Origin of the sequence: Herbaspirillum sp. NPDC087042, from assembly GCF_044745245.1 — a bacterium.
In the GTDB taxonomy this organism is placed as follows: domain Bacteria; phylum Pseudomonadota; class Gammaproteobacteria; order Burkholderiales; family Burkholderiaceae_D; genus Herbaspirillum.
Genome location: NZ_JBIUZW010000008.1, coordinates 140,954 through 198,092, shown reverse-complemented (window position 1 = coordinate 198,092; position 57,139 = coordinate 140,954). Strand labels below are relative to the sequence as shown.

The following is a 57,139-nucleotide window of genomic DNA, read 5'->3' as shown; positions in this document are numbered from 1 at the left end:
ATTGCTCAACACCAATGGCAGCGCTAGCGCGTAGATCACCTTTGCGCCGATGACAAACGCGACCAGTGCGCCAATGTTTGACGCAAAATTGAACATCTTGGAATTGGCCGATGACGCTACCAGGTCCAGCTTGAGGACGTAATGGAATGCGATGATGAACATGCTGCCCGTACCTGGACCAAAGAAACCATCGTAGAAGCCGACAGCGAAGCAAATCAGCGAGACCAGCGCCAGAAAACCCAGGCCAGAGCCTCGCTCCGGATGAGCCTGAATCTTGCCGTCTTTGGGAACAAGGAAGAGAAGGATACCAATCGGAATCAAGACCAGCAGAAGCTTGGCGACTATCCTTGCATCCATGAGCAAGATCAGGTAAGCCCCGACATATGCCCCAAGCAGAGAGCATGGTATGCCCAGCATCGCGATTTTCCACACAATTCTGCTTTGCCCCAGAAAATTCCTGATCGCTGCCAATGTACCCAGGGTGCTGACGATCTTCTCCTGTCCCAGCGCCACTTGGGGAGGCAAGCCGACAAGCAGAAAGCCTGGCACGAGAAAAAGCCCGCCCCCTCCGGCGATGCTGTCGACAAAGCCGGCAAAGAACGCGATACCGCAAAGAAGAAGAATGGCCAGCAGCCAATGCTCCTGCCAGAATTGGCCAAGAAGTTCCATGAATTCCACTCCAGGATAGTTAGAAAAAGGGACCAATCAGGCAGCCACCTCGAACGCCCTGCCGCTGCGGGCCGGACGTGTCCGCGCCAGATCTGCCATACCGAACAACCTCATCAACCACCGGTCGGCACCGTCTTCGCGCGGCACAAAGGCATCACGGGCATGCAGCGTCAGCTGGTTTTTGAACACCAGGAAATCACCGGGTAACAGCAGCAGGCCGATATCAAACTCGCCGGTATCGAGTACCTCACGCAAAGTGGCGATGGCCTCGATGCCCTGCTGATCCATTGCCTGTGTATTTTCCGTATCGAAACGGCACAGCCACTGGCCGCTACCGGCCTGGACGAGAAGCGGAAGTCCAGTGGTTTCGCGGTTGCAACCAAAGGAAGCCGGTCGCCTCATCACAAATCTTGGGCTAGCCAATACCTTGATCATCTCGGGCGCCAGTACCCTCAGTACGGACTGGGTCAGCACTAGCGTAGTCTTGACCCGTGGATCACAGCGCATGCCAAACAGGGAGAGGTATTCAGGACAGGCCGACAGATCCGTGATCGGCTCGGCAATCAGCGGCAGGTCCGGATTGTCCACGTGATAGCCGAATCTTGCCCTGGATCCGTGGGAACTCTTCTGCTTCGCTGCGTGCGGGGCCGGGACCACATGACGGAACAGCCGCCCTTCGTTCTCGCCCTCGTACACCACTGGTGCAATGCCCATCAACTGGAACAAGGCCAGATTGACCAGGCAGGCGACCGGACTATGCGCCGGAGACAGGACGCCGTTATAGGGCGTTGGCGGCAACGGGTGATCCAGCGGACAATTGCGCAGGATCAGCGCATGCTGTCGCGGGTCGTCACGAAAACCCTGCAGGGTTTCGACAATGGAACGTGGAAGAATCTCGCCGGCCTGTCGCCCCCAATCCGTACTCGGGTGCAGGAAGCACTCGTCCACAACATGCGTGTTGGCCAGCAAAACATGCCAGGCTGTCGAGACGGTCCAGGGCAGTCTCATTTCAATCATCGCGTCTTTCACAGGTCTCCTTGTCAGCAATATCAACTCGCAGGCCCCTGGGATGGCTCGATTGAACAGCACAGAAAATCTCCCCCGGCGAGAATGTCAAAAGGGAGCTCAAGGCTATATTCTTTTCAGAATTCGGCTATACACAACGCTCCATTTCCTGAGCTATAACAGAAGAGATTTATCTTCCCTCCTTGCCCTCCTACGATGAGTCCAATCCCGCAATATCAGAAAATCGCAGCTGTCATTCGCGCCTCCATCAAGAGAGGAACACTCCCTGCAGGAAGCAGGATTTCTTCAGTCCGTACACTGGGAAAAGAGCACAATGTCAGCGCACTGACGGCCTTGCATGCCCTGAGATTGCTGGAGCAGGAACGTTGGTTGGAGGCCCGTCCCCGCTCCGGCTTCTACGTCATGCCACAGTCAGTGACTACCCTATCGGCGCCAACATCAATCGACCTTGTCACGCTCGACCAGCAGGCAGCAACCCATCTGGCCATCGTCGGCACCCCTTGCCGCATCCGGCTTGATCTTGCCAATGGAGAGTCAGGCCTGTACCCGACCAAGAAACTCGGTGTCCTGATGCGCCAGCATATCTATCGCGATCAGGATCTCCTCGGAGATCACGTACGAGGGACGGGGTACCCGGCACTCAAGCAACAGATCGTGCGACGTTCTTTTGAGTATGGCTGCTCGATTCACCCTGACGAACTGATCATCACCAATGGCTGCGTAGAGTCCCTCTCTCTGGCACTGCGGGCCATCAGCCGACCGGGGGACGCCGTAGCAGTGGAGTCGCCAACCTATTTCGTCATTTTGCAGATGCTGCATGGCCTGGGCTTGCGTCCCGTGGAAATTGCGCAAACGCGTCAAGGCATCGACCTGGAGTTACTCGAACAAGCGCTCCGCCAGTACAAGCCTTGCGCTGTCATCAGCATAGCCAACGTCGGGAACCCGATCGGCCTGACCTCTACCATGGATAACAAGGAAGCCCTGATCCGGCTGGCAGAGCAACATGGCGCGGTGCTGATCGAGGACGATATCTACGGAGATACCTGCTTCGATGCATCGCGCCCCAAACCGCTGAGGGCATTGAGCGGCAAGGTCATTCTCTGCAGTGGCTTTTCGAAGACACTGGCCCCGGGAATCCGGGTCGGCTGGATTGCCGGCGGACGCTGGTCGCCCGCTATCGCCTTGATGAAATACACCTCGACGATGGGAACACCAGTCTATCCACAAGCGGCTATCGCCGAGTTCATGCGCACCGGCGGATACGATCTCCACTTGCGTCGTCTACGACGTACGCTGCAACTTCAGGTCCGCCGCATGCGCCAAGCAATCATCCGGCATTTCCCCGCAGGGACATCGGTCTCTGATCCCTCAGGAGGCTATGTTCTCTGGGTGACACTGCCGCGAGGATGCATTGGCACCCGCCGCCTGTTCGAACGCGCAAGACAAGAAGGGATTGGCATCGCCCCCGGTCATCTGTTCGCAACAGATGAGCGCTTTGACCACTGTTTCCGATTGAATGCCGGATTTGGCTGGAACGACGAGATCGACAGCGCAATCGCCAGACTGGCGATGTTGGCCGTCGCCGACCAGGACTGACGGGACGACCAGGCAGCCCTGGCCTTATCTGCCTTACTGCTGCCCCAACTCCCGATACAACTCATTGGCACGCATGAGGTGCGCACGCATGGCCTCGGCAGCCGCATCGCCGTCATGCGCGGCGATGGCGTCGACGATGCGCTGGTGTTCGGCCAGGGTCAGTTCCTCCGCGCCAGGGGCGCGCACCAGGGTGGTGTAGAACTCGCTGGCCCAGCGGAACATCGATTCAACGATCGAGGGGAAGATGGGATTGCCGCTGATGTCGGCGATTTCCCGGTGGAAAGCCATGTCGCGCTCGATGAATTCTTCCAGGTTCACCATCGAAGCGCGATGCTCGGCGATGGCCTGGCGCAGGCGCTCCACCTGCGCCTCGGTGGCGCGCTCGGCGGCCATGCGGGCGGTGCTGGTTTCCAGGAAAACGCGGGCTTCCTTCATGTGCTTCAACATGTCCGGCTTGGTGCGCAGCAGGTGTTGCGCACCGGCGGCGATCTGGGCGATCAGCCGATCGGCCGTGGGGTCGACCACGCGGGCCCGCTCGCCATGGGCGATCTCGACAAAGCCGGAGCGCTCCATCGCCTGCAGCGCTTCGCGCACGGCCGGGCGGCCCACGCCGTAACGTTCCATCAGGTCGCGCTCGGAGGGCAGCTGCGAGCCCGGCGGAAACTCTCCCTGATGGATGCGATCCATGAGGCGTTCCAGCACTTCCTGGTATAACTTGCGTCGCTGTATCGGTTCCGACATGAGAGGGCTGTCTCGAATAATGGGTTTCGTTGGACGCGCACTCTACCACAATCCCAGTCCCGGCCTGCGATTGCGGCGATCGAGCAGACCTAGCTGGCGCGTCCCTCCAGCACATCCCCGAAGAAGCCGGGGGCACCGATCTGCCCTCCCTTGAGCACCAGTTCCAGCCCGTCGCGCCGGGGGTTGTCCGACCAGGCCCGACACAAGGGTGCGCCCGGGGCCATGCCCGCGCAGACCGACAGGGCGGCGATGTCCAGGGCGCTGGCCACCTCGCCCGAACTGTCGCCGCCGGCGATGGCGATGCGTTGCAGCGCATGCGTATCCAGCAGGCCCCGCATGGTCTGGGCCAGCGCCACACCCACCTGGCGTGCCGCATCGGCGCGCGATAGCCCCGCTCCCGCCGCGATGGCATCGAAACCAGTCACCGCCGGATCGTCCGGCCCTTCGGCCGAGAACACCAGCGGGCTGCGACCGGCCGCAATGGCCTCTCCCGCTGCCGCCACCAGGCGCGCCAGTTCAGCGGCCCGTGTGTGCTCGCCCAGCACTGCCGCCAGGTCCATGCGCAGGCAGGCAAACCCGTGCGCCCGCGCCCAGGCGATCTGCCCTGCCGTGACCGGCGAGCAACTGCCGCTGACGGCGGCAATCACCGGCACCGGGCCGGCCTGCGGCAACGCGGGCTGGCCCGCGATCCAGCCGCGCGAACGCCAGTAGGCCGCCAGGGCATATTGCAATCCCGAGGACGAGGCACTGAAGACCCCCTCCCCGCGCCCTTCCCACACCAGCCGTCCGGCTTCGCGCTGGGTCTCGTCATCCAGCACGTCGACCAGCACCACCGGCACATCCTTGCCGCGCAAGCCATCCAGGCGCTCGCGTGCCGCCAGCGCGCCATCGCGCAGGGGCAGCATGTCCACCAGCCCGATGCGGCGTGTGGTCTGGCGCTGCAGATGGCGACGCAGATCGGCCTCGTCCATGGGCGTGACCGGATGGCGCGACATGGTGGGATGACGATCGAGCCGATAGCCCTCGCCGCCCACCGCCGCAAACAGGTTGCCGAACAGTTGATAGCGCTTCAGGCGCGGCGCCCCCACCACCATCGGCGACCAGTCGCCGGGCAGGTAACGCACGCCCAGGTCGATGGCGCGACCGATGGAACCGGTCTCGGGCGAGGAATCGAAGGTCGAGCAGACCTTGTATTGCAGCAGCGGCGGATGCAGGGCCGCCAGCGCCTCGAAGGCGGCCGGCAGCTGTGCCTCCATCCACTGCGGCGAGCGCCCGCGCGAGGAACCGGCAATGCCGATGCAGCGCGCCTCGGGGAAGCGCGCCAGCATCGCCGCATCCGGCGTACGCAAAAACAGCACCGTCGACAGGCCCGCCGCGCTCATGACCTCCATGGCATCGGTGGAACCGGTGAAGTCGTCGCCGTAGTAGGCCAGCAGCAAGCCGTCCGGCAGGGCCGTGCTCTCGGGCAGCTGGCTCATTTCCAGAATCCCAGCGCGGCCTGCAGGGCCGGATTGCGGCGCGCATGCTGCTCCAGCGGCACGCCCTCCATGGCCGCGACCCAGGCTTCGCGCAGCGCTTCCACGCCCGCCGAGACACCCTGCGGGTGGCCGAAGATGCCGCCACCAGCCGTATGGATCAGGTCGGCGCAGCCGATGGCCGCATAGGTATCGGCCGCCTGCAGGCCGGTCTGGCCCGAGCTGAACACCGGCATGGTGCTGACCATGTCGGCACCCGGCACCACCGGTTGCAGCACCGAGCGCGCCGCCTCGATGACGCTGTCGTCGGGTTCGCTGAATTTGTTGCGCAAGCCATTGACGTGCATGTGGTCGGCGCCCGCCAGACGCCACAGTTGCTGCCACGGCGCGTAATCCCAGCCCAGTTGCGGGCTGCGCGTGAGATAGCCCCAGCCGGCGCGGTGCGCGTGGATGGGCAGTTGCGCATGGCGGCGCAATTCCTGCAGGCCGATCAGGCCGATGGAATTGAGGACCGCCATCACGCAGGTGCCACCTTCGGCCAGCACCAGGTCGTAGCGACGCCGCATCTGGTCCAGGTCGCCGGTCAGGTTGAAGGCCACCATGACCTTCTTGCCGGTACGATCGGCATGCTCGTTGACCACGCGCATGACTGCGCGCACGCGCTCGTCGAAGGGACAGCGGCCACCGTCGGCCTGCAGTTCGTCATCCTTGATGAAGTCGATGCCACCGGCCACCAGCTCGCGCACCTGCTGCACCGTCTCGTCCACCGACAGGCCGATGCTGGGCTTGATGATGGTGCCGATCAGCGGGCCCTGCGCCACGCCGGTCAGCTTGCGCGTGCCCGCGATGCCGAAGGCCGGACCCGGATAGGCGTCGACGAAGGCCTTGGGCAGCGTCAGGCCGGTCAGGCGCAGGCCCGAGACCTGGCGCAACTCGAACAGGTTGCCCGCCACCGTGGACATCAGGTTGGGCAGCGAGGCGCCGGTGTTTTCCAGCGGCCAGGACAGCTCCAGCCGGCATTGCGTATAACGCTGCGAGCTCATGCCGCCGGGCAGGCTGGGCGTGTTGCTGTGGCCCAGGATCTCCAGCTTCTCGACGCGCGCGCCGGAGCGCTCCTTCAGTTCCGGCGTTTCGGTGGCCAGCGCCACGAAGGTGCCGCTGGATTGTTCGCCCGCGATGACCTCGGCCGCGCGGGCCGGGTCGTCGCCGGTTTCCAGCCAGTAGCTGGCGTAGATGCGTTCCATGCCTGCGCTCCCGGTCAGGTGATGCGACGGATGCTCTCGGCGATCTCGTCGTGCTCGAAGACCTTCAGCCAGTCATCGCGCAAGAGGCGCGGCAAGCCGTTCTGGATGGCCTTGTTGCAGGCGTCCGAGAAGGCGCCCGGGATTTCCTTGAAGATCACCGCCCCCAGGATGTTCATGTGACCCAGCAGGAAGTCGCGCGCGGCTTCCTCGGGCACGCCACGGCGCACGGTCTCGTCCATGGCCTGCTTCATCGCATAGAGCAGCGTGGCGCACACGGTTTCGGAGAGGCCCGGCTCCAGGATCGCCATCTGGTCCACGGTCAGGCGGTAGCTGCGCAGGATGGGCTGGTAGATCACCTTGGCCACGTCCTCGCCCAGGTCGAAGGCCGATTCCGGGCCCTGCATCAGGGCGCTGGTGATGGATTGCTTGGCGGCGCCACCGCCGAAGAAATCGCGACGGCCTTCCGGGGTGGTCTCGTCGTTGTAGATCGGCGGATGGCAGGGGTGGGCCACGAAGTAGACCAGGTCCGGCCGATCCGGCAGGTGACCGGCGAAGGGCGCGGCCGCATCCAGGGTCATCACCATGACGCCGGCGCGCAGCTTGGGCGAGATCTCGGCGGCGATCTTGCCGATCAGGGTATCGGGCACGGCCAGGATGACCACGTCCACGTTGTCCAGCGCCGCATCGATGCCCACGCATTCGATGCCGACTTCATCGCGCAGGCGCTTCTGACCCACCTCGCTCACTTCGACGTGGGCGACCTGGTAGTCGGACTTCTTCAGGTTCTTGGCCAGGCGCACACCCATCTTGCCGCCGGCGCCGAACAGTGCAATCTTTTCTTTCATGCTGGTTCTCCAATCATCATGCCTGTCCCGGAAACTTAATTTATCCATCAAGGCTTCCGGGGTTTATCGAGGGGGAAGGCCAACCGCCCTTCCCCGAAAACTAAATCCTTGCCTGAACACTCACTCGGCGATCACGCGTCCTTGCAGCTCGGCCGCCTCTTCGCGGGAACCGGCGCCGATGGCGAAGATCACCACCGCCGACAGCGCCATCAGGCCACCGACCACGAACATCGGCACCTGGTAGGAGCCGGTCGCATCCTTGATGGCGCCGGTAATGAAGGGCGCCATGAAGCCGGCCGCGTTACCCACCGTATTGATCAGGGCGATGCCCGCCGCCGCTGCCGCACCGGAGAGGAAGCGCGCCGGGATCGACCAGAAGGTCGGCAGTGCCGAGAAGATCGCGCAAGCCGTCACCGTAATGGCCAGCACTGTGGCCGCCGGCGTCTGCATGTACAGGGCCGCCGGGATGCTCACGGCTCCCAGCAAGGCCGGCAGGCCCACATGCCAGCTGCGCACGCCGCGACGGGTGGCGTCACGGCTCCACACGAACAGCGCGATGGCGGCCGGCAGGTAGGGAATGGCGGTGATCAAGCCCTTCTGGAACACGTTGAACTTGGCACCAAACTGGGTTTCGAAACCGCCGATGATTGTCGGCAGGAAGAAGGCCAGGGCGTACAGGCCATAGATCAGGCCGAAGTACACCACCGAGAGCATCCAGACACGACCGTTCTTCAGCGCCGCGCCGGCATGGGCGCTGTGCTCGACCTGCTTGGTGTTCTGCTCGGCCTGCAGGGCGCCGATGAGCCACTTGCGCTCGGCCTCGGTGAGCCACTTGGCCTCGCTGGGCTTGTCGGCCAGGTAGAACCAGGCGATCACGCCCACCAGGATGGCCGGCAGGGCCACGCCGGCAAACATCACGCGCCAGCCTTCCAGGCCGAACAGGCCATGGGCTTCGATCAGCAGGGCCGCCACCGGTGCGCCGATGACGATGGTCAGCGGCTGGGCCAGGTAGAACAGCGCCAGGATGTGGCTACGATGCCGGGCCGGCACCCACATGCTCAGGAACAGGATCGCGCCGGGGAAGAAGCCGGCCTCGGCCACGCCCAGCAGGAAGCGCAGTGCATACAGGCCTTCGACGCTACTGACCCAGGTGAAGAGCAAGGCCACGATGCCCCAGGTCACCATGATGCGCGCCAGCCAGCGGCGCGCGCCGTACTTGTGCAGGGCCAGGTTGCTGGGGATTTCCAGCAGCACGTAGCCGATGAAGAACACGCCGGCCGCAAACCCGAACTGGGCGGCGGTCAGCGCAAGATCCTTGGTCATGCCGTTGGGACCGGCAAAGGAAATCGCGGTGCGATCCAAAAAGTTGATGAAAAACATCAGGCCCACGAACGGCACTAGCCGCATCGCGACCTTACGGATGGCCGATCTTTCGACGGCACTCTGGGTGGTCTCCATTATTGTCTTGTCTCCTGTCGGGTTGAGAGGCTGTGCCTGTTCAACGACAACCTCTGCTGGGGATCGCCAGGGACTAGGGGGCTATGCACCTTGTCGGTCGCCTGGCTGCCTTTGTGGTTGTTTCTTTATTATTTCTTTGTCATCACCGGCCGGAATGCCGCCCTGGGGCTGGACTTCCTAACTGGTATAATCACTATACCATCAGGCTGAAGGCGGCTGTCGATAATTTTTTTTCATGCATGAGATGAATGCCGCGCAGGCCATGCCGCACGGAAACATGCAAGAAGGAAGGAAGGAAGGAAGGAAGGAAGCGCGGCCAGCGTGTTACCACCACCAGCGCAAACCCACTTGCACACCATAGCTCTGGTAGCCCTGCCCCAGCGTAGCCCCGACCTTGCCGAAAAGCGCCGCGGTCGGTGCGATCGCACGGCTCAATCCGGCTTGCAGCAGAAGCTGGTCGCGCCCGCCAGCGCTGCCGTGGACGGTGAAGTTGTCCCCGGCATTGCCCACGAAACTGGCCTGGACCACATTGTCGTTGCTGCCCAGGGCATGGCGCCAGGCCAGGTCAGCCTGCCATTGCAGCGATGCCGCAGCGCCCGCCTCGGCGGGTGCCTCCAGCAGACGCACACCGAACACCGCGGCTGTCTGCGTCGTGCGCTGGCTGGCATAGGAGAGTGCCACGCCGTCGCTGCCACCCTGGGTGCTCTCGCTATAGGACGGACGCCAGGTCAGGATGGCCGACCAGCCCGCATACGGTTCCACCACCATGCCTGGCAGTGCCAGCGCATAACCGGCCTCGCCGTAGAGACTGGTGCTGCGCAGCGCATACTTGCCGTGCACGCTGCTGGCAAAGCTGCCCATGACGACTTGCCGGTCCAGCGTATTGCTCCACCATCCCAGTCCAGCCATGCCCTTGAAGAACCAGGCACTGTCCTGCGGCCGGTAGCGCGCATAGACACTGCCCTGCAGGCCATCGCTGCGGCCCTCGGCGGCAACATCGCGATAGCTGGTGCGGTCGTTGCTGGCCGAGACCGAAAACCCCACCAGCCAGTCCGCAGTCAATGCCTGGTCATGTCCGAAGGAAACGATGCTGCCATTGCTGTCATAGGCACTGGCGCCGTCATCGCCGGTAGCGCGATGCTGGCGTGTCACCGACAGGCTGATCCAGGGATCCTCGTCGATGACCGGCCCACCCCGGCGCCCATCGAGCACGGCCAGGCGCTGGCCGATGGCTTGCTGGGCGTACTGGATGCTGGCGCTGGCATCCTGTGCCGCCGCCGTGGCCGAATCACCGCTGGCCGACTTCAGGGCCGTGCCTGCCTGGCTGCTGGATGCCGTCATCAGCGCCTGCGTGAAGCTGCTGCCGCCATCGGTATTGATGCGCGTGAGCGCAGCGGCTGCCGCGCGCTGGTTGTTGGTCGTGGCGGCCGCATTGAATCCGCTCGCCTGGAAGCTGGCGCTGGGGTTGAGCAAGACCGAGACGCTGCCGCTGTCATAGGAAACGCTGGGCGTGAGATAGGCGAAGTTGTGGGTGACCGAGCCAAACGTGCCGCTGCGACTGCCGGTATAGCTGGCGATGAGATAGCGGGTGCCGGCGCTGTAGCTCCCCGCCGACGCCACCAGCTGCAGGCCGGCGGTGGCACCGATGACCAGGTTGCCATTGACCCGCACCAGCCCGGCGGCACCGCTGCTGTCCACTGCCACGCGATAGGTGGCGCCGTTGCCCAGGGCGAGATCACCATGGATGCTCAGGCCGTCACCCAGGGTACTGGCGGCCAGGATAGCGCCGCTGTTGACGTTCACCGCACCGATGCTGCCAGTGCCGTCCAGGGTGCCACCACTGGTGACGGTGAACAGCGTATTGGCTTGCGTGGCATTGGCCAGCAGCGTGCCACCGCCGACGCTCCACGCCGACACGGCGCTGTTGCTGCCGGTCAGCATCCAGGTACTGGCACCGGTCTTGGCGAAGGAAGAGAATCCATAGAATTGCGTGGTCCCGGAATAGGCCACCGGCAGCACCGACACGATGCTGCCCACGTCGAAGCTGCCACCGGCGCTGCCCCCCAGGGCCAGCACATTGCCGCTGCCCGCGTGTACCACCACGTTGCCGGTGAAGCTGTAAGCCGCGCCCAGTTGCACGGTATTGTTGTTGCCAGTGATGCTGACGGCCTCGGCCTGGGCACTGGCCACACCACTGCCGGGCAAGCCGCCACCGATGCTGCCGCCATTGATGATGGTGTTGCCATCACTGGTCACGGCCACACCGACCGCACCGATGCCGGCCGTGGTACTGGTTCCCGAGACACCGGCCGCGCCTCCCTGCCCGCCCGAGATGCTGCCGGTATTGTCGAGCACGGCATTGCCGCCCGCCAGGGCGACGCCGACACCGCCGGCACCCCCCAGCGCCGTACTGTTGCTGGCATACGTGCCATAGGCCGCCGACATGCCGCCATTGCCGCCATTGCCACCGCTGATCTGGCCGCTGTTGCCGATGACAGCACCGCTGGCGCTGGCATCCACACCGGTGCCACCCGCCCCGCCATTGGCCGATCCGGCCGAGACCACGCTACCGGTGCCGGTGAGGCTGTTGGCCAGCGCATAGGAGGTCCCGCCGCCACCGCCACTGCCGCCGCTGACCGTGCCGCTGTTGCTGAAGCTGGCGGCATTGCCCGCCAGCGAAACCGCCGTGCCACCGGCACCGCCATTGGTCGATCCGGCACTGGCGACATAGGCGCCATTGGACATGTAAAAGGAGTTGTGACCGCCGCCGCCACCGCCGCCGCCCGTGATGGCACCCGCGCTGGTATAGGCCAGGCTGGCGGCAGGCAGCTGCAGCCCGATACCGCCATTGCCGCCATTGATGCTACCCGCCGTGAAGCTGTCATTGCCCACGGCGGCGGCGCTGCCGCTGTTGATGTCCTGGCGGCCGCCACCGCCGCCACCGCCACCGGCGATGGTGCCGGCGCTGCCCAGGCTGCCACTGGCCGCAGCCACCTGCCCGGTGGCACCCACGCCACCGCTGGCATCCACGGTACCGGTGGCGGTATCGGTGGCCACACCCACGGCGCCGCCCGCGACGGCATTGCCGCTGGCATCGCTGCCGGCATTGCCGGCCACCGCCGAATTGCCGCCGGTACCGCCATTGCCCAGCGTACCGGAAGCGGTGCCGCTGCCGCCGGCATAGCTGTCGTCGCCGCGCCCGCCCTGGCCACTGGCATGGGCCGACGAGGCAATGAGTCCGAGGCCGGCCAGCAGCAACATCATGCGGCAGGACGGCCTGAGCTTGCGGTCGGATTGTGCTTTCATCGAGACTTCCCCTGATGCGCAGCGGCCTGTGCCCGAGTGCGCGTGAGCTCACCGCGCCCTGTACTTGTTCTGTACTTGTCCTCCATGAGCACTGTCCCCGGAGCATCGGTGAATGCCCTGCATTCTAGGTTCGCGCCATGACGTCGAACATCAGGGGAAACCTGATCCGCCACACCCGGCCACCGCAGCAGGCAAGCGCTGCCGGCCGGGCCAGGTGTATCGATTCCCGCTAGAATCCCCGGATACCACCGAGACAACCCGAGCAGCGTGGTCCATCGCAGAGAACAAGAACATGAGCACCCCCTACGCCAACACCAGCACCAGCACCACCGAGACGCCGCCGCAGACCATGCGCCGCCGCAGCCTCATCGCCGCCTGCAGCGCCCATGCCGTCCATGACGGTCTCACCGATGTGATCTATGTGCTGCTGCCCTTGTGGCAATCGCAGTTCGCGCTCAGCTATGCCATGGTGGGTCTGTTGCGGGGCGCCTATTCGGGCGTCATGGCCAGCATGCAATTGCTGGCCAGCCGCTTCGCCCGGCGCTGGGGCCGCAAGCCGCTGCTGGTGGGGGGCACCGCCCTGGCCGGCCTGGCCTATCTGGTGGCCAGCCAGGCCAGCGGCATGGGCTGGCTGCTGGTGGCGCTGGTGCTGGGCGGACTGGGCGCGAGTACCCAGCATCCGCTGGCCTCGTCGCTGGTGGCCGATAGCCACGAGGGCAGCGGCAAGGTCAAGGAGGCACTGTCGCACTACAACTTCGCCGGCGATATCGGCAAGACCCTCATCCCCGGCCTGATCGGCCTGCTGCTGGCCATCGCCAGCTGGCAGACCGGCGCGGCCCTGATCGGCACGCTGGGCGTGACTGCGGCCCTGCTGCTGTGGTGGCTGATCCCGCGCGACAGCCAGCTCGCCGCTGCGCGCAAGAACAAGGGCGCTGCCGCCGATGGCGCGGCACGCGGCGGCATGTGGGCGCTGCTGGCCACCGGCACCATCGACAGCGCGGTACGCATGGGCTTTCTGACCTTCCTGCCCTTCCTGCTCAACAGCAAGGGCGCCGGCAGTGCCGGCATCGGCCTGGCGCTGTCGCTGCTGTTCGTCGGGGGTGCCTTCGGCAAGCTGCTGTGCGGCTACCTGGGTGCGCGCATCGGCATGATGAAGACCGTCTGGCTGACCGAGGCCACGACCTCGCTGTGCATCCTGCTGGCGGTCTGGCTACCGCTGTCCTGGCTGATGGCCATGCTGCCCCTGCTGGGCCTGGCCCTCAACGGCACTTCCTCGGTGCTCTACGGTGCGGTACCGGAACTGGCGGGTGCAGCCAGGCGCGATCATGCCTTCGCCCTGTTCTATACCGGTACCATCGGTGCCGGTGCGGTCTCGCCGGTGCTCTTCGGCCGCCTGGGCGATCTCTCCGGCATCCCGGTCGCGCTGCAGATGCTGGCGGCGTTCCTGCTGTTGACGCTGCCGCTGTCCTGGCAAGTGCAGCGCCAGCTTGACGGCCGCTGAGGCCCTAGGGCTGGCGCAGCAGTCGCACGAAGGCCTCGCCCGCCGGTGACAGCTGCCCGCCCTTGCGCGTGACGATGCCGATGGTCTGCGACATCGAGCGCAGCGTCACCGGCAGGATGCGCAACATCCCGCGCCGCACGAACATCTCCGCCACCGCCGTGGGCAGGATGGACACCGTGTCCACCCCCTGCTGCAACAGCGCCACGGTCACGAAGGTGGAGGCCGTGGAAATGGTATTGCCCGGCATGGGCAGGCCCGCCAGGTCCATCTCGCGCTCCAGCACGGCATGCAGGGGCATATGACTGGGATAGGTGATCCAGCGATACCCGGCCAGCGCCGCCAGGCTCATGGACTTGCCACGCACGCGCGGATGCTCGGCCGAGACCACCACCGACAGCGGTTCTTCCGACAGTGGCTGATAGTGATACTTGCCCGGATTGTCCGAGACGCTGGCACGCGCCACCAGCAGATCCAGATGCCCCTCGTCCAGCAGCGCCAGCATGTGCACGCTGGTGTCTTCAACGATATCGATGCTCAGCTCCGGGTGGCGACGCTGCAAGGCATCCACCGCCGGCACGATGATCTGCGGCACCGCGCCCATCACCGCCCCCACCGCCAGCCGGCCGCCCCGGCCCGAGCGGATCTGCGCCATCTCCTCGCACAGCGAGCCCAGGTCGGTGGCCATGAGGCGCGCATAGCGGATCATGCAATGGCCGAACTGGTTGGGGACCAGGCCGGCCTTGGTGCGCTCGAACAATTGTGCATCCAGCAAGGTCTCCAGCTCGGCCAGCGACTTGCTGGCCGCCGATTGCGTCATGGCCAGGGCGCTGGAGGCCTTGTGCAGCGACTTGTGGTCGTCCAGGGCGATGAGCAGCTGCAACTGCTTCATGCGCAGGCGGGACAGGAGACTGTTGAGACTTTGCAGGCTGGTGGCGGGTTGCATGGGTGATTCCAAAAAGCGATCACATGATGGAAAGTCTTCACTATACAGCCCATCGGCGTGGACGTATATTCGTCGCCATTAGAACGTGTCACCCCAGCGTGTCACCCCGGCGCGTCACCCCACACCCATCACGGAGACTCCATGAGCACCCCACTGTACCGCGGCGTATTCCCGGTCGCCCCGACCATCTTCGACGAACACGGCAACCTGGACCTGGACGGCCAGAAGCGCGCCATCGACTTCATGATCGATGCCGGCTCCAACGGCCTGTGCATCCTGGCCAACTTCTCCGAGCAGTTCGTGCTCTCCGACGCCGAGCGCGTGCTGGTGCAGGACACCGTACTGGAGCATGTGGCCGGGCGCGTGCCCGTCATCGTCACCACCACTCACTTCGGCAGCCAGATCTGCGCCGAGCGCAGCCGCGCGGCCCAGGATGCGGGCGCGGCCATGGTGATGGTGATGCCGCCCTACCATGGCGCGACCTTCCGCGTATCCGAAAAGCAGATCTACGAATTCTATGGCCGCGTCTCCGACGCCATCGACATCCCCATCATGATCCAGGATGCCCCGGTGGCCGGCACGCCGCTCTCCGCGTCCTTCCTGGCCCGCATGGCGCGCGAGATCGAGAACGTCTCCTACTTCAAGATCGAGACCGCCGGTGCCGCCTCCAAGCTGCGCGAGCTGATCGAACTGGGTGGCGACGCCGTGGTCGGCCCCTGGGATGGCGAAGAAGCCATCACCCTGATCCCCGACCTGGATGCCGGCGCCACCGGCGCCATGACCGGTGGCGGCTATCCCGACGGCATCCGCAAGATCGTCGACGCCTACTTCGCCGGCGACACCGAGAAAGCCGCTGAGCTCTACATGCACTGGCTGCCGCTGATCAACTACGAGAACCGCCAGTGTGGCCTGGCCGCCTGCAAGGCACTGATGCTCGAGGGCGGCGTCATCAAGTCCGACATGCTGCGCCATCCGCAGGCACCGATGCATCCCAAGGTGCGCGAAGGCCTGCTGCGCGTGGCACGCCGTCTGGATCCGATGGTACTGGGCTGGGGCAAGTAAGCGCGGCCTCATCACGCTCCTCCACGGCAGCTTCGGCTGCCGTTTTTCATGCTGCCCGGCCGGGTGGGCCGGAAACACCCGGCGGCAAACTATGTCATCCTTGGCCCTTGTTCTTGCCACAGGAGTCCGCCTTGTCCCATCCCAGCCAGTTCCGCCCCGTCGCCCTGGAGCACGCCAGCCGCCTCATCAACCACGGTCCCACCGTGCTGGTCACGGCCAGCCATGGCGGTCGCCGCAACATCATGGCCGCCGCCTGGTCCATGCCGGTGGAGTTCACCCCGCCGCGCATCGCCGTGGTGATCGACAAGAGTACCTACACGCGTGAGCTGATCACGCAATCGGGTCACTTTGGCATCGTCGTCCCCGGTGCGGCGCAGATGGACCTGACCTACCTGGTGGGCAGCGAGACCGGTCGCGACGACGACAAGTTCGCACGCCACGGCATCGTCGCCGGCACCGGCCCGGTACTGGGCCTGCCGGTGCTGGAACAGGGCTGCGCGGCCTGGCTGGAATGCCGCTGGCTGCCCGAGAGCCGCAGCGAACAGGCCTACGACACCTTCTTCGGCGAAGTCGTCGCCGCCGCTGCCGATGCCCGCATCTTCGAGAATGGCCACTGGAATTTCACCGAGGCCAATGCCGAGCTGCACACCCTGCACCACCTGGGCGCAGGCAAGTTCGTGGTGGCCGGCAATCAGGTGCAGGCCCGACTGCCCTGAGGCGGCAGATAGCTCAGCAGATCTGGATCTTTTCGGTGAAGCAGTAGCCCACGCCATGCATGGTGCGTAGCGGCAGGTCGCACATGGCGCCGTCGCGCCACTTGCGGCGCAATCGGCTGACGGTCTTTTCCAGCACGCGCTCATCGAAGCCCACCCATTCGATACCAAAGGCATGGGCGATGGCACACCGGTCGGCTGCATGCTGGGAACTGTCGGCCAGCAGCTTGAGCAACGCCATCTCGCGCGGATTGACCGGCACCGCATCATGGTGTGGCGCGCGCAGCGTGCGGGCCGTGGTATCCAGGCTCCACGCCTCCGGCGCGATGCGCCTCAGTATCGTGTCGAGATAGGCACGCAACAGACTCGTGATCGGTGGCTTGGGCTCGCAGAAGTCCGCCCCGCTCTGCAGCCCGGTGATGCGTATGCCCGCAGGATCTTCATCCCCCGACAGCAACAGGATGCCCAGGCGGGCATCCAGGGCGCGCAGACGCGAGGTGATGGCACATCCCCGTCCCCTGGCACGCCCCACATCGATGACCGCGATGTCGTACTGGATGTCAGAGGTCATCAGGTGCTCTTCATCGGCGACCACCGTCGTCACCTTGTGATCTTCGCTCAACAGAAATCGGTGTACGGCGCTGATGGAATGCGATACGCGAATGCCATCCTCAATCAACATGATCCTTGCCATTATTCCCCTTTCCCTTCCTCAGTGACGATCGGAAAAACGACTACCAAAATTAGAATTGATTCGTCTCGGCACGCCGCCAAAACCCATGCCGGAAGCGCATGACGAGCTTGTGCGAAAGGAATCTATCGTAAAAATTTTAGTTTTTCCTAGGCCCTCTTTTGCCTCTTTATCGCTTTTTTGTGATGGCGGGAAAAATATTTACAGTTCTGCATTTTTTACTACGTTTGTCTCCACATTCGGGGTACTTTCCGCAGATTCGCCACGAGGACAACAATGATACTCAAGCCGTTACATCCGGCCATCACGGGGCCGCTCTCAGGACAACGCATCCTGGTCGTCGACGACTCGGAGGAAGACCGCATGCTGCTCTCGGACTTCCTGATCCGGCAGGGTGCACGCCTGTATGTCGGCCGCGACGGACAGGATGGTTATCGCAAGGCACAGACCATCCGGCCGGACGTGATCCTGATGGATATCCGCATGCCGGTCTACGATGGCCTGACCAGCTGCCGCCTGCTCAAGGCCAATCCCATCACGCGCGCCATCCCGCTGGTCTTCCTGTCGGCGGCCACGGCCGTCGAGGAAAGGATCACCGGCCTGACCGCAGGCGCGGTGGATTACATCACCAAGCCCTTCGACTTCGAGGAGGTACGCCTGCGCCTGTGCATCCACCTGCGCAGCCGCACCCATGAAGACCTGCCGCCGTCGGAGAGCGCGGCCATCGACATCGCGCCCGGCTCCAATACCTTCGACGTGGTGCTGTTCCAGGCGGCGCGCCGGCTGATGCTGGAAAAGCTGGACCAGACCCTGAGCCTCAATGCCCTGGCCTCCGCCGTGGGCACCAATGCGCGGCGCCTCAGCACGGCCTTCAAGAATTGCGTGGGCGTGACGGTCTTCGATTTCCTGCGCGAGGAGCGGATGAAGGAAGCCCGCCGCCTGCTCTCCGATACCACGCTCGATATCGGCGCCATCGCACTGGCGCTGGGCTACAGCAATACCGCCAATTTCTCGACCGCCTTTCGCGAGCGCTTCGGCATGCCACCCAGCCAGTTCCGGCGCTAGGACGGATGCCAGATGCACTGGCGCCGATGGCTGCGGGCGATGCTGTGGATGGTGCTGGCGCTGCCGCTGCCGGTGTCGGGTGCCCAGGCCATCGGGCTGGCCGACATCACCGGCAAGCGCGTGATCACTCCGCAACTGCTGATCCTGCGCGACCGCGAGGCCGCCCTGGCGCTGGCCGGCGCCCTGGCCAGCCCGACCTGGGAAGCCATCCCGGCCCCGCTGCTCAAGGAAGGCTATAGCACCGGCGCGTTCTGGTTGCGGGGCGAGCTGCGCAATGACAGCGCGCACACCGTGACATGCTGGCTGGGCATGGGCTCGGCACGACTGGAGGATGTGCGCCTGTGGCTGCTGCCACCGACGGCAGACGGCCATCACATCGATGGCGAGGCGGCGCCCCCGCTGCAAGCCGGCACCCGCCATCCGCTGGCCGCGCGCGCCGTGCTCTCCCATGTGCCGCTGTTCCCCGTGACCCTGGTGCCGGGCCAGCAACGCCAGTTCGTCCTGCGCGTGCGCAGCGATTCGCTGCTGGACCTGGAAGTGTCGCTGTGGGAACCCGCCGCGTTTCGCCAGGAGGAAGGGCGCGAACTGGCACTGCAGGCCCTCATGCTCGGCCTGTCGCTGCTGCTGGTGACCTATGCCCTGATCCAGGGCATCGTGTGGCGCGACCACGGCTTCGTGCTGATGGCCGGCTGGATCGTCTCGACGCTGGCCTTTATCTGCAGCTTCCAGGGTTACCTGTATCGCTACCTGCTCGACGACGGCGGTCCCTGGCTGGTCCAGGCACCGGCCACCCTGGGGTGCCTGATGACCCTGCTCTACCTGCGCATGAGCTATGCGCTGGTCGAACTGCGTCGCCTGCCGCCGTGGAAGTGGCTCTACCAGCTCATGAGCGTGGGGCTGGCCGCCATCACCCTGTGGACCGCACTGGGCCCGTACCGCCAGGCCGCGCCCCTGGCCAACGGCGCGGCCGCCCTGTGCTACCTGCTGTGGATCGTCTCCATGCTGCATGGCTGGCGACATGCCCTGGACAATGCGCGCCTGCTGCTGTTGTCCTTCGCGCTGGCGTGGGTAGCGATGTTGGCCAAGATGCTGGAGCTCAATGGCCTGCTCACGGAAAGCCTGCTGCCCGACTGGCATTTCGCCGCGCTGTTCCAGCTCGGATTGCTATGCATGACCAGCCTGATGGTAGTGGGCCGCGCACTGGCCCTGCATCGCAAGCATGAGCAGATGCAATGGGCCATGCTCTACATGCGGGTGCGCGAACAGCTCAAGCTGGAGCAGACCGTCGCCGAACGCACCCTGGCCCTGAGCGAAGCCCTGCAGGCCGCCGACCAGGCCAACTGTGCCAAGACCGGTTTCCTGACCCGCATCAGCCACGACCTGCGCACGCCGCTGACCTCCATCCTCGGCTTCGGCGATATGCTGCAGGGCGGTGGCGACCCGGCCGCCTATGGCCGCATCATCGTGCGCAGCGCCCGCCACATGCTGGCCATGGTCAACGACCTGATCGACTATGCCCACGGCGACCAGCTCGATACCCCGCAACCGGCGCCGCTCTACATCCATGCGCTGCTCCATGCCATCGGCCAGGAGGGCGCCGAGCTGGCGCGTCGCCAGGGCAATGCCTTCTCGCTGCAGATCGATCCGGCCCTGCCCGCCGTGCTGGTACTGGATGCCAAGCGCCTGCATCGCATCCTGGGCAACCTGCTCGACAACGCCGCCAAGTACACCCGGCACGGGCGCATCGGCTTGCGCGCCTGCTGGCACGCGGCCGGCTCCGCCCAGGAGACGGACATCATCGAGATCGAGGTCAGCGACAACGGTTGCGGCATCGCGCCCCGTTACCAGGCGCGCATCTTCGAACCCTTCGAGCGCGCCGACGCCGACCGCAACCAGCCCGGCATCGGCATGGGCCTGGCCATCGTGCGCCAGTGGATCACCCGCATGGGCGGACAGATCGTGCTCGACAGCGCCCCCGGACGGGGTACCCGCATGCAGCTGCGCCTGCCGGCTCCGCTGGCCGGCGAACACGACCTGGCGCGTCATCACGTCCAGGAAGACACCCGCATGCGCCCGCTGATCGATGGCAGCGGACACCTGGTGCTGGTGGTGGAGGACAACCCCGAGATTGCCCAGTTGCTGGGCGACCAGCTCAGCCGCCTGGGATTTGCCGTCGAGACCTGCGCCGACGGAACGGCGGCCATCGCGCGCATGGAGCAGGCCGCAGAGGCGGTGGCAGACCTGGTCCTGACCGACTACCTGATGCCCGGCGCCAATGGCGCCCAGGTGCTGCAGGCGGCGCGGCGACGATGGCCGGGCGTGCCGGTGCTGCTGCTGTCGGCCACCCTCAATGGCGGGCAGGCCGGAGCGGGCGGCGAGCACTTCGACGCCTGCCTGCTCAAGCCGCTCAATTTCCTCGAACTGCAGGATGCCATGGGACGACTGCTGGGGCTGACACGGCCTGAGCCGGCGGCCTCCCCCGAACCGGCAGCACCGATGCCGCTGCCACCGGCGGCCGTGCTGCAGGATGCACTGGCACTGATCGAGCTGGGGGCGGTATCGGATCTACTGGAATGGTGCGAGACCCTGCAGCGGGAACACCCGCACTGCACGGTCTTCCATCGGCGGGCCGCGCGCTGCATCGAACAGGGCGATCTGGTCGCGCTGGAGACGCTATGTCGCCCGCCCGGCTGAGGTAGCGCCGGCGCTACTGCCGCACCGGCGTGACCGGGACGGACTCGTCCTGGGCCGGCGGCGGATCCTGGGACTCATCGCGATCACGCAGGCGCTCGGCGTTACGCTGGTTGATCTGGTATTGCTCTTCCGCATGCTGGTAAGCCAGTTGCTCCTTGGGCGAGCGACTACATCCCGTCAGCAGCAGGCCCACGGAAAGCAGGATAAGTAGCGCGTAGCGAGAGAAAGCCAACGAAAGTCTCCTTTTTGTTATTTCCATGCGGAAATATACGCCTCGGCAATTCTCACGACAAGTCACTCATTCACCGCTTTGCCCGCGTGCTGCCTGACCTGGACAAGACGTGGACATGGTGTGGACCTGCCTACACGTGCTTGTTGGCAGATAAAAAATAATTTATTTAACGCATTTAGTTAATACGATTAATTCGATGTTTTCTTGCAAGATGAAAATTGTTTATGCAAGAAAAAACCACCGTGTTGCCGGCCTTCAATCCCTTGTCCCACGGGCATTTTTCCGCGCGGGAATCACCAATGGAAGCCGTTCAGAAAGCATCAATAAAGTTGGGCGCTTAATCCAGATCAAACTCGGACGATTTTTTCAGCCGTAAAATATTGCATGAATCAACACATAATCATGATGAAAATACACAGTATTTATGTTATTTGAGTTATTTGGTTTTTGTGTGTTACAGTCGACCATCCGATGGTCGTGGAGAATGCAATGCCCCTCAAGCGCTTGAACAACAAGGTCAGGATCACCTCACTTGTCATGGCCGTCATGGCCATGCTGATATTCGGCTACGCGCTCATCAATGGCAGCCTGGCGGGGCGCGATGCCGCCCTCAAGGCCGGTGAAGTCGACACCATGAACATCGCCAACAGCCTTTCGACCCAGGTCAACCTGAGCTTTCGTGCCGCCGACCTGCTGATGCATGAACTCACCGAGTTGACCTCGGAAGGCCACTACAGCGATGCCGCCTTCCAGTTGCTGATGGAAAAACTGATGGCGCGCCAGAGCGTGCTCTTTCCCGAGATGGATAGCATCCAGATCCTCGACGAGAACGGCGGCGTGCTTCACGCCTGGCCCGCCGCCAGCGGTGGCAAGCGGGTCGAAGTGCAGTTGCCGCCCCAGATGGATGCGACGTCGGCCAGCGCCGGCCCACAGCTGCTGCACATCGGCGTACCGGTGCGCAGCGTGGCCAGCGGCCAATGGATCATTCCGCTGACCCGCACCCTGGTTCGCCAGGGCAAGCCGGCCGGCCTGATCCGCATCGGCGTGAGCGTGGATTACTTCGCCCGCCAGTTCAACGACTTCGACATCGGCCGGGGCGGCGCGCTGGTGCTGGCCACCGATGAGGGTGTCATGCTGTTGCGTCGTCCCTTCGATCCGCAGTTCCTGGGCAAGAGCATGAGCGATGCCGTGCTGTTCAAGGACAACGTGCAGCGGCGCCCGGCCGGATGGGCGATGATCCGCTCCTCCCAGGATGACGTGGTCAGGCTCAACTACTTCACCCGCGTGCCCGACTATCCGCTGTTCGTCACCGCCGCCCTGGCCCGCGACGACATCCTGACCGACTGGAGAAAAGCGCAGCGCGCACAGTTGCTGGTGATCTTCTCCGCCAGCCTGATCATCGGCCTGCTGACGATCTACCTGCTCTACGTCATCAAGATGCGCGATCACGCCGAAGACAAGATCGAGAAGAAGAACCTGCACCTGCGGTTGCTGGCCGAGAAGCTCAAGTCGCAGGCGCTGCTGGACGGCATGACCGGACTGGCCAACCGCCGCTACCTGGATGAACAATTGCAGAAGGCCATGCAGAGCGCCTCGCGCAGCCAGAGCCCGGTCGCGCTGGTCATGTTCGATGTGGACTGGTTCAAGAAATTCAACGACCTCTACGGCCATGTGCAGGGCGACTATTGCCTGCAAGGCGTGGCGCGCGCGCTGCAGGCCGCGCAACGCCGCCAGGGCGACCTGGCCGCCCGCTACGGTGGCGAGGAATTCGCGCTGCTGCTGCCCGATACCGGACTGGCCGCTGCCCACCGCATCGCCCAGCATGTGCTCGATGCCGTGCGTGCACTACAGATCCCGCACGAGGGCAGCCAGAGCGGCGTGGTGACCATCAGCGCCGGTGTGGTCTCGTGCATTCCTCCGGCTGACGCCACCATTGCCGACCTCTTCACCCATGCCGACAACGCCCTCTACCTGGCCAAGAACAATGGCCGCGACCGCGTACAGGACTGGCGTCCGTTGAGCAAGGTACAGGCCGCCTGAGACGGATCGGCAGCATAAGCAAATGGCGAAAATATGGTTGGTGCAGGCGGGCGAATCGCTATCATGAACGCTTTGCCTGCTCATCCTGTCACATGAAGTCACGTCATTCAAAGTTACGCCGATTCACCCTCACCCTCACTCTCGCCATCGGCGCCTTCTTCCTGCTGCACGGTGGCGCCCACGCCGCCGATCCCGCCCACACCACGCTGCGCCTGGGCGCCACCTCCGGCCCCTATACCGACCAGCTGCGCTACGGCATCGTACCGGTGCTGGAACAGCAGGGCTACAAGGTCAAGCTGGTGGAGTTCTCCGACTATGTGCGCCCCAACCTGGCACTGGCCGATGGCGACATCGACGCCAACCTGTTCCAGCACGAAATCTATCTCAAGCGCTTCGCCCAGGATCACCAGTTGAAGCTCTCCGAAGTGGTCAAGGTCCCCACCGCGCCCATCGGCGTCTACAGCAAGCGCCACAAGTCGCTGGACGAAGTACGTCCGGGCGCCACCGTGGCCCTGCCCAATGACGCCACCAACATGGCGCGCGCGCTGGGCGTGCTGCAGGAGATGGGCTGGATCAAGCTGGCTCCCAATATCAATCCGACCACGGCATCGGAGCGCGACATCGCCAGCAATCTCAAGCAGATCAAGCTGGTGCCGCTGGAAGCCGCGCAGATGCCGCGCGCCCTGGAGGACGTCGACTATGCCTTCGTCAATGGCGCCTTCGCCATCGCCGCCGGCCTGAAGCTGACGCAATCGCTGCACCTGGCCAGCGTGCCCGATTCCTTCCTGATGGTGGTGGCGGTGCGCAGCGCCGACCTCGACAAACCCTACGTCAAGGACTTGCGCGAGGCCTTCCATTCGGCGCAATACCGCAAGGCGCTGGACGACCGCTTCGCGGGCTATGTGCGCCCGGCCTATCTGAAGTAGGCGCAGGAAAGACCGCACAAAAAAACCGGGGATCGGCTGCAAGGCCGATCCCCGGTTTTTTTTACGAGGCGCAGATCAGCCCAGCCGCGCCGGGCTCAAGGCCGCCGCATCGACACCGAAGCGGGCGATATGCGGTGGTACCGGTTCGCCGCGCACCAGCGCAGCATAAGCCTCGCCGGCCGCCGGCGAGGACTGGATGCCATAGCCGCCCTGCCCCGCCGCCCAGAAGAAGCCCGGCACCTTGCCATCGTAGCCACCGACGAAACTGCCATCGGCCACGAAGGAGCGCAAGCCTGCCCACACATGGGCCGGACGGCGGATCGCAAGCGTGGTGCCGGTCTGGATGGCATCGATGGCAATGGCAATATCGAGTTCCTCGGCCTGCACATCCTGCGGTGCCACCGGATCGGCATTGGCCGGCGAGCCCAGCAGCAAACCCGCATCCGGCTTGATGTAATAGGATTCATCGACCGGCATGAACATCGGCCAGTGCTCACTGTCGGGCGGTGCGGCGAAGGTGAAGGCCGAGCGACGCTTGGGTTGCAGGCCGATAGTCGACGCACCGGCCAGGCGACCGATCTCGTCGGCCCAGGCCCCGGCGGCATTGACGATGACACCCGCGTGCAATTCGCCCTGGCTGGTGCGCACGCACCAGCGGCCACCCTCCTGCTCCTCACGCACGATGGACTGTACCTCGGCATCGCACAACACGCGGGCACCCGCCGCGCGCGCCCCGCGCAGGAAGCCCTGATGCAGACCATGCACATCGATATCGGCAGCATCTTCCTCGTAGACCGAGCCGATGATGTCGTCGCTGCGCAGCACCGGCACCATGGCGCGGGTCTGCTGCGGGTCCAGGCGCTGTACCTTGTCGGAGACCGAGCGCACCAGCGCTTCATGGGCATCGAGTTGCTCGCGCAGTGCCGAGGTGGCGTAGAAGAGCGCGCCACGCGGAGTCAGCAAGGCATGCTCGGCAAAGCCGGCGGGCGGATGGTCGAAGAAGGCGCGGCTGGCGCAGGTCAGGGCACGCACCTGCGGCGGGCCATAGCTTTCCATGTAGAGCGCCGCCGAACGGCCGGTGCTGTGATAGCCCGGCTGCGACTCGCGCTCCACCAGCAGCACGCTGCCGTGGCGCGCCAGCCAGTAGGCGATGGAAGCGCCGGCAATGCCGGCGCCGATGATGAGGTAATCCACGCTGGCGTGTTCAGACATGCTCATGCTCCTGCGTAGCGACCCGCTCAGACCGCGGCCACGACGGCCACTTCCACGTCCAGGCCCGGCAGCATCAGCAGGGCTTGCACGCAGGCGCGGGTGGGCGCGTGGCCGGCGGGCACCCAGGCTTCCCAGACGGCATTGAAGGCGCCGAAGTGATCGGGGCTGGACAGCCACACATTGGCGCTGACGATCTGCTCGCGCGCGATGCCCTGCGCCTGCAGCTGCGCATCGATCTTGGCCAGCACTTCGGCGGCTTGCTGCGGGATGGGTGCTCCGGCGTTGTCCGGCACCTGGCCGGAGACAAAGGCAAAGCCGTTGGCCACCACCAGCTGGCTCATGCGGGCATTGGTATTGAAACGTTGGATCTGGGTCATGTTGATTTAACCGTATAAAAAATGTGTCGTTGGAATCGGTATGGGGCGCGAAAAAACTAGACGGCCGGGCCACCCGCCGCGCCGGCTGCCTGCCCCTCGAAGATAGGCGGATGCGTGACGATGGACTTCAGCGGCGCCTGCACCGTCTTCAGCTGGGCGATATCGGGACGTGGCCGACGCAGCGCGACGTCGCCGTCGAAAGCCTGCTCCAGCGCCGCCGCGCAGCCCAGCAGGCGCGCATCGCCCCGGAACGGGCCGGTGACCTGCAAGCCGAAAGGCATGCCACGATGGTCGCGTCCGCAAGGCAGCGAGATCGAGGGATTGGTCGCCAGCGTGACCACGTAGGTCAGGGCCAGCCAGCGGTAATAGTTTTCCAGGGCGACGCCATTGACCTCCTTCAGGTACAGCTCGCTCCAGGGGAAAGGCGAGACCGGCGTGGTCGGCGAGACGATCAGGTCGTAGCGTTCGTAGAGTTGCTGGAAGCGGCGGAAGATGCGGGTCTGCTCGCCCTGCGCCCAGGCGCAGTCGGACAGGCTCATGGCCGCGCCCAGCTCGTAGTTGGCGCGGGTATTGGGCCCCAGCGAGGAAGGATCGCGCCGATACGCCGCCTCGAAACCGGCCACGAAGCTCTCGGCGCGGATCACGTCGAAGGCGCGATGGGCCTCACCCATGTCCACCTGCACCGGCTCGCACACCTTCACGAAACGGCCGATGGCAGCCATCTTGTCGCGGAACACCTGGCGGATGCCGTCATCAACATCGCACACGCCGAAGTCCTCGGTATAGCCGATGCGCAGTTGCGCCAGGTCGATCTGCGGCAAGGCGGCAAATTCGCCCTCGGCCACCGCATAGCTGAGCGGATCGCTCATATGCAGGCCGGTGGTGGCGCGCAATTGCAGCACGGTATCGGCAACGTCGCGGCCCATGGGGCCGACCACCGAGATCGGTGTCCAGCCCAGCAGCTTGCGCTCGCTGGGCACCAGTCCCGGCGAGGGACGGAACCCCACCACCCCGCACTTGGCCGCCGGGATGCGCAGCGAACCCCCGGTGTCCGAGCCCGAGCACAGCGGCAGCAGGTCGGTCGCCAGGGCCGCGGCCGAACCGCCCGAGGAACCACCGGCATTCAACAGCGGATTGAAGGGATTGCCGGTGGCGCCCCACACGGTGTTACGGCTGTTGGCGCCGGCCCCCATCTCGGGCACATTGGTCTTGCCGGCCACGATCGCTCCGGCCGCGCGCAGGCGTGCCACCAGGGCGTTGTCGCGCGCCGGCACATTGCCGCGATAGATCGGCGAGCCATAGGTGGTCAACAGGCCACCGGTTTCTTCCAGGTCCTTGATGCCGATGGGCAGGCCGTGCAGCAGACCCAGCGGTCGGCCTTCCAGCACCGCCTGCTCGGCCACGCGGGCCTCGGCGCGGGCGCGCTCGAAGCAGGTGGCGGTGACGGCGTTGATGTGCGGGTTGATGTCTTCGATGCGGGCAATGCAGGCATCCAGCAATTCGACCGGCGAGACCTGCTTGCTGCCGATCAGGGCGCGCAGTTCGACCGCGCTTTTTTCGACCAGGGTATTGTCTTGCATGGGGCTTTCCTTGAAGAGACTCAGGCCGGCTGCACGTGCGCCGGACTGCGTTGGGTACGGATGAACAGGCTCACCACCACCGAGAAGAAGGCGGCGCCGATCAGGAAGGCGAAGGCATAATCATAGTTGGCAAAGGCGCTGACCAGGAAACCGATCACCAGCGGCGAGATGAAGCCCGCCAGCTGCCCACCCAGGTTGACCATGCCCACGCCGCTGCCGACCAGCTGCGCCTGCAGCATCTTGGTCGGCAAGGCGATACAGACGGCCAGCACGAAGGATTTGAAGAAGTAGGCCAGGCACTGGTAGGCGATGACACCATTGACGCTTTGCGCGGTGTACATGCAATAGACGAACAGGGCGGTCAGCAGCGAACTGCCGATCAGCAGCACGCGTTCGCGGCCATCGAAGAAGCGCACCATCACCCAGCCGCCGATGGCGGTGGACAGGCCGGCCATGATGTAGGGCAGCGGCAACAGCAGCCCCACCGATTTCAGGTTCAGGCCGCGCACCGTCATCAGGTAGGTCGGCATCCAGCTGTCCAGGCCCTTGTTGATGATGGACAGGCCGAACCACACCGCCACGATCTGCCACATCAGCGGCATCTTCAGCAGCGCCTTGAAGGCCGCCTTGTTGATGGCCTTGCTGCCACCCGCACCGGCGCGCACCGGGCGCACGCAGAACCAGTACACCAGCGCGAACACCAGGCCGGCGATGCCGATATAGTGGAACACGGCGCGCCAGCCGTAGTGCACGATCAGCGGCGCGATCAGCAGCGGCGCCAGCATGCTGCCGATATAGTTGGACGACATCAGCAGCGAGGACATCTTGGGCCGTTCCTCGCGCGTGAAGGTCTCGGCCACGCCCTTGACGCTGGCCGCCGGGAAGGCGCCCTCGCCCAGCCCGAACACGAAACGGATCACCACCAGGCTGGTGATGGACCAGGCCATGCCGGTGATGCCGGTGAAGACCGACCACAGCAGGATGGAGATGACGATCACCGGACGCGAGCCGAAACGGTCGGCCAGCCAGCCACCGGGCAATTGCAGCAGCGAGTAGCCAAGGAAGAAACTGGAGAGCAGGATGCCCAGGTCGGAGGGCTTCAACTGGAATTCGCTGGCGATCTGCGTGGCCGCGAAGGTGATCGCGGCGCGATCGATGTAGGACACGCACCAGCCCAGGTACAGCAGGACCAGCACCAGGTATTTGTACTTGCCATCCTTTACCGCAGCATCCATGAAGCATTCCCTTCCGGCCCGACGGCGGGACGCTCCCTCCGTAACGTGGATTCATCCTAAGGCCGTGCATGGTTTGCCACAAGTACAAGTTTTAGAATAACTGATTGCCGAATCGGCAAACCATTCCTACAATGCCCCCATGTCGACCATCCATACCCGCGTGCTGCAGGAAACGGCGGTGCGCTACTTTCTTGAAGTGGTGCGGCGCGGCTCCATCACGGAGGCGGCCGTCACGCTCAATGTGGCCTCCTCGGCAATCAGCCGCCAGATCGCCCGGCTCGAAGCCGAGCTGGACACGCCGCTGTTCGAGCGGGTCTCGCGCGGCATGCGTCCCAATGCGGCCGGCGAACTGCTGGCCGCCCATGCCCTGCGCATGCAGCTGGAAGCCGAGCGCATCGGCAATGAACTGGCGGCCCTGAAGGGATTGCGGCGCGGCGAGGTCAAGCTGGCCTGTACCGAGGGTTTCGCGCTGGAATTCGTGCCCAGCGCCATCGAGCATTTCTGCCGCCAGCACAAGGGCATTCGCTTCCAGCTGTCGGTGGGCAATGCGGTGCATGTGGCCCAGCAGATCCGCGAAGGCGCGGTGGACCTGGGGCTGACCTTCACCATGGCGCCCGATGCCGATATCAAGGTGGAATTTGCCCAGCGCGCGCCCATCATGGCGGTGATGCATCCCGAGCATCCGCTGGCGCAGCGCAAGCAGGTCACGCTCTCGGAACTGGCGCCCTACCCGCTGGCCATGCCGCAGAAGACCATCACCATGCGCCGCCTGATCGATGCCTGCTGCAGCCGCCGCAACGTCTTGCTGGAGCCGACCCTGTCGGCCGACTCCATCAGTGCGCTGCTGTGCTTCGTCATGTCGGGCAATGGCATCGGCTTCTCGGCGGGCCTGCCGATCAGGAAGCTGGTGCGCGCCGGCCAGCTGGCGGCCCTGCCCATCCGCGACAAGGACATGAATACCCTGCAGCTGGAAATCCAGTCCCTCAGTGGCCGCACCCTGCCCAATGCGGCCCGGGCCTTCCTCAATACGCTGATTGCCCGGGCCAGCCGCGACCAGCACTAGCCCGCCCGTCCTACACGCTCATTACACTCAGAAGGTGTGACGGATGCCCAGCTGCACGCCGGTCTCGCTGGCGCCCGCATCCGGCACCAGGGCCTGACCGGCGGTATAGCTGGCGCCGGTCATCTTGTAGGCGGCCGTGTTCTGGTTGATCAGGCGCGAGGCCACCGCATACAGGCGGGTGCGCTTGGACAGGTCGTAGTTCAGGATCAGGCTGAACTGGCGCGCATTGTTGTTGTAGCTGGAACTGTCCTTGACGTAGCCGCCGCCGGCACCAATGGTGGTCTGGGCGTTGAGGCGGTAGTCGGCCGACAGGCTATAGGTGTTGTGGTAGTTGCCCGGCGTATTGCCGACCACGTTGCCGCTCGGGTCGTACTTGCCGGCCGGATTGACGAAGACGTTGCCGGTGGTGGCCGAGATCACTTCATTGGTGCGGAAGAAGGCCAGGTAGACCTTGCCGTTGCCGTAGTCATAGTTTCCCCCCAGCATGAACTGCTTGACGCTGTTGGTATTGGTGCCGTTGTTGGCGTTCAGGTAGGCACTGCCCACATAGAGCGGCCCCTGCTGGGTCTGCGCGCCGATCTGGTAGACCGCATTGGAAGGCGTGCTGCCGGCGCGTTCGCCCACCGAGTAGTGCAGCTCGACGTTGGAGTTGGCGAATTTCGGCGAGACATAGCTGATGTCGTTGTCCACCCGCGCCAGCCAGTTGGCGAAGTTGTTGTAGGCCGAGCCATAGGTGGCCGCGCCAAAGGCATCCATGTTGCCCGAGTAGAGGAACATGACGCTGTTCTGCCGGCCCACGCGCACCTCGCCGAAGCCACCACCCAGGCCCACCCAGGACTGGCGGTCAAACAGGCGATAGCTGTTCTGCAACGCGCCGGTGCTGGAATCGAAACCGGTTTCCAGGTTGAAGGTGGCGCGATAGCCGCCGCCCAGGTCTTCGCTCCCCTTGAAGCCCAGGCGGCTGGTCATCTCGCCATTGTTGCCCATGGCCCAGAGCGAAGTATCCTTGCCGCCCACGGTGCTCTTCTGGTAGGCGGTATAGACATCCATGACGCCATAGATGGTCACCGAGCTCTGGGCCAGGACGACGGGGCTGGCGACCAGCAGCAAGGCTGCCGGCAGCAATCGGGGGGGGTGTTTGAACTGCATGGGGGTTCTCCTCCTGTGGGTAAATCGGTGTTGTTGGTGTTGTCGATGCTGTCCGCATGGGGCGCACGCTCCCCGCCGCCCACGCAGGCGCGGGCGGTACGTGTTGCAGATGCGGGCGGAAAAACTCAGGCCTGTCGTTCGAAGTGCTTCTTGACGATCAGGGCCAGCGGCACGGTAAAGAACAGGTGCGACATGAAGCCGCCGATGATGACGGCCGGGTCGTAGTAGTTGGGATGGTTGTCGGAGGCAATCATGATGGCCACGTGCATCAGGATCCACGCCACCACCGCATAGAACAGCGCCACGAAGGTCGCCTCATAGCCACGACGGCGGAAATGCGGCCACAGCGCCGCAAAGAGGATGCCCCACACCAGCGTGAAGAAGAAGTGGATGCCGGTGCCCACGAAGTAGGCCAGCAGCCCCAGCGACTCCTGCACCTCGCGGCCGAAGACCAGGCCGGTGGCGTTGCGCGGGATGCCGGCCAGCGGCATCATGTGCTGCGCGCCGACCCAGACCAGCGCTTCATAGATCCAGATGATGACGCCGCCGGTGAGGCCGCCGATGATGCCGGCCTTGAGCAGCGCGGCGCGGTCCTTCCAGCCGGACGAGGGGGTGGCCGTAGCGAGGGTGGCCGGGTGGGATGCGGTTTGCATGGTGTCTTCCTTCTCCTTGGATTGGCGAGTGGGCTGGCGGATGTGCCGGCCCTGCTGTGTGCTACAACTCGGTGCTGCGGCTCGTCGGCCGCTTGTGCGTTTTCTTATTTTTGTCTTGCCTGACTGTCTTAGGGATGGCAGTCAATTTTTGATGTCGTTCTGGTCTCCTCCTCTGGTCGGTTCTGCCTCAGTCGATATACCTGAGCCCGGCCGCTTCCAGCGGGCCACGCATCTTGTACATGTCCAGTCCCAGCACGCCGGCGGCGAGCTGGGCACGCTTCTGCCCCTCCAGGTCTTCACGCTGCTGGGCCACCTGCGCCACGCGCGCGGCATCTGCCGCCGGCACAGCTACCACGCCATCGTCATCGGCTACGATCACGTCACCCGGATGGACCAGCGCTCCGGCGCAGATCACCGGGATGTTGACCGAACCCAGCGTGGCCTTGATGGTGCCCTTGGCGCTGATGGCGCGGCTCCAGACCGGGAAGCCCATCTCCTTCAACACCTTCACGTCGCGCACGCCGGCATCGATGATCAGCGCCTTCGCCCCGCGCGCCATGAAACTGGTGGCCAGCAGGTCGCCGAAGTAGCCATCGGTGCATTCGGCGGTCACCGCCGCCACCACGATGTCGCCGGGCTGGATCTGCTCGGCCACCACATGCATCATCCAGTTGTCGCCCGGGTGCAGCAGTACCGTCACCGCGGTGCCCGAGACCGATGCGCCGGCATAGATGGGGCGCATGTAGGGCTTGAGCAGCCCGGTGCGGCCCTGCGCCTCATGCACGGTGGCCGCACCGTAGCGGCCCAGTTGTTCTGCCACGCCGGCATCGGCGCGCACGATGTGGCGCTTGACCACGCCCAGTTGATTCATCAGCGGTGTACTCATGCTCAAAGTCCTTTCCGTGTCAGGGCGGCATCCAGGCGCGGGAAGACGCGACGGGCATTGCCTTCGTAAATTTGATGGCGTTCTTCGTGGGTGAGATCGGCGGCCTCGATGTAGCGCTTGGTGTCGTCGTAGTAATGGCTGGTCTCGGGGTCGATGCCGCGCACCGCACCGATCATCTCGGAGGCGAACAGCACGTTCTCCACCGGGATCACGCGGGTCAGCAGGTCAATGCCGGGCTGGTGGTAGACGCAGGTATCGAAGAAGATGTTGTTCAGCAGATGCTCCTTGAGCAACGGCTTCTTCAGCTCCTGCGCCAGCCCGCGGAAGCGGCCCCAGTGATACGGCACCGCGCCGCCGCCATGCGGAATCAGGAACTTCAGCGTCGGGAAATCCGTGAACAGGTCAGACGTCAGGCACTGCATGAAGGCCGTGGTATCGGCATTGAGGTAGTGCGAGCCGGTGGTGTGGAAGCAGGCATTGCAGCTGGTGCTCACATGGATCATGGCTGGCACGTCCAGCTCCACCATCTTTTCGTAGAGCGGATACCAGCTGCGGTCCGACAGCGGCGGCGAGGTCCAGTGACCGCCCGAGGGATCGGGATTGAGGTTGATGCCGACGAAGCCATATTCCTTCACGCACTTTTCCATCTCGGCAATGGACGTGCGGATATCGGCCCCGGGCGACTGCGGCAGCATGGCCGCGCCGATGAAGTGATCGGGGAACAGCTGCGCGACGCGATGGCACAGCTCGTTGCAGATCGCCGCCCAGGTCTGGCTGGTGTCGAGGTCGCCGATGTGATGCGCCATGAAGGACGCACGCGGCGAGAAGATGGTGAGATCGGCGCCACGCTCCTTCATCAGGCGCAGCTGGTTGGTCTCGATGGAGTCGCGCAGCTCGTCGTCGCTGATCTTCAGCTCGGCGACCTTGGGGCCGAGTTCGGGCGTATTCAGGTTGGCGATCTGCCGGTTGCGCCACTCTTCCAGCGCACGGGGGGCGGTGGTGTAGTGGCCGTGGCAATCGATGATGAGGCTATCTCGCATGGGGACTCAATCCGTGACATTGAAGAGATGGGCGGGGATGAGGACTTCCCCGCGCATGATGGGGCGCGCCGTGCGCAGCAGCGCGGCACGCAGGATCTGTTGCGGGTCGCGGGCATCGAGCTCCAGGGCCACGCTGAATTCGCCACTGGGATGCTCGACCGAGACGGTGCGCTGCAGGCCGCTACCGGTTCGCGCCAGCCCCTGTGCCGCCGAGCCTTCCAGCACGCAGGCGGTCGCCACCGTGACGGCGGCCAGCACGCCGATGGCGTCGTGGCAGACGTGCGGGATAAAGCAGCGGGTGGCGATGCTGCCGCCCTCCCGGGGCGCGGAGAGCAGGCACATCTTGGGGTAGTTCTTGTCCGCCACGTCGCCCAGGCCCATTAATGGACCGCAGGCCAGGCGCAGCGCTTCCAGCTGCCCCTTCAACACGCGGTCACCATTGAGCGCGGCCACGCTCTCGTCACCGCGCAGGCCGAGGTCGGCGGCGCGCACCAGTACCATGGGCATGCCGTTGTCGATCAGGGTGGCAGCGATCTCATGGGCCACGCCATCGGCGCTGTTGAAGCGCACGCGGTCCAGCACGCGGCCGCTGGGCAAGAGGGCCGGACAGACCGAGCCGGCCGTATCGAGGAAGCTGATGCTGACCGGCGCGGCGCTGCCCGGCACGCCATCGATGCGGGTGTCGCCGCTGTAGCGCAGGCGCCCGCCCGGGGTCGGCACCGTGATATCGCATTGCATGCCGGTGTTGAGCGTGAGCACGCGGGCGGTGGTGCTCTGCTCACCGGCCGTCACCAGCCCGCGCTCGATGGCAAAGGGCAGCACGGCGGCCAGCATGTTGCCGCAATTGGGCGTGGTATCAACGCGGTCGGAGTCCGGCTGCAGCTGGGCAAAGAGGAAATCCAGGTCCACGCCCGGCACACTGCTGCGGCTGACGATGCCGGCCTTGCTGGTCAGCGGATGGGCGCCGCCCAGGCCATCGATCTGGCGCCGGTCGGGCGAGCCCAGGGCCGCCAGCAGCACGCGGTCCCGTGCGGCCACCTCGGCCGGCAAGTCGCTGGCCACGAAGAAGGGGCCGCGCGAGGTGCCGCCCCGCATCAGGGTGCAGGCAAGGGGCAGGAAATCCGGGCTGTCGGTGGTAGGCACGCTCTTTACCTTTGAAAATGATGGCGCCGAGTATGCGTGAGCGAGGGCAGGCCTTGGTTGCGTTGTGGGCCTTCCTCTGTTCTAATTTTCTAATCGGGTTCAGAAACCGGCAGCCCGCCGGACCACCATCATGTCCTTGCTCAACCTGCGTCACCTGCATGTCTTCAATGTCGTCGCCACCACCGGGGGCGTGCGCCGGTCTTCCGACACGCTGCTGCGCGCTTCATCGGCGGTGGCGCGTTCGGTGGCGGCCCTGGAGCAGAGCCTGGAGACGCAACTGTTCGAGCGGCGCGGCCGCGGCATGCTGCTGACCGCCGCCGGCGAGGCCGTGCGACTGCGGGTGGAACGCATCGAGGCCGAGCTGCGCGAAGTGCGCGACGACGCCCTGCGCCTGCGCGAACGTACCGGCAGCCAGGTGGCCAGCCTGGATGCGCTCTTCAATGAACGTCGCCTGCAGGCCGCCGCCCTGCTGGCCGAGACCCACCACATGCCCAGCGTGGCGCGGCTGATGGAAGTCTCGCCCTCGGCGGTAAGCCAGTCGCTGGCGCTGCTGGAGGGCATCCTGGGGCAGCCGCTGTTCTTCCGTACCGCCCATGGCATGCTGCCCACCGACGCCGGACGCCGCTGGACCGAGCGCTTCGGCCGGGCGCTGGCCGAGCTGCGCCATATCCCCGAAGACATCGCCGCCCTGGACGGTATCGTGCAAGGCACGGTGACCATCGGCGCCTTGCCGCTGGCGCGCTCGCAGCTGTTGCCCACCGCGCTCACGCGGGTGTTGGCACGCCATCCGCGCCTGCAGATCCGCTCGCTGGAGAGTCCCTATGAAGAGCTGGCGGCCGGCCTCATGAGCGGGCGTATCGACTTCATCGTGGGCGCCCTGCGCGCTTTCTCCAGCGATACCTTCGACATGCGCCCGCTGGTGGCCGACAGTGCCGCCCTGATCGCCCGCGCCGGCCATCCGCTGGCGCAACGCAAGAAACTGGCCCTGGCCGATCTGGACGGCTATCCCTGGGTGTTGTCGCGGGCCGGCACGCCGCTGCGTGATTCCATCGAGCAATTCTTCCGCGACAGCCAATGGCCGGCCCCGCGCCCGGCCGTGGAAACCGGCGACCTGGCGCTGCTGCGCGGCCTGCTGGTAGGCAGCGACATGCTCACCGTGATCTCGGCCAAGCAATTGCACCACGAGATCGCCACCGGCCAGCTCACCACCCTGCCCCTGGCCATGCACGGCCTGCAACGCCAGATCGGCCTGATGCAGCGCCGTGGCGCCCACCTCTCGCCCGGCGCACGCGTGCTGCAACAGGAGATCGAGGCGGTCGCCGCGGCCTGGCGCTGATCCGGCGACAATCCACCTCGATTAGCAAATGGCAACGCTCAGGTAGCCGAAAGCAATACTCATCGAAACGCCCCGCCGTACACTGCTTGCCATGTCGAGGCAGGCTTGTTGCGCTTCGACCTGCCTCATTCCAGCCGCGTGGACATAAACCGGCGCTTTCCAATAATTCGACATCACGACGGAGACTTAATGAATACAGCACAATCGCTGGATGTGCGATCGCACATCAACGCACGCAAGATGTCCGGCTACCAGTGGCTCTTGCTGGTGCTTTGCTTCCTGATCGTGGCCACCGACGGCATGGACGTGGCCATCATGGGCTTCCTGGCCCCGGGCATCACCAAGGAATGGGGCATCTCGCGGGCCGCCTTTGGTGTGGTCATGAGTGCCGCACCGATCGGCCTGGCCATCGGCGCGCTGCTGGTGGGTCCGCTTTCGGACCGCTACGGCCGCAAGAAGCTGCTGATGACGGCGGTAGCCTGGTTCGGCGTATGCAGCCTGGCCTGTGCCGCCGCGCAGGATGTGGTGACGCTGTCGGCGCTGCGCTTCCTGACCGGACTGGGTCTGGGTGCGGCCATGCCCAATGCCACCACCCTGCTCTCCGAATATGTGCCGGAGCGCTCGCGCAGCACCTTGCTGGCGATCATGTTCACCGGCTTCAACCTCGGTTCGGCCCTGGTCGGCTTCCTGGCCGCGGCCTTGCTGCCCGACCATGGCTGGCGTGCCGTGCTCATGGTGGGCGGCGCCATCCCGCTGGTGTGCCTGCCCTTCTACCTGTGGCTGGTGCCGGAATCGGCGCGCTTCATGGTGGTCCGCAACTATCCTGCCGATCGCATCGCCCGTACCCTGGCGCGCGTCTGCGGGGGGGAATTCGCCGCCGGCCAGGGCTTCTGCGTGAGCGAGCCGCAGGTCAAGAGCACCCAGCCGGGCAAGGTGCTGCTTTCCGACCACTATCGCAAGACCACGCTGTCGCTGTGGGGCACCTACTTCATGGGCCTGCTGGTGATCTACCTGCTCTCCGGCTGGCTGCCCACCCTGATCAAGGATGCCGGCCTGCCCATCGAGAAGGCCGCCAGCATCACCGCCCTGTTCCAGCTCGGCGGCACCGTCGGCGCGCTGGTGGTAGGCTACCTGATGGACCGCTGGTCGCCCAGCCGAGCCATCGCCGCGGCCTACATCTCGGGCGCCGTGTTCATCCTGCTGCTGGCCTCGGGCAGCGTGCAGTCGGGCATGTTCGCAGCCTATGTGTTGCTGGCGGGCTTTTGCATGAGCGGTGCGCAGACCGGCCTGAACGCCTTCGCCCCCTCCTGCTACCCGACTGTGGTGCGGGCCACCGGGGTGTCGTGGATGCTGGGCGTGGGTCGCTTCGGCAGCATTCTGGGCTCGTTTGCCGGTGGCGTGCTGCTGTCCATGGGCTGGGGCTTCGGGGCGGTCATCGCCATCCTGGCGGTACCGGCCACGCTGGCGGCGCTCATCATCGTGTTCATCCAGCTGGGCCAGCGCCCGGCCGCCGCAGTCTGATCAGTTTGCTCGATAAGAGATACCGGATTCATCTGAAACAGGAATAGATTTCATGGCAAATATCGTCGGCGCCATCGCCACCTCGCATACCCCCACCATCGGCTTCGCGCTCGATGCCAACAAGCAGCACGACCAGGTCTGGGCGCCCATCTTCAAGGCCTATGAACCGGTGCAGCAGTGGCTCAAGGAGAAGCAGCCGGACGTCCTGCTGGTGGTCTACAACGATCACGTGACCTCCTTCTTCTTCGACCACTACTCGGCCTTCGCGCTGGGCGTGGGCGACCAGTACCAGGTCGCCGACGAAGGCGGCGGCGCCCGCAAGCTGCCGCCGGTGGGCGGTCATGCGGCGCTGGCGCGCCATATCGGCAGCTCGCTCATGGCCGATGAATTCGACATGTCCTTCTTCCAGCAGAAGCCGCTGGACCATGGCTGCTTCTCGCCACTGTCGATGCTGTGGGAACACCAGGATGGCTGGCCCGGCCAGATCATCCCGCTGCAAGTGGGCGTGCTGCAGTTCCCGGTGCCGACCGCGCGCCGCTGCTACAAGCTGGGCCAGGGCCTGCGCCGCGCCATCGAAAGCTATCCGGAAGACCTGGACGTGGTCATCGTCGCCACCGGCGGCCTGTCGCACCAGGTGCATGGCGAGCGCGCCGGTTTCAACAACACGCCCTGGGACCACCAGTTCCTGGACCTGCTGCAACACGATCCCGAAGCCCTGACCCGCCTGACCCACGCCGAACTGGCCACCCTGGGCGGCCTGGAAAGCGCCGAGGTCATCATGTGGCTCATCATGCGCGGCGCCATGCCGGCCGGCGTGAACTGCCTGCACCGCGAGTACTACCTGCCCTCGATGACCGGCATCGCGGTGGCCGTCTATGAGCCTGCCGTCGCGGTCGATGCCACCCTGCAGGCTGCCGAGAAGGAGCGCCATCTTGCCCATATCGCCACCCAGCTGGACGGCATCGAGAAACTGGCCGGCACCTATCCCTTCACGCTGGAGACCAGCAACCGCCGCTACCGCATCAACCGCTACCTGCACCAGCTGATCCAGCCGGCCTTCCGCGAGCGCTTCCTGGCCGATCCCGAGCTGACCTTCGAGGAAGCCGGCCTGTCGGCCGAGGAACGCGACATGATCAGCCGCCGCGACTGGCAGGCCATGATCCGCTATGGCGTGATCTTCTTCCTGCTGGAGAAGATGGGCGCGGTAGTGGGTGTGTCCAACCTGCACATCTATGCGGCCATGCGCGGGCAGTCGCTGGAAGACTTCCAGAAGACCCGCAATGCGCCGGGCGCGCTGTATTCGGTGGCCGGCAGCGCCTCCGATCGCGCCGCCGACTGGGACAAGACCGGCACGCGCTGAGCCCGGCCCTGTTGTCGCCGTAAAAAAATCGCGCCGTCCTCCCGGACCGGCGCGATTTTCATTGATCGATGGCAGTGATGAATATCCTGCCCGCCATCACTTCACCGCATAGACCGCCTTGAGCATCTTGCGCACGATGGCCTCGAAGAAGATCACCGCGAAGCCGTCATTGCGGATCAGTTGCTGGGTCAGGTCGGCGCACTTCTGGCGTACACCGTCGGGCAGCAGCTGGTCTTCGCCCCCCATGGCACGGCCCGCCACCTGGATCTCGGCGGCGCGCTGCACCGTCCACAACAGGAAGAAGGCACGTTCGATATCGCTCTCGCACACCGCCACGCCGTGGTTGCGCAGCACCAGGATGTGCTTCTCACCCAGGCTCTGCAGCATGCGCTCTTTCTCCTCGGCGAAGAGTGTGATGCCCTCGAAGTCGTGATAGCCGATGCGGCCAAACAATTGCGCGCCGTAGAAGTCGTTGTGCTCGAAGCCGCTCTTCTTCATCGTCACCGCCGAGATCGGCGTGGTGTGCGTGTGGATCACGCAGCGCAGGTCATCGCGCGCGCCATGGATGGCGCTATGCAGGGCGAATCCGGCCGGGTTGGCCTTGTAGTCCGAGGGCTCGGCCAACTGACCATCCAGACCTACCTTCAGCAGGTTGGCCGGGGTGACTTCGTTGTAGTTCAGGGCGAAGGGGTTGACCAGATAGTGATGTCCCGCCCCCGGTACCCGTACCGAGATGTGGTTGAAGATCATCTCGGTCCAGCCCAGGTAATCGACCAGGCGATAACAGTGGGCCAGCTGGATGCGCAGCGCCCATTCCTCGTCGCTGCAGTGGGCCGGCTTATCTGCGCCGTAGCTGTATTGCATGATGTTCATTGATGGAACTCCTGGATCGAAAACGACGTTTTCTGGAAATAAGGAAGACCGTTCGGACTGAGTAGGTCCGCAGGACCGTATCGAAGGCGCGCCCATCATCAATGCGCCTTCGATACGCCGCTGCGCGGCTACTCAGTGCGAACGGTAGCCGGGGGATTCCCGCTCACGCTGCCTTGACGGCAAGCTGCGGGCTGTTGTCTTGCTGCGCTCTCTGTTGTTGTGCTGCCGCGCCCCGAAAGCGCGCCAGCGATACCATGGCCCGCGTGATCGGCATGGGCAGCGCGAAACGTTCCGCCATTTCCAGCACCGCATCACCGATGGCGGCCAGCTCCAGCGGACGGCCGCGCTCCCAGTCCTGCAGCATGGAGGTGCGGAAGGCCCCCATGGCCTCGCCCAGCTGCAGGAAGGTGAGCGGATCGATATCGACGCGGGCGCCATAGCTGGCGGCCACCTGCAGGGTCTCGCGCATGATCTGGCTGACCACCTCGCGCAACTCCGGCAAGCCGTACAACTGCTCCAGCGTGCCTTGCGTGATGACCGACAGCGGATTGGTGCTGATGTTGGCGATGATCTTGGTCCACAGCTTGTCGCGGATGCGATCGGTGGCGCGGGCTTCGATACCCGCGGCCTCGACCGCGGCACGCACGCGCAAGAGGCGCTCGCTCATCTCGCCGGACGGCTCGCCCAACACCATCAGGTGGGGATTGACGGAGCGGATCTCGCCGGGGCCGACCACTTCGGCGGTGATGAAGAGCACACTGCCGATCAGGCGCTCCAGCGGCACGGCTGCCGCCAGCGCACCCTCGGGATCGACGGCCTTGACCGTCTCCCCATCGAAGCGCCCGCCCTCGCGGTGGAAATACCACCAGGGCACGCCATTGTTGGTGGGAATCACCACCGTCTGCTCACCCACCATGGGGGCGACCTGCGGCAGCAGGGCTGACATGTCCTGACTTTTCGCGCACAGGAAAATCACATCCTGCACGCCGAACTCGGGCCGGTCGCTGGCGGCGGGCCGGGCCTGGGTGCTGCCATGCAGGTCGTGCAGCGTCAGGCCGCGTTCACGGATGGCTTGCAGGGTCTGGCCGCGGGCCAGCACGCTGACCTGGTGGCCGGCGGCCGACAGGCGCACCGCCAGCGTGCCGCCGATGGCGCCGGCACCGGCGATGCAGATGCGCAGCGGGGTGGTGTTGGGGGGGAGATCTTGACTCATGAGGGGTTCCTGGGGAAAGACTCAACCGGCCAGCTTGTCCTGGTGCTTGCCGGACAAGCCCAGGTAAGCCTCGATCACGCGGCGGTCATGGGCCAGCTGGCTGGCCGGACCGTGCATGCGGATCTCGCCGTTTTCCAGCACGTAGCCGTAATCGGCCACCTGCAAGGCGGCACGCGCATTCTGCTCCACCAGCAGGATGGAGACGCCACGCCGGCGCAGCTCGGCGATGATGCGGAAGATCTCGCGCACGATCAGCGGCGCCAGCCCCAGGCTGGGTTCATCCAGCATCAGCAGGCGCGGCTTGGCCATCAGGGCGCGGCCCACCGCCAGCATCTGGCGCTCGCCGCCGGAGAGCGTGCCGGCCTGCTGGGTACGCCGCTCGCGCAGGCGCGGGAACAGCGTATAGACCTCCTCCAGCGTGGCCGCATGGTCGCGCAAGCCGGTGCGGTAGCGCTGGAAGGCGCCCAGCATGAGGTTGTCCTCGATATTCATCTCGGCAAACAGTTCGCGCTTTTCCGGCACCAGGGTCATGCCGGCGGCGACCATCTCTTCCACCTCTGGCGAATGGCGGATCACGCCATCGAAGGCCATCACTCCGCGCGAAGGCAGCACGCCCATGATGGCCGAGAGCAGCGTGGTCTTGCCCGCGCCATTGGGGCCGATGACGGTGACGATCCTGCCCTGCTCCACCGACAGGTCGATGCCCGAGAGCACCTGCACGCGACCATAGGCGGCCGAGAGGTCGCGTACTTCCAATACCTTATTGCCCATGTTGTGCTCCTGCGGCCAGGGCAGCCACCGGCTCCGCTGGCGATTCATCTTCATCGGCCACGCCCAGATAGGCTTCCAGCACGGCGGGGTTGTTCTGGATGTCGTCGGGCAAGCCCTCGGCGATCTTCTGGCCGAAGTCCATCACCACGATGCGGTCGACCAGTTCCATGACGAAGTCCATGTCGTGCTCCACCAGCAGGATGGCCATGCCCTCGCTGCGCAGCTTGCGCAGCAGGTCGCCCAGCGCCTGCTTCTCGCCCAGGCGCAGGCCGGCGGCCGGTTCGTCCAGCAGCAGCAGACAGGGGTCCGCAGCCAGGGCGCGGGCGATTTCGAGGATGCGTTGCTGGCCCAGCGACAGCGAGCCGGCCGGCTCATACATCTGCGCCGTCAGGCCCACGCGCTCGATCTGGCGTGCGGCTTCGGCCAGCAGGCGCGCTTCTTCCTGGCGGTCCAGGCGCAGCATCGCGGCCAGCACGCCGCGCTGGCCGCGCAGGTAGGCACCAATGGCAACGTTCTCCAGCACCGTCATGCGCGACATCAGGCGCACATGCTGGAAGCTGCGGCTCATGCCCAGGCCGGCGATGTGGCGCGAACCGCGTCCGGTCACCTCATGACCACGGAACTGCACGCTGCCCGAGGTCGGCGTGTCCACGCCCGAGACCTGGTTGAACAGCGTCGACTTGCCGGCGCCATTGGGGCCGATCAGCGCCAGCACCTCGCCGGCCATGACCTTGAGGCTCATGTCATTGTTGGCCACCAGGCCGCCGAACTTGCGGGTCACGTTGCGCACATCCAGCACCACTTCGTCGCGGGCCGGCATGGGGCGGCGCGGCAGCGCCTCGGCACTGGCATCGATCTGCAGGCGGCGCGTGCGCACCGGCACCAGGCGGGCCAGGTAGGGCCACAGGCCATCACGCGAACGCTGCAGCAGTACCACGATCAACAGGCCGAAGACGATGGTCTCGAAGTTGCCGGAGCGGCCGAGGATGGCCGGCAAGAGGCCCTGCAGCCATTCCTTCAGGACCACGATCAGGGTCGAGCCCAGCACCGCGCCCCAGACATTGCTGGCGCCACCGAGCACCGCCATGAACAGGTAGTCGATGCCAAAGCCCAGGCCGAAGGGCGAAGGATTGACGAAGCGCTGCATGTGCACGTACAGCCAGCCCGACACCGCCGCCAGCACCGCGGCGATAACGAATACCACGATGCGCATGCGTGCCGTATCGATGCCCATGGCCTCGGCCATCACCATGCCACCCTTGAGGGCGCGGATGGCGCGGCCTTCGCGTGAATCCAGCAGGTTGTGCAGGGCTGCCACGCCCAGCATCACGGCCGCCCAGATGAGGCCGTAGATGGCGCGGTCCGAGGCCAGCGTCACACCGAACAGGTTCAGCGAGGGGATGCCCGACATGCCGGTCTGGCCGCCCATGCTCTCCAGCGTGCCGAAGATGAAGTACAGGCTGATGCCCCAGGCGATGGTGCCCAGCGGCAGGTAGTGGCCGGAGAGTTTCAGGGTGACGCTGCCCACGGCCAGCGCCAGCAGCGCGGTGAGTACCAGCGCCACCAGCAGTGCGATCCAGGGCGACTGCATCCACAGCAGGGCATCCGGCAAGGGCAACACCTTGGCCGACAGCGCCGCCGAGATATAGGCGCCCAGGCCGACGAAGGCCGCCTGGCCGAAGCTGGTCAGGCCGGCCACGCCGGTCAGCAACACCAGCCCCAGCACCACCAGCGTGGCCAGGCCAATGTTGTTCAACAGGGTCATGGTGAAGGCCGATGCCACGAAGGGCGCTGCCACCAGCAGGGCGATGAACACGCCCAGCGCGGTACGGGAGGAAATGACGCGCTTCATTCTTCTTCCTCCACATGACGGGTGGACAGCGAGCGCCACAGCAGGATGGGGATGATGAGCACGAACACGATGATTTCCTTGTAGGCACTGGCCCAGAAGGTGGAGAAGGATTCGATCAGGCCGATGGCCAGCGCCCCCAGGGCGGCAGCCGGATAGCTGACCAGGCCGCCGATGATGGAGCCGACGAAGCCCTTCAGGCTGATCAGGAAGCCCGAGTCATAGTAGATCGTGGTGAGGGGCGCGATCAGCACGCCCGACATCACCCCGATGAGCGAGGCCAGCAGGAACATGGCCTTGCCGGCGAAGACCGGCGAGATCCCCATCAGGCGCGCGCCCATGCGATTGAGGGCGGCGGCGCGCAGGGCCTTGCCGTAGAGCGTGCGCTCGAACATCACGAACAGGGCCACGATCAGCAGCAGCGAGACGCACACCACCCACAGCGCCTGGCTGGAGAAGCGCAAGCTGCCCAGCTCCAGCGCCGCTTCGGTGAAGGGCGCGGTGCGCGCGCCTTCCGGGCCGAACACCAGCAGTGCCACCCCGACCAGGGCCACGTGGACCGCGATGGAGACGATCAGCAGCACCAGCGGCGAGGCGCTGGCGATGGGCTGGAAGGCCAGGCGGTACATCAGCGGCCCCATCGGCACCAGCAGCAGCAGGGTCATGGCGATCTGCGCCAGCATGGGCCAGGTGGAGAAATTGAACGACAGCGCCACGCCGGCCACCACGGCCGCATAGACCAGCTTGGCCGGCAGCCACAGGCTGGGGCGACGCCGGCTGGTGCGCCACATGTCATAGAGATCGAAAAGACAGGCGGCCAGGCACAGGGCCACCAGCAGCCAGGCCACGGTGAGCGGTTGGCCGTTCTGCATCATGCCCATGGTGAGCGCGCCGAAGGAGACGAACTCACCCTGCGGGATGAGCAGGATGCGGGTGACGGTGAAGACCAGGACGATGGACAGCGCCAGCAGCGCATAGATGGCGCCGTTGGTGATGCCGTCCTGCCCCAGTAGCGCCACGATGTTGAGATTCATTGCGACTTCCTTGTGGAGCCGGCGCGCTGCGATCTAACCAGGAACGACGCGCCAGGTTCGGGATGCGTGTGGAGGAGGAGAACGTCGCCAGCCGCACCGACAAAGCTCAGTGCGCCAGGCGAAACAAATTCATTTTTCTGGAAACTATTTACAAACCCATCTCACGACCGTTCGGACTGAGTAGGCCCTTTGAGGGCCGTATCGAAGGCGTACCGACGACGACAGACCCGTGATCCCCGGCAGGAGGGCCTTCGATACGCGGCGTCGCCGCTACTCAGGACGAACGGTCACTTGAAGCACAAACACATGCAGGACGAGCTCTTACTTCAGCAGGGTCCAGTTACCGCCCTTGACGGTGATCAGCTCGCGACCGCGTTCGTCGAAGCCGCTGTGGTCGGCCGGGCTCATGTTGTAGACGCCCTGCGTGCCGACGACTTCCTTGGTCCCTTCCAGGGCGTCACGCAGCGCGGCGCGGAATTCCTTGCTGCCGGGCTTGCCCTTCTTGGCCGCCACCGGAATGGCTTTTTCCAGCAACAGGCCGGCATCGTAGACGTTGGCGCCGAAGGTGGCGGGCACGCTGCCATACATCTTCTTGTAGGCTTCGATGTAGTCGGTGGCGACCTTCTTGGACGGGTTGCTGTCGGCGATCTCCGGCAGCACCAGCATCAGGCTGGCGGCCAGGATGGTGCCTTCGACCTTGTTCTTGCCCAGTTGCAGGAAGGCCGGCAGCGCCGCACCGTGGGTCTGGTACAGCTTGCCCTTGTAACCCATGTCGAACAGCGTGGTCTGCGGCAGCACGGTGGCCGCGCCCGGTGCGGCCACCAGCACGGCGTCGGGATTGGCGCCCATGATCTTCAGGGTCTGCGCGGTCACCGAGGTGTCGGTGCGCTGGTAGCGTTCGTTGGCGACGATCTTGATGCCATTCTTGGCGGCCAGCTCGCTGAAGACCTTGGCCCAGTTCTCGCCGAAGGGATCGTTGATGGTGATGAAGCCCACCGTCTTGACCTTGCTCTTGATCATCTGGCCCACCAGGGCATTGGCGATCAGGTCATCGTTCTGGGTGGTCTTGAAGACCCACTTCTTTTGCTCGGTCATGGGCAGCACCACGGCGGCGGTCCCCACCGGGGCCAGCATGGGCACGCCCGCCTCGGCGGCGAAGGAGATCACGCCCATGGCATTGGGCGAACCGCTGGGGCCGATGATGGCGTCGACGTTGTATTCGGAGATCAGCTTCTTGACTTCGGTGACCGACTTGGTCGGATCGCTGGCGTCATCCAGCGAGATGTATTCCACCTTCAGGTCACCGGCCTTGGTCGGCAGCAGCGGCACGGTATTCTTTTGCGGAATGCCCACCAGCGAGACCGGCCCGGTGGAAGAGGTCACGACCCCGATCTTGACCTGTGCAAATGCAGGATTGCCCGCGCCAAGAGCGGCGAAGGTCGCCAGTGCAGCCAGCGTGGAGGTGGCAATCAGGCGTTTGTGCAACATGTGGTTCTCCCTAGTGTTGATGAGACGGATGGCAGCGATTCCCCGCGCTGCCACCGGTGGCGTGGACAGCAGGTGGAGCTTAACGCATATACAGGCCGCCATTGATATCGAGGCAGGCGCCGGTGGCCGCCCCGGCATCGGGCGAAGCCAGCAGCAGCACCGCATCGGCGATGAAGTCGGGCTCGCCCAGCGCCTTCACCGGGATGTTGGCGATGGTCGCGGCCAGCTTGTCGGCCGGCACGATCTCGCGCACGATGGGCAGATCCAGCGGACCCGGCGAGATCGCGTTGACGGTCACTCCGGCTCCGGCCAGTTCACGGGCGAAGACCTTGGTCAGCGTCAGCACGCCGCCCTTGGCCGCCGCATAGTGGGCGCCGGTGGCGGTACCACCATTCTGGCCGGCCAGCGAGGCGATGTTGATGATGCGTCCGTACCCCCGATCGGCGAAGCGCTTGCCGAATACCTGGCATGCAAGAAACGTGCCCTTGAGGTTGATGGCGGTGACCTCGTCGAACTGTTCCGGCGTGATCTCCATCAACGCCGCCACGCGCGACTGGCCGGCATTGTTGACCAGCACGGCGACACCGCCCCAGCGCAGCTCGATGGCGTCGCAGGCGGCGATGAAGTCGGGCTTGCGGCGCACATCCAGCGCCAGCGGCATGGCGGTGGCGCCGCTGGCATCCAGGCTGGCGGCCACGGCCGAGACCAGTTCCAGATCCACGTCGGCCAGCGCCACCTTGTAGCCGGCGGCGTGCATCTTGCGCGCAATGCGCTCTCCCAGGCCGCGTGCGGCACCGGTGACCAGGGCGATCTTCTTGTCCATCTCAGCCACCCTGGATGATCAGGGCGCGACCGACGCGGGCTTCGATCTTGCCGTACTTCCAGAGACGGTGCTCGCCCACCATGGTGGTGCGGAACAGGTTGCAGGCCGCGACCACCGTATCGAGATCGGCCACGTCGGCCATCATGTAGAAGGTCCAGGGCGCGGCATCGGACTTGCCCACCATGAGGCGGTCATCATCCATGGTGCCCAACACCTTGATGCCGTCCATGGTCGCCAGTGCCGTCATCATCTGGCCATAGGCTTGCCACACCGGGCCGGTCTCGGTGGCGGGCAGGTCGAAGAAGTTCTGGGTGACGCCGACGCAGAACAATACGCGCAGCGGTTCTTTTTCATTGCTTGGGATCTGGCTCATGGATTCTCCGGCTCAAAACGGGGTAGTCAAAAAAATGCAAACGCGAGAGGCCTGGCTTACAGGAAGCCCGGCATCGGCGGCACGCCCAGCGTCACTGCGCCGGCGCCGTCATAGATGCCTTCGCCCAGGAAGGCGTGCTGCTTGACCACGGCGGCATCACGCAGGTAGCGCTGCAAGGGGTGGTTGCTGTAGATCGCAGTGGTGCCGGCCAGGCCGAACATGGCTTGCACCACTTCGTTGCCGACCTTGGCGATCTCGACGGCGGTCAGGCGCAGCAGGCTGACCTGCTCGGGCGTGACAGGATAGCCCGCCAGGATCGATTGCCACACTTCATTGGTGGCGTCGTAGAGGAAGGCGCGTGCCGAACGCAGGCGCGCCTCGGCCTTGGCCACCTCGATGCGCACATAGGAACGGTCGGCCAGCTTGGGCGCGCCGGTGATGGCGACACGGCCGCCCGACATCTGGTTGATCTCGTCGATGGCGGCGCGACCCACGCCCAGGTTCACCACGGCCAGTACCTGGGCGGCATAGGCGATGGTGGGATAGCGATACAGGGGTTCGTCGATGGTGGATTCGCCGCCACGGATGAAGGTCCACTCATCGGCCACGAATTGCTGCACGACCTTGAGGTCGTGGCTGCCGGTGCCGGCCAGGCCCATGACATCCCAGTTCTCGACGATCTCGACCTGCTGCGGTGGCAACACGGCGGTGCGCGGCTTGGAGCCGGCCTGGCCCGGCACGGCCGCGCCGATGCCCACACCCAGCATGTCGGCGCCCTTGCAGCCACTGGCGAACTTCCAGGTGCCGTTGACGGTCCAGCCGCCCTCCACCTGGGTGGCCGGCTGGATGGGGAAGAGGCCGCCGGCGAAGGTCAGGTCGGGGCCGTTGGCGTACAGCTGGGCCTGGGTCGCCTTGGGCAAGGCCGCCAGGTAGACCGAGGCCGAGCCGAAGCTGGCCACCCAGCCCACCGAGGCATCGGCTTCCGAGATCTTCTCGATCATCTGCAGGAAAGCCATGGGCGACATGCCGCTGCCGCCGAAGCATTGCGGCGTGGCGGCGCGGAACACGCCCACCTTCTTCAACTGCGCGATGAAGTCGCGCGGCACGAAGCGCTGCTGGCCGAACTCGTCGCGACGCGCGCGGATCTCGGCCAGCAGCGGTGCCATCGCATCGTCTTCTCGTGCCGCCAGGGCGGCCGGCTTTTCCATCACGGACATTGCATTCTCCAGGTTGCTTGCATCAGAATGAAGTCGAGTGTAGGGAGCGGCGTTGCCCGGTTCAATCGGGAGCGCTGCAGCTTTTTTAGGGGATGAGGAGGCCTCTTCTAAAGAAAACCCCTAGCCACCAGCTCCCGTTCCAAACCCCAGCTGCAAGCCAGGACTGCCATTCCCTACCCGGTCCCGGACTTGCCATGAAGAGAGCCGCGAGACCACGATGCCTGACGCTACCGCCCTGCCCGACGACGCCATCCGTTTTGGCCTCGACGACTTCCGCCGCATGATGGATGCCTTGCCCATGTGCATCATCCTGCACGATGCCCAGAGCAAGTCCATCCTCTGGGCCAATCCCTCGGCCTGCAAGGTGCTGGGCTTCACGCTGGAGGAACTGCTGCCGCTGAAGGCACCCGACATGAGCCGGCAGTCCCACGAGTACCGTCGCGAGATCGGACGCAAGTGGCTGCATGATGCGGTGCTCCACGGCACCAACATGGTGGAGTGGTGCTACCGCGCCAAGAATGGTGACGAGATCCTCTCCGAGGCCATCGCCACGCTGGTGCCGCTGGCCGAGCGCGATGTGATCATGGTGCAGTTCCGCGACATCGCCCGCGAGGAACAGATCCGCCGCGAGATGAAGCGCCTGGAGAGCCGGCTCAAGGAATTCATGCAGGACTCCGACGAGGGCGTGGCAGTGCTGCGTGCCGATGGCGGCATCGACTATCTGAGCGACGCCGGACGCAAGCTGCTGGGTGTGCGGCCCGGGCAGCATCTGCCGAAGAATTTCCCGGAACTCTGCCTGGCGGACTCGCGCGAGGAATTGCTGGAACTGCTCACCCTGGCGCTGCCGGATGCGATCTCCTTCCCGCTGCGCTACCAGATCGTGCGCAAGGATGGCGTGGTGCGCTGGCACCATGCGGTGTGCCGTTACATCGAGATCGAGAACGATCTGAAAGGCCACCTGCTGCACTTCCGCGACATCACCGAACAGGTCGAGGCCGAGGAAGCCAGGCGGCGCGACCAGGCCGCGCTGGAATACCTGGCGCGCCACAATGCCATGGGCGAGATGGCCACCGCCATCGCCCACGAACTCTCGCAACCGCTGGCGGCGATCCGCAACTTCCTCGAAGGTTCGGTGCTGCGCCTGAAGCAGATCGAGGCCTTGCGCGAACAGACCGGCCAGATCGTCTGGGGGCTGGAGAGCGCTGGCCGTCAGGTCGATCACGCCGCCAGCATCATCAAGAGCGTGCGCGAATACGTGGTCAGGCTGGAGCAGAGCGAGACGCTCATCGATCTCAACGAGGTGCTGGCGGAGGTGCGCTGGTTCATCGAGATGAAGGCCGTCGAAGGCCGCGTGCATCTGGTGATCGCCCCCTGCGCCGAGCCGGTGGTGGTCAGTTGCGAGAAGGTGCTGGTGGGCCAGGTGATCCTCAACCTGGCCTTCAATGCCATCGAGGAGATGGGCAACTTCCCCGAGGGCGCCAGGCGCGTGCGCATCAGCACGACCAGGGACGCCGGCCTGGCGCGGCTGACGGTGGCTGACGAAGGACGCGGCATCGATGCCGGGCATCGCGAGCGGCTCTTCGATGGCTTCTTCTCTTCCAAGGTCGGCGGCAATGGCATTGGGCTGGCGCTATGCAAGAACATCATCGCGCGCCATCGCGGCGATATCTGGGCACAACCGGGTACACCGCGCGGCACCCATTTCTGCTTCACGCTGCCGTTGGTCGAAAGCCACAACTAAAGATTCCTTTACGGCCGCTTGAGCCCGCGACCATGCGCGCCGGATTGGTGATCGTGCGCACTCGCGTGGTGCCATCACGCATGATTGGCCCGCCAAAAGAAGGATTCATGCACCGGATTCGAGAATCGGCGACTTATCTGCGGCATGCATGAATCCTACTTATCGCATCTATCCGCTGCATCAATTTGATCTGACGCAAACGCGCTTCCTATGATGGCTTCACATGACTTGACGTCATGTTCGCCATGCAGCCCATCGCAGGCTGCATCCAGACTGTTTCAACAGACTGCAATACCACAGGGAGCCTTGTTTCATGAAGAAGACACTACTGGCCGCCGCCCTCTTCGCGGCCGGCACGACCATGGCGCACGCACAGAGCAGCGTGTCCATCTATGGCCTGATCGACCTGGGCCTGACCTATTACTCCAACGCCGTGAAAACCGGGGGCGGTGGCGCCTCGCTGCTGCGCATGGATAGCGGCATCGCGCAAGGCAGCCGCATCGGCTTCAAGGGGACCGAAGACCTGGGCGGTGGCCTGAACGCCTTCTTCACCCTGGAGACCGGCTTCGGCGCCGATGATGGCAGCCTGGGCCAGGGTGGCCTGATCTTCGGCCGCCAGTCCTTCGTGGGCATCGGCGGCCGCGACTGGGGTTCGGTCAGCGTGGGTCGCCAGTACGACTTCATGTCCAACCTGGGCGGCCAGTATGCGATGGGTGCGCTCTCCCCGGCCGGCTCCTTCGCCTGGGGCCTGCATGCCGATGCGGCCCACGCAGCGGCCCTGAACGACCACATCTACGCCGGTGACCGCACCAACAACTCGGTCAAGTACAGCAGCGCCAAGATGGGTGGCTTCAGCTTCGGTGCCATGTATGGCTTGGGCGAAGTCGCCGGCAACAACACCGCCGGCCGCACCCTCAGCGCCACCGGCCAGTACGACAGCGGCGCCTTCTCCAGCGCGCTGGCCTATACCGACATCAAGGATGCGGCAGGGGCATCCTCGACGAGGATGTACGGCCTCGGTGCGACCTACCAGCTGGGCGCCTTCAAGCCCTTCGGCGTGATCACCCAGGTCAAGAACACCGCCACCAGCGCCAAGGCCACCACCTATGAACTGGGCACGGTCTATGCATTGACCGCGTTGTGGGATCTGTCGGCGGCCTACCAGTTCCAGAGCCGCAACCAGGGTGTGGGCAATGCCCAGGCCTTCATCGCCATGGCTGACTACAAGATCTCCAAGCGTACCGACCTGTATGTGGGCGCGGTCTATGACCGTGACAAGGGCTACAACGCCTACCCGGTCTTTGGCGGCGGCATCCAGTCGGCCACCGGCAACCAGTCGGCTGTGCGCATGGGTATCCGCCATCGCTTCTGAGTGGCGACCAAGTCTTGAGGAGGAGGGAGCGTAGTCGACATCCTGCGCTCCCTCCGGCAAGCAGCAAGGCGGCCCGTCGCGAGACGGGCCTTCTGCATTGGAAAGCCGGCTAGCTGCTGCGCCCGTACTGCTGCAGCAGGTCGATGACGATCTGGCGCAGCCAGGTATTGCCGGCGTCGTTGTCGAAGGCCTGGTGCCAGTGCAGCGTGATATCCACGGCCGGAATGCGCACCGGCAGCTGGTAGGACAGGAAGGCCCCGGGATGCTCGCCATGGAAGAGCTTGGCGATGCGCGCCGGCACCGTAGCCACCAGGTCCGACTTGCCGAGGATGCGTGGCAGCACCGTGAAGTGCGGGATGCACAGGCTGATCTTGCGCTGCACGCCCAGGGTGCGGAAGGAATTCTCGACCTGATGGTGGCTGCTCTCGGCGGACTCCACCAGCACATGCGAGAGCGCCAGGAATTCGTCCAGCTCCAGATGGGCGCGCTGCGGCAGGCCGTCGCGCTTGCGCATCATGCAGACATAGGTTTCGCGAAACAGCAGTTCATGGCAGGTCACCGCCTGCAAGGCCGGCAGGTTGCCGAAGGCGAAGTCGAGCTGGCCGGTGCGCAAGGCTTCTTCCAGATGCGCGGGCGGCACCTGCTCCACCTGCAGGCGGGTGTGCGGGGCTTGCTCGGTGAGGATTTCGCACAGGTGCGGCAGGAACATCATCTCGGCCACATCCGTCATTGAGGCGCGGAAGACGCGCGTACTGGCGGCCGGGTCGAAGCGCTCGGTGTAGCGCAGCGCATCCTGCACCGCCTGCAGGGCGCGATTGATGGGCTTGGACAGTTCCAGCGCGGCCGGCGTGGGTTGCATGCCCTCCTTGGTACGGATGAACAGCGGGTCGTCGAAGATCTGCCGCAACCGGCCCAGGGCATAGCTCACCGCCGGCTGCGACAGGTGCAGGCGGTTGCCCGCCAGGGTCAGACTGCGTTCGTCGGCGATGGCCTGGAAGACGCGCAGCAGGTTCAGGTCCATGTTGTTGAAGGTGGCCATTGCAGTTCCGGTAGGTGAGCACAGGCAGGAGAGAGGATGGAGATCAAAATCCATCCCACTTATTGGAAAAATATTTTACATCAATTTGATCTATTTTAATGCGACTTCTAAAATGCCTGAAACCAGTCAAGAAAACAGCCAAGCAAATCGCCTGCATCCGGCGCCCGTATTGGACTTTCTCCCCGCAAGGCAACATTTGGACGGATGCACCATGACACCTGAGCCCAGCCTCTCCTCGCCACGCTCCCTGCCGACCGCACCGGCCCCGCGCAAGCGCACCGGCGCCGCCGCCACCGATGCCCTGCGCATGCAAGCCCGCATCGCCTGCCTGGGAGCCGCAGGATGAGCGAACGCACCGTCCCCGGCACCGGCCGTGCCCTGCTCTCGCGCTTCCATCTGGGTGGCAGCGGCCCCACCGTCGCCATCAAGGATTGCATCGACATCGCCGGCCAGCCCACCTGTGGCGGCAGCGCCGCGCTGGCCGATGCGTCCCCGGCGGCGGCCCATGCGGAGGTCGTGACACGGCTGCTGCAGGATGGCTGGCAGATCACCGCCCGCGCCAACATGCATGAGCTGGCCTATGGCATGACCGGCATCAACGACTGGAACGGCACCGCCGTGAACCCGCAGGATCCGGCGCGCATGACCGGTGGATCCTCCAGCGGCTCGGCCTCGGCGGTCGGCGCCGGCCTGGTGGACCTGTCCATCGGCAGCGATACCGGCGGCTCGATCCGCCTGCCGGCGGCCTGCTGCGGCGTGGTCGGCTTCAAGCCCACGTTCGGCCGGGTCAGCCGCGCCGGCGCCTATCCGCAATACAGCACGCTGGATTGCGTCGGCCCCTTCGCCCGCAGCATGGACCTGATCATCAGCGCCATGGGCAGCATCGCGCCGGACTTCGATGTGGCCGCCGCACGCTCGTCCGCCACCACGTCCCGCGTGAAGCTGGTGACGGTGCAGGCCGATGCCGCCATCGCCGCCGCCGTGCAGGCCGCCTTCGCTGCCAGCGGCTGGCATGGCATGCCCTGGACAGCGGTGCACATGCAAGCCGCCTTCGAAGCCGGCATGACCCTCATCAACCGCGAGACCCACGCCGCCTTCGGGCATCTGCTGGGATTGGGCAAGCTGGGCGCCGATATCGAAAAGCGCCTCTCGGCCGCCGCCACCACCACCGATGCCGCCGTGGCCCATGCCGAGGAGGTGCGCGCCGCCTTCAGTGCCGAGGTCGACGCCGCGCTGGCTGACGCCGATGCATTGCTGCTGCCCACCCTGCCGTCGCTGCCGCCGACGCTGGAAGCCATCCGCCAGGGGGCCTCGGTACTGACGCTCTCTTCGCTGGTGCGCCCCTTCAACCTGTCGGGCCATCCGGCGCTGAGTCTCCCCGTCGCCATCGCCGGCAGCCCGCTCAAGGCCGGCCTGCAGCTGGTGGGGCGCAAGGGTGAGGACGAACGCCTCTGCGCGCTGGGCCTGCATCTCGAACAACGACTGAAGACCGCGCGCTGAACGCGCGCAAGACAACACCCCCTACGCCCGCCTCGAATCCACACTGACAACGACAGCAAGCCACTGGAGAATGCAATGAACGCACCGCTACGCTTCCACCCACGCAAGACCGAGTCATCCCATGCCGACCTGGTCCAGGATGCGATGGTCGATCCCTCGCTCTACACCGACCCGGCCATCTTCGAGACCGAGATGGACAAGATCTTCTACAAGACCTGGATCTGGGTCGGCCACGAAAGCGAGATCAAGAACCCGGGCGACTTCAAGACCGCCCAGATCGGCCGCCAGCCGGTCATCGTGGTGCGCGACAAGAGCGGCAAGATCAACGTGCTGGAAAACCGCTGCCGCCATCGCGGCGCCACCGTCTGCGAAAAGCACAAGGGCAACGCCACCGGTTTCACCTGTCCCTACCATAGCTGGTCGTATGGCCTGGACGGCAAGCTGCGCGGCCTGCCCTATCCTGAAGGCTACGAGGATGTGGTCGAGAAGGCCGACCTGCCGCTGCAAAGCCTGCGCGTGGACAGCTACCACGGCATGATCTTCGCCTCCTTCAACCAGGAGGTGGAACCGCTGTCTGACTTCCTCGGCCATGCCAAGAAGTGGATCGATCTCTTCATGAAGCAGGGCGCGGGCTTCCCCATCAAGGTGCAGGGCGAGCACAAGTTCAGCTTCAAGGGCAACTGGAAAATCCAGCTGGAGAACACCACCGACGGCTACCACTTCCCGGTGGTACACAAGACCTTCCTGTCCTCGGTCGACGCCGAGACCTCGGAGATGCTCTCCTTCATGACCGACGACCAGTCCATCACCCGCTCGCTGGGCAATGGCCATAGCGTCATGATCATGGTGCCCGAGCACGTGGACCTGGATGTGGACGATGGCAGCGAACAGCTGCAGGAGCGCTTCTCTCACGTCATCGACGAACTCTCCAAGACCATGCCGCCTGAGCAGGTGCGCCGCATCGTGCGCTCGCTGCACGGAGCCGGCTTCAACCTGAACCTGTTCCCCAATGTGGCCATGTCGATGTCCTTCTTCCGCGTGCTGCATCCGGTGTCGGTGAGCGAGACCCAGATCCGCCACGTCGCGCTGGGCATGGATGGCGGCCCCGAGATCGCCAACCGCGAACGCCTGCGCATCCACGAGCACTTCCAGGGCCCGTTCGGCTTTGGCAGCCCCGACGATGCCGAAGCCTGGGAGCGCGTGCAGACCGGATCCTACGCCGGCCGCAATGTACCGATCCTGGTCAACCGCGGCCTGAACCGCGAATGGGTGGACGACAACGGCGACAAGGTGTCGCACTCGACCGATGAAACCGGCATGCGCGAAGCCTATGCCATGTGGAAAAAGATGATGGAGAAGTGATCAGCATGAACCAACAAGACACCCTGCAAGGCATCCCCGATCAAATGGCCCGGGCCATCGCCTTCATCTGGAAAGAGGCCGAACTGCTGGACCGCAAGGACTACGCCACCTGGCAGACCCTGTGGAGCGACGACGGCTACTACGTCGTGCCGATCGACCAGGAGACCACCGATTTCGCGGCCACGCTGAACTACGCCTACGACAACGCCCACATGCGCAAGATCCGCATCGAGCGCCTGACCTCGGGTCATGCAATGTCGGCGGTGGATGCCGCCGCCACCGTGCGCACGGTCTCGCGCTTCGCGCCGGTGCACCTGTCGGACGAACTGGTGGAAATCAACTCGGCCCAGGTACTGGTGGGCTACAAGCGCCAGCAGCACACGATGTTCGTGGCCAATGTGACGCACCGCCTGCGCTTTACCGCGCAGGGACCGAAGATCGAGCAGAAGGTGGTCCGCCTGATCAACTCGATGGATAGCCTGAACGCCCTGGGCTTCCTGCTATAAGCACCACCCTGACCGCATCTGCACCACCGCAACCGAGTATTGGCCTCCATGAAACTGATCGTAGACACACTCACCGACGAAACCGGCGACATCCGCTCCTTCCGTCTGGTACGCGCCGATGGCGCCCCGCTGCCGCCATATGAGCCGGGCGCCCACATCGACGTCACCGGACCGACCGGCGTCATGCGCCAATACTCGCTGTGCGGCCCGCTGGAAGACCGCTGCGGCTATACCATCGCGGTCAAGCGCGAGCCCGCCTCGCGCGGCGGCTCGGCGGCCCTGCACGAGGCCGTGCAGGCGGGCATGGAACTGGAAGTGGGCACGCCCCGCAACCTGTTCGCACTGGATGCGGCAGCGCCCGAACACCTGCTCTTCGGCGCCGGCATCGGCGTCACCCCGTTGCTGGCCATGGCCTATCGGCTGTGGGCCGAACAGCAGCGCTTCACGCTGCACTACTTCGTGCGCGCCCGCGAACACGCGGCCTTTGCCGGCCTGCTGGAGAATGCCCCGTTCGCCGCGCATGTGCGCTTCCACTATGCGGTCATGCCGGCACAGATGACGCACTACCTGACGGCCTGCCTGGAAGCGGGCAGCAAGGAGGCGCACGTCTACACCTGCGGCCCGGCGCCCTTCATGGAGGCCGTGGTCAGTTGCGCGGCCCTGGGGCGCAGCGAAGAGGCGATCCACCTGGAACACTTCCAGGCGGCGCCGCCTGCTGCGGCCAGTGGCGCGGACAGTGGCGGCGATGGCGCCTTCGAGGTCAAGCTGGCCAGCTCGGGCAAGGTGGTGCAGATCCCGGTGGGCATCCCCATCGTCGATATCCTGGCGCGCGAGGGCATCGTCATCGACACCTCCTGCCGCGAGGGCATCTGCGGCACCTGCGTGGTGCCGCTGCTGGAAGGGGAACCGGACCATCGCGACAATTGCCTGTCCAAGAAGGAGAAGGCGGCCAATGACCAGATCTGCACCTGCGTGTCGCGGGCCAGGTCGGGGATGCTGGTGCTGGATCTTTGAGACAAAACCAACACCATCTCCCCCGTTCGGACTGAGTAGCGGCAACGCCGCGTATCGAAGGCACGGAGGTAGTCGCGCCTTCGGTACGCCGCTGCACGGCTACTCAGTCCGAACGGTTATTTCATGGTCCCCGGAAAGGCGCTGGTGTTCGACCTTTGAGACGGAACTAACACCATTCCCCC

49 protein-coding genes (1 of these 49 only partly in view) are annotated in these 57,139 nt (G+C 65.0%); 19 read left to right on the top strand and 30 right to left on the bottom strand.

Features of this window, described 5'->3' with window-relative positions; genetic code table 11:
• Positions 1-669, bottom strand: the 5' portion of a protein-coding gene (locus tag ACIPHN_RS13135) for a TSUP family transporter (protein WP_400436779.1). Its footprint begins 123 nt before the window's first position; only the first 669 of its 792 coding nucleotides appear in the window; its start codon is at positions 667-669; its stop codon lies beyond the left edge, outside the window.
• Between the two features lie 36 nt (positions 670-705).
• Entirely contained in the window at positions 706-1,698 is a 993-nt protein-coding gene (locus tag ACIPHN_RS13130) for a TauD/TfdA family dioxygenase (RefSeq protein ID WP_400436777.1), read from the bottom strand.
• Positions 1,699-1,890: 192 nt separating this feature from the next.
• On the opposite strand from ACIPHN_RS13130, the gene ACIPHN_RS13125 reads away from it, so the two are divergent.
• Positions 1,891-3,291, top strand: coding sequence for a PLP-dependent aminotransferase family protein (locus ACIPHN_RS13125; protein ID WP_400436776.1), 1,401 nt, complete (start codon positions 1,891-1,893; stop codon positions 3,289-3,291).
• Between the two features lie 33 nt (positions 3,292-3,324).
• Here the strand turns inward: ACIPHN_RS13125 and ACIPHN_RS13120 are convergent, their stop codons facing one another.
• The 6 genes from ACIPHN_RS13120 to ACIPHN_RS13095 all read right to left on the bottom strand — a co-directional run bounded on the left by ACIPHN_RS13120 (position 3,325) and on the right by ACIPHN_RS13095 (position 12,360).
• Positions 3,325-4,032 carry a transcriptional regulator NanR gene (locus ACIPHN_RS13120; RefSeq protein WP_400436774.1) on the bottom strand — a complete coding sequence of 236 codons (708 nt, stop codon included), beginning with the start codon at positions 4,030-4,032 and terminating at the stop codon, positions 3,325-3,327.
• Positions 4,033-4,121: 89 nt separating this feature from the next.
• Complete coding sequence (gene oiaK / locus ACIPHN_RS13115; RefSeq protein ID WP_400436772.1) at positions 4,122-5,510, bottom strand: 3-oxo-isoapionate kinase OiaK; 1,389 nt, start codon at positions 5,508-5,510, stop codon at positions 4,122-4,124.
• Entirely contained in the window at positions 5,507-6,751 is a 1,245-nt protein-coding gene (locus tag ACIPHN_RS13110) for a ribulose-bisphosphate carboxylase large subunit family protein (RefSeq protein WP_400436769.1), read from the bottom strand. The genes oiaK and ACIPHN_RS13110 overlap by 4 nt, the downstream gene beginning before the upstream one ends.
• A gap of 14 nt (positions 6,752-6,765) precedes the next feature.
• Complete coding sequence (locus tag ACIPHN_RS13105) at positions 6,766-7,596, bottom strand: phosphogluconate dehydrogenase C-terminal domain-containing protein (protein WP_400436767.1); 831 nt, start codon at positions 7,594-7,596, stop codon at positions 6,766-6,768.
• A gap of 120 nt (positions 7,597-7,716) precedes the next feature.
• On the bottom strand, positions 7,717-9,054 hold the full coding sequence (locus tag ACIPHN_RS13100) for an MFS transporter (protein ID WP_400436764.1): 1,338 nt from the start codon (positions 9,052-9,054) through the stop codon (positions 7,717-7,719).
• A 324-nt stretch (positions 9,055-9,378) separates the two neighbouring features.
• On the bottom strand, positions 9,379-12,360 hold the full coding sequence (locus tag ACIPHN_RS13095; protein WP_400436762.1) for an autotransporter domain-containing protein: 2,982 nt from the start codon (positions 12,358-12,360) through the stop codon (positions 9,379-9,381).
• 292 nt (positions 12,361-12,652) lie between these two features.
• On the opposite strand from ACIPHN_RS13095, the gene ACIPHN_RS13090 reads away from it, so the two are divergent.
• The gene (locus tag ACIPHN_RS13090) at positions 12,653-13,861 is read left to right on the top strand and encodes an MFS transporter (protein WP_400436761.1); all 1,209 of its coding nucleotides are present in this window, start codon (positions 12,653-12,655) and stop codon (positions 13,859-13,861) included.
• Positions 13,862-13,865: 4 nt separating this feature from the next.
• Here ACIPHN_RS13090 and ACIPHN_RS13085 read toward each other — a convergent pair whose 3' ends face one another.
• Positions 13,866-14,804: a LysR family transcriptional regulator gene (locus tag ACIPHN_RS13085; RefSeq protein ID WP_400436759.1), complete on the bottom strand. Its 939-nt coding sequence runs from the start codon at positions 14,802-14,804 to the stop codon at positions 13,866-13,868.
• A gap of 141 nt (positions 14,805-14,945) precedes the next feature.
• Here ACIPHN_RS13085 and ACIPHN_RS13080 point away from each other — a divergent pair, with 141 nt between their 5' ends.
• Positions 14,946-15,866 (top strand): dihydrodipicolinate synthase family protein, encoded by a 921-nt coding sequence (locus ACIPHN_RS13080; protein WP_400436757.1) that lies wholly within the window; start codon positions 14,946-14,948, stop codon positions 15,864-15,866.
• Between the two features lie 131 nt (positions 15,867-15,997).
• Entirely contained in the window at positions 15,998-16,582 is a 585-nt protein-coding gene (locus tag ACIPHN_RS13075) for a flavin reductase family protein (protein WP_400436755.1), read from the top strand.
• Between the two features lie 13 nt (positions 16,583-16,595).
• On the opposite strand, the gene ACIPHN_RS13070 is transcribed toward ACIPHN_RS13075, so the two are convergent.
• A complete protein-coding gene (locus ACIPHN_RS13070; protein ID WP_400436753.1) occupies positions 16,596-17,201 on the bottom strand; it encodes a response regulator transcription factor in 606 nt (201 codons plus the stop codon).
• Positions 17,202-17,546: 345 nt separating this feature from the next.
• On the opposite strand from ACIPHN_RS13070, the gene ACIPHN_RS13065 reads away from it, so the two are divergent.
• Positions 17,547-18,335 carry a helix-turn-helix domain-containing protein gene (locus ACIPHN_RS13065; protein WP_400436751.1) on the top strand — a complete coding sequence of 263 codons (789 nt, stop codon included), beginning with the start codon at positions 17,547-17,549 and terminating at the stop codon, positions 18,333-18,335.
• Between the two features lie 12 nt (positions 18,336-18,347).
• Positions 18,348-21,029 (top strand): hybrid sensor histidine kinase/response regulator, encoded by a 2,682-nt coding sequence (locus ACIPHN_RS13060; protein WP_400436750.1) that lies wholly within the window; start codon positions 18,348-18,350, stop codon positions 21,027-21,029.
• Between the two features lie 13 nt (positions 21,030-21,042).
• Here ACIPHN_RS13060 and ACIPHN_RS13055 read toward each other — a convergent pair whose 3' ends face one another.
• A complete protein-coding gene (locus ACIPHN_RS13055; protein WP_400436748.1) occupies positions 21,043-21,261 on the bottom strand; it encodes a hypothetical protein in 219 nt (72 codons plus the stop codon).
• Between the two features lie 489 nt (positions 21,262-21,750).
• On the opposite strand from ACIPHN_RS13055, the gene ACIPHN_RS13050 reads away from it, so the two are divergent.
• Both ACIPHN_RS13050 and ACIPHN_RS13045 read left to right on the top strand, forming a co-directional pair.
• Complete coding sequence (locus tag ACIPHN_RS13050) at positions 21,751-23,301, top strand: diguanylate cyclase domain-containing protein (protein ID WP_400436746.1); 1,551 nt, start codon at positions 21,751-21,753, stop codon at positions 23,299-23,301.
• Positions 23,302-23,393: 92 nt separating this feature from the next.
• Positions 23,394-24,227, top strand: coding sequence for a MetQ/NlpA family ABC transporter substrate-binding protein (locus tag ACIPHN_RS13045; protein ID WP_400436744.1), 834 nt, complete (start codon positions 23,394-23,396; stop codon positions 24,225-24,227).
• A 75-nt stretch (positions 24,228-24,302) separates the two neighbouring features.
• Here the strand turns inward: ACIPHN_RS13045 and ACIPHN_RS13040 are convergent, their stop codons facing one another.
• From ACIPHN_RS13040 to ACIPHN_RS13025, 4 genes are read right to left on the bottom strand one after another with little or no spacing between them, the layout of a single operon-like run.
• A complete protein-coding gene (locus tag ACIPHN_RS13040) occupies positions 24,303-25,439 on the bottom strand; it encodes an NAD(P)/FAD-dependent oxidoreductase (protein ID WP_400436742.1) in 1,137 nt (378 codons plus the stop codon).
• Between the two features lie 26 nt (positions 25,440-25,465).
• A complete protein-coding gene (locus ACIPHN_RS13035; RefSeq protein ID WP_400436740.1) occupies positions 25,466-25,816 on the bottom strand; it encodes a RidA family protein in 351 nt (116 codons plus the stop codon).
• Positions 25,817-25,872: 56 nt separating this feature from the next.
• Positions 25,873-27,396 carry an amidase gene (locus ACIPHN_RS13030; protein ID WP_400436738.1) on the bottom strand — a complete coding sequence of 508 codons (1,524 nt, stop codon included), beginning with the start codon at positions 27,394-27,396 and terminating at the stop codon, positions 25,873-25,875.
• A 20-nt stretch (positions 27,397-27,416) separates the two neighbouring features.
• Positions 27,417-28,631, bottom strand: coding sequence for an MFS transporter (locus ACIPHN_RS13025; protein ID WP_400436735.1), 1,215 nt, complete (start codon positions 28,629-28,631; stop codon positions 27,417-27,419).
• A 139-nt stretch (positions 28,632-28,770) separates the two neighbouring features.
• Here ACIPHN_RS13025 and ACIPHN_RS13020 point away from each other — a divergent pair, with 139 nt between their 5' ends.
• The gene (locus tag ACIPHN_RS13020; protein WP_400436733.1) at positions 28,771-29,694 is read left to right on the top strand and encodes a LysR family transcriptional regulator; all 924 of its coding nucleotides are present in this window, start codon (positions 28,771-28,773) and stop codon (positions 29,692-29,694) included.
• A gap of 27 nt (positions 29,695-29,721) precedes the next feature.
• On the opposite strand, the gene ACIPHN_RS13015 is transcribed toward ACIPHN_RS13020, so the two are convergent.
• From ACIPHN_RS13015 to ACIPHN_RS12995, 5 genes are all read right to left on the bottom strand, one after another.
• On the bottom strand, positions 29,722-30,843 hold the full coding sequence (locus ACIPHN_RS13015; protein WP_400436730.1) for a porin: 1,122 nt from the start codon (positions 30,841-30,843) through the stop codon (positions 29,722-29,724).
• Between the two features lie 125 nt (positions 30,844-30,968).
• Complete coding sequence (locus tag ACIPHN_RS13010) at positions 30,969-31,496, bottom strand: hypothetical protein (RefSeq protein ID WP_400436728.1); 528 nt, start codon at positions 31,494-31,496, stop codon at positions 30,969-30,971.
• 187 nt (positions 31,497-31,683) lie between these two features.
• Positions 31,684-32,367 carry a 4-carboxy-4-hydroxy-2-oxoadipate aldolase/oxaloacetate decarboxylase gene (gene ligK, locus ACIPHN_RS13005; protein ID WP_400436901.1) on the bottom strand — a complete coding sequence of 228 codons (684 nt, stop codon included), beginning with the start codon at positions 32,365-32,367 and terminating at the stop codon, positions 31,684-31,686.
• Between the two features lie 17 nt (positions 32,368-32,384).
• On the bottom strand, positions 32,385-33,422 hold the full coding sequence (locus ACIPHN_RS13000) for an amidohydrolase family protein (RefSeq protein WP_400436727.1): 1,038 nt from the start codon (positions 33,420-33,422) through the stop codon (positions 32,385-32,387).
• 6 nt (positions 33,423-33,428) lie between these two features.
• A complete protein-coding gene (locus ACIPHN_RS12995; RefSeq protein WP_400436899.1) occupies positions 33,429-34,517 on the bottom strand; it encodes a 4-oxalomesaconate tautomerase in 1,089 nt (362 codons plus the stop codon).
• 178 nt (positions 34,518-34,695) lie between these two features.
• Here ACIPHN_RS12995 and ACIPHN_RS12990 point away from each other — a divergent pair, with 178 nt between their 5' ends.
• From ACIPHN_RS12990 to ACIPHN_RS12980, 3 genes are all read left to right on the top strand, one after another.
• Complete coding sequence (locus ACIPHN_RS12990) at positions 34,696-35,901, top strand: LysR family transcriptional regulator (RefSeq protein ID WP_400436725.1); 1,206 nt, start codon at positions 34,696-34,698, stop codon at positions 35,899-35,901.
• Between the two features lie 189 nt (positions 35,902-36,090).
• A complete protein-coding gene (locus tag ACIPHN_RS12985; RefSeq protein WP_400436723.1) occupies positions 36,091-37,422 on the top strand; it encodes an MFS transporter in 1,332 nt (443 codons plus the stop codon).
• Between the two features lie 52 nt (positions 37,423-37,474).
• Positions 37,475-38,782: a gallate dioxygenase gene (locus tag ACIPHN_RS12980; RefSeq protein ID WP_400436721.1), complete on the top strand. Its 1,308-nt coding sequence runs from the start codon at positions 37,475-37,477 to the stop codon at positions 38,780-38,782.
• 96 nt (positions 38,783-38,878) lie between these two features.
• Here the strand turns inward: ACIPHN_RS12980 and ACIPHN_RS12975 are convergent, their stop codons facing one another.
• The 9 genes from ACIPHN_RS12975 to ACIPHN_RS12935 form a co-directional block, all read right to left on the bottom strand.
• Positions 38,879-39,655, bottom strand: a complete 777-nt coding sequence (locus tag ACIPHN_RS12975) for a class II aldolase/adducin family protein (RefSeq protein ID WP_400436720.1) — start codon at positions 39,653-39,655, stop codon at positions 38,879-38,881.
• 163 nt (positions 39,656-39,818) lie between these two features.
• Positions 39,819-40,868 (bottom strand): ketopantoate reductase family protein, encoded by a 1,050-nt coding sequence (locus tag ACIPHN_RS12970; RefSeq protein WP_400436719.1) that lies wholly within the window; start codon positions 40,866-40,868, stop codon positions 39,819-39,821.
• A gap of 21 nt (positions 40,869-40,889) precedes the next feature.
• The gene (locus ACIPHN_RS12965; protein ID WP_400436717.1) at positions 40,890-41,639 is read right to left on the bottom strand and encodes an ABC transporter ATP-binding protein; all 750 of its coding nucleotides are present in this window, start codon (positions 41,637-41,639) and stop codon (positions 40,890-40,892) included.
• The gene (locus ACIPHN_RS12960; RefSeq protein ID WP_400436715.1) at positions 41,629-43,491 is read right to left on the bottom strand and encodes an ATP-binding cassette domain-containing protein; all 1,863 of its coding nucleotides are present in this window, start codon (positions 43,489-43,491) and stop codon (positions 41,629-41,631) included. The genes ACIPHN_RS12965 and ACIPHN_RS12960 overlap by 11 nt, the downstream gene beginning before the upstream one ends.
• Positions 43,488-44,522, bottom strand: a complete 1,035-nt coding sequence (locus ACIPHN_RS12955; protein WP_400436713.1) for a branched-chain amino acid ABC transporter permease — start codon at positions 44,520-44,522, stop codon at positions 43,488-43,490. Before ACIPHN_RS12955 ends, ACIPHN_RS12960 begins: the two co-directional genes overlap by 4 nt.
• A 321-nt stretch (positions 44,523-44,843) precedes the next feature.
• Positions 44,844-46,010, bottom strand: a complete 1,167-nt coding sequence (locus ACIPHN_RS12950) for an ABC transporter substrate-binding protein (RefSeq protein WP_400436712.1) — start codon at positions 46,008-46,010, stop codon at positions 44,844-44,846.
• 79 nt (positions 46,011-46,089) lie between these two features.
• Positions 46,090-46,833: an SDR family NAD(P)-dependent oxidoreductase gene (locus ACIPHN_RS12945; protein ID WP_400436710.1), complete on the bottom strand. Its 744-nt coding sequence runs from the start codon at positions 46,831-46,833 to the stop codon at positions 46,090-46,092.
• Position 46,834: 1 nt separating this feature from the next.
• Complete coding sequence (locus tag ACIPHN_RS12940) at positions 46,835-47,206, bottom strand: hypothetical protein (protein ID WP_400436709.1); 372 nt, start codon at positions 47,204-47,206, stop codon at positions 46,835-46,837.
• 56 nt (positions 47,207-47,262) lie between these two features.
• Positions 47,263-48,423, bottom strand: a complete 1,161-nt coding sequence (locus tag ACIPHN_RS12935; protein ID WP_400436708.1) for an acyl-CoA dehydrogenase family protein — start codon at positions 48,421-48,423, stop codon at positions 47,263-47,265.
• Between the two features lie 217 nt (positions 48,424-48,640).
• Between ACIPHN_RS12935 and ACIPHN_RS12930 the strand changes: the two genes are divergently transcribed.
• Positions 48,641-50,164 carry a PAS domain S-box protein gene (locus ACIPHN_RS12930; RefSeq protein WP_400436707.1) on the top strand — a complete coding sequence of 508 codons (1,524 nt, stop codon included), beginning with the start codon at positions 48,641-48,643 and terminating at the stop codon, positions 50,162-50,164.
• Positions 50,165-50,477: 313 nt separating this feature from the next.
• Complete coding sequence (locus ACIPHN_RS12925; protein ID WP_400436706.1) at positions 50,478-51,536, top strand: porin; 1,059 nt, start codon at positions 50,478-50,480, stop codon at positions 51,534-51,536.
• Positions 51,537-51,645: 109 nt separating this feature from the next.
• On the opposite strand, the gene ACIPHN_RS12920 is transcribed toward ACIPHN_RS12925, so the two are convergent.
• Positions 51,646-52,575 (bottom strand): LysR family transcriptional regulator, encoded by a 930-nt coding sequence (locus ACIPHN_RS12920; protein WP_400436705.1) that lies wholly within the window; start codon positions 52,573-52,575, stop codon positions 51,646-51,648.
• Between the two features lie 211 nt (positions 52,576-52,786).
• On the opposite strand from ACIPHN_RS12920, the gene ACIPHN_RS12915 reads away from it, so the two are divergent.
• The 5 genes from ACIPHN_RS12915 (at position 52,787) to ACIPHN_RS12895 (ending at position 56,957) form a co-directional block, all read left to right on the top strand.
• The gene (locus tag ACIPHN_RS12915) at positions 52,787-52,921 is read left to right on the top strand and encodes a hypothetical protein (RefSeq protein WP_400436702.1); all 135 of its coding nucleotides are present in this window, start codon (positions 52,787-52,789) and stop codon (positions 52,919-52,921) included.
• Positions 52,918-54,075 (top strand): amidase family protein, encoded by a 1,158-nt coding sequence (locus ACIPHN_RS12910; protein WP_400436701.1) that lies wholly within the window; start codon positions 52,918-52,920, stop codon positions 54,073-54,075. Before ACIPHN_RS12915 ends, ACIPHN_RS12910 begins: the two co-directional genes overlap by 4 nt.
• A 75-nt stretch (positions 54,076-54,150) precedes the next feature.
• The gene (locus ACIPHN_RS12905) at positions 54,151-55,437 is read left to right on the top strand and encodes an aromatic ring-hydroxylating dioxygenase subunit alpha (RefSeq protein ID WP_400436698.1); all 1,287 of its coding nucleotides are present in this window, start codon (positions 54,151-54,153) and stop codon (positions 55,435-55,437) included.
• Positions 55,438-55,442: 5 nt separating this feature from the next.
• On the top strand, positions 55,443-55,943 hold the full coding sequence (locus tag ACIPHN_RS12900) for an aromatic-ring-hydroxylating dioxygenase subunit beta (protein ID WP_400436696.1): 501 nt from the start codon (positions 55,443-55,445) through the stop codon (positions 55,941-55,943).
• Positions 55,944-55,991: 48 nt separating this feature from the next.
• A complete protein-coding gene (locus ACIPHN_RS12895) occupies positions 55,992-56,957 on the top strand; it encodes a PDR/VanB family oxidoreductase (RefSeq protein ID WP_400436695.1) in 966 nt (321 codons plus the stop codon).
• The last annotated feature ends 182 nt before the right edge of the window (positions 56,958-57,139 follow it).

Excerpts from the sequence above, each read along its gene's own strand:
- ACIPHN_RS13125 (WP_400436776.1), top strand. The coding sequence starts at position 1,891 with ATGAGTCCAATCCCGCAATATCAGAAAATCGCAGCTGTCATTCGCGCC.
- ACIPHN_RS13120 (WP_400436774.1), bottom strand. The coding sequence starts at position 4,032 with ATGTCGGAACCGATACAGCGACGCAAGTTATACCAGGAAGTGCTGGAA.
- oiaK (WP_400436772.1), bottom strand. The coding sequence starts at position 5,510 with ATGAGCCAGCTGCCCGAGAGCACGGCCCTGCCGGACGGCTTGCTGCTG.
- ACIPHN_RS13110 (WP_400436769.1), bottom strand. The coding sequence starts at position 6,751 with ATGGAACGCATCTACGCCAGCTACTGGCTGGAAACCGGCGACGACCCG.
- ACIPHN_RS13105 (WP_400436767.1), bottom strand. The coding sequence starts at position 7,596 with ATGAAAGAAAAGATTGCACTGTTCGGCGCCGGCGGCAAGATGGGTGTG.
- ACIPHN_RS13100 (WP_400436764.1), bottom strand. The coding sequence starts at position 9,054 with ATGGAGACCACCCAGAGTGCCGTCGAAAGATCGGCCATCCGTAAGGTC.
- ACIPHN_RS13095 (WP_400436762.1), bottom strand. The coding sequence starts at position 12,360 with ATGAAAGCACAATCCGACCGCAAGCTCAGGCCGTCCTGCCGCATGATG.
- ACIPHN_RS13090 (WP_400436761.1), top strand. The coding sequence starts at position 12,653 with ATGAGCACCCCCTACGCCAACACCAGCACCAGCACCACCGAGACGCCG.
- ACIPHN_RS13085 (WP_400436759.1), bottom strand. The coding sequence starts at position 14,804 with ATGCAACCCGCCACCAGCCTGCAAAGTCTCAACAGTCTCCTGTCCCGC.
- ACIPHN_RS13080 (WP_400436757.1), top strand. The coding sequence starts at position 14,946 with ATGAGCACCCCACTGTACCGCGGCGTATTCCCGGTCGCCCCGACCATC.
- ACIPHN_RS13065 (WP_400436751.1), top strand. The coding sequence starts at position 17,547 with ATGATACTCAAGCCGTTACATCCGGCCATCACGGGGCCGCTCTCAGGA.
- ACIPHN_RS13060 (WP_400436750.1), top strand. The coding sequence starts at position 18,348 with ATGCACTGGCGCCGATGGCTGCGGGCGATGCTGTGGATGGTGCTGGCG.
- ACIPHN_RS13050 (WP_400436746.1), top strand. The coding sequence starts at position 21,751 with ATGCCCCTCAAGCGCTTGAACAACAAGGTCAGGATCACCTCACTTGTC.
- ACIPHN_RS13045 (WP_400436744.1), top strand. The coding sequence starts at position 23,394 with ATGAAGTCACGTCATTCAAAGTTACGCCGATTCACCCTCACCCTCACT.
- ACIPHN_RS13040 (WP_400436742.1), bottom strand. The coding sequence starts at position 25,439 with ATGTCTGAACACGCCAGCGTGGATTACCTCATCATCGGCGCCGGCATT.
- ACIPHN_RS13035 (WP_400436740.1), bottom strand. The coding sequence starts at position 25,816 with ATGACCCAGATCCAACGTTTCAATACCAATGCCCGCATGAGCCAGCTG.
- ACIPHN_RS13030 (WP_400436738.1), bottom strand. The coding sequence starts at position 27,396 with ATGCAAGACAATACCCTGGTCGAAAAAAGCGCGGTCGAACTGCGCGCC.
- ACIPHN_RS13025 (WP_400436735.1), bottom strand. The coding sequence starts at position 28,631 with ATGGATGCTGCGGTAAAGGATGGCAAGTACAAATACCTGGTGCTGGTC.
- ACIPHN_RS13020 (WP_400436733.1), top strand. The coding sequence starts at position 28,771 with ATGTCGACCATCCATACCCGCGTGCTGCAGGAAACGGCGGTGCGCTAC.
- ACIPHN_RS13015 (WP_400436730.1), bottom strand. The coding sequence starts at position 30,843 with ATGCAGTTCAAACACCCCCCCCGATTGCTGCCGGCAGCCTTGCTGCTG.
- ACIPHN_RS13010 (WP_400436728.1), bottom strand. The coding sequence starts at position 31,496 with ATGCAAACCGCATCCCACCCGGCCACCCTCGCTACGGCCACCCCCTCG.
- ligK (WP_400436901.1), bottom strand. The coding sequence starts at position 32,367 with ATGAATCAACTGGGCGTGGTCAAGCGCCACATCGTGCGCGCCGATGCC.
- ACIPHN_RS13000 (WP_400436727.1), bottom strand. The coding sequence starts at position 33,422 with ATGCGAGATAGCCTCATCATCGATTGCCACGGCCACTACACCACCGCC.
- ACIPHN_RS12995 (WP_400436899.1), bottom strand. The coding sequence starts at position 34,517 with ATGCGGGGCGGCACCTCGCGCGGCCCCTTCTTCGTGGCCAGCGACTTG.
- ACIPHN_RS12990 (WP_400436725.1), top strand. The coding sequence starts at position 34,696 with ATGTCCTTGCTCAACCTGCGTCACCTGCATGTCTTCAATGTCGTCGCC.
- ACIPHN_RS12985 (WP_400436723.1), top strand. The coding sequence starts at position 36,091 with ATGAATACAGCACAATCGCTGGATGTGCGATCGCACATCAACGCACGC.
- ACIPHN_RS12980 (WP_400436721.1), top strand. The coding sequence starts at position 37,475 with ATGGCAAATATCGTCGGCGCCATCGCCACCTCGCATACCCCCACCATC.
- ACIPHN_RS12975 (WP_400436720.1), bottom strand. The coding sequence starts at position 39,655 with ATGAACATCATGCAATACAGCTACGGCGCAGATAAGCCGGCCCACTGC.
- ACIPHN_RS12970 (WP_400436719.1), bottom strand. The coding sequence starts at position 40,868 with ATGAGTCAAGATCTCCCCCCCAACACCACCCCGCTGCGCATCTGCATC.
- ACIPHN_RS12965 (WP_400436717.1), bottom strand. The coding sequence starts at position 41,639 with ATGGGCAATAAGGTATTGGAAGTACGCGACCTCTCGGCCGCCTATGGT.
- ACIPHN_RS12960 (WP_400436715.1), bottom strand. The coding sequence starts at position 43,491 with ATGAAGCGCGTCATTTCCTCCCGTACCGCGCTGGGCGTGTTCATCGCC.
- ACIPHN_RS12955 (WP_400436713.1), bottom strand. The coding sequence starts at position 44,522 with ATGAATCTCAACATCGTGGCGCTACTGGGGCAGGACGGCATCACCAAC.
- ACIPHN_RS12950 (WP_400436712.1), bottom strand. The coding sequence starts at position 46,010 with ATGTTGCACAAACGCCTGATTGCCACCTCCACGCTGGCTGCACTGGCG.
- ACIPHN_RS12945 (WP_400436710.1), bottom strand. The coding sequence starts at position 46,833 with ATGGACAAGAAGATCGCCCTGGTCACCGGTGCCGCACGCGGCCTGGGA.
- ACIPHN_RS12940 (WP_400436709.1), bottom strand. The coding sequence starts at position 47,206 with ATGAGCCAGATCCCAAGCAATGAAAAAGAACCGCTGCGCGTATTGTTC.
- ACIPHN_RS12935 (WP_400436708.1), bottom strand. The coding sequence starts at position 48,423 with ATGTCCGTGATGGAAAAGCCGGCCGCCCTGGCGGCACGAGAAGACGAT.
- ACIPHN_RS12930 (WP_400436707.1), top strand. The coding sequence starts at position 48,641 with ATGCCTGACGCTACCGCCCTGCCCGACGACGCCATCCGTTTTGGCCTC.
- ACIPHN_RS12925 (WP_400436706.1), top strand. The coding sequence starts at position 50,478 with ATGAAGAAGACACTACTGGCCGCCGCCCTCTTCGCGGCCGGCACGACC.
- ACIPHN_RS12920 (WP_400436705.1), bottom strand. The coding sequence starts at position 52,575 with ATGGCCACCTTCAACAACATGGACCTGAACCTGCTGCGCGTCTTCCAG.
- ACIPHN_RS12915 (WP_400436702.1), top strand. The coding sequence starts at position 52,787 with ATGACACCTGAGCCCAGCCTCTCCTCGCCACGCTCCCTGCCGACCGCA.
- ACIPHN_RS12910 (WP_400436701.1), top strand. The coding sequence starts at position 52,918 with ATGAGCGAACGCACCGTCCCCGGCACCGGCCGTGCCCTGCTCTCGCGC.
- ACIPHN_RS12905 (WP_400436698.1), top strand. The coding sequence starts at position 54,151 with ATGAACGCACCGCTACGCTTCCACCCACGCAAGACCGAGTCATCCCAT.
- ACIPHN_RS12900 (WP_400436696.1), top strand. The coding sequence starts at position 55,443 with ATGAACCAACAAGACACCCTGCAAGGCATCCCCGATCAAATGGCCCGG.
- ACIPHN_RS12895 (WP_400436695.1), top strand. The coding sequence starts at position 55,992 with ATGAAACTGATCGTAGACACACTCACCGACGAAACCGGCGACATCCGC.